Below are 57671 nucleotides of genomic sequence, written 5' to 3' on the forward strand. Positions count from 1 at the left end.
AGAATTTTCCTGATGGAAGTGTCGGCAAAGCCAGTTCCTGTGATGTCGTGTGCATATTGCAGACTACATACAATGTCTCGCCTCCGGTATGGCATCCGGCATAAAGAATTCCCACATGTCTGCTCCCGCCTTCAAAATCACCATACCAAGCTTTTCTTCCATGATAAGAAAGATCCGGCATACCCTTCGCTCCCGTATCGTGCATCGTATATGCCCTATTTCTTCCAAAAGCAGGATGTGTCTTTCGAAACTCTATTGCATCTTTTGTAAAATTCTGCAGGTTCTTTCCACTTTTTGTTTTCGGCCACTGGATCCAGGAAAGTTCATTGTCCTGGCAGTAGACATTATTATTTCCCTGCTGGGAATTCTCCATCTCATCCCCACCATAGACAGCAGGAACTCCCTGGGAAAGCAGCACCAGCAGAAGCGCGTTCCGAAGCTGCCTTTCCCTGAGCTTCTTCAGCTTCCGCGCCGCAGTCTGACCTTCTTCCCCATAATTGTAGCTGCAGTTATAATCACTGCCATCCCGGTTGTCCTCACCGTTAGCTTCATTATGTTTGCTCTCATAAGACACTGAATCCATCAGCGTAAAGCCATTGTGTCCTGCCGCATAATTGACCGGAATCACCTGCTCCGGATTCTGACGCATTTTTTCCATCAGCTCCTGCAGCGCTCCTTCGTCCCCTTTCAGGAACCGACGCAGCTTCATCATGAAATCATCATTGCATTCCATCAGATGACGAAATCCCGGCTGATCTTCTTGGTCATAAATATGTCCGGTATCAAAATATTCGCTTAAGATCTTCGTCTTCGCCAGAAGCGGGTCTGACGCCAGAAGCGTGGTAAATACGGTGTCACTGTTAATCTGGACACCATCAATATGGTATTCCTTCACCCAATGGCGGATACAATCCAGTACAAGTCCCGGTCTGATTCCTTCCGGAAAGTAAAATTCCAGAATCAGTTCGATGCCATTTTTATGCAGTTCCCGCACCAACATTTTCAATTCTTTCACCGGATCCCCGGATGCGCTGTAAGATGCTTTCGGTGCAAAATAATATGCTTTTCCATATCCCCAGTAATTGATCCTCTCACCCATGCCTTTACGGACCGGCATATGCTTTTTCGCCGCATGTTCTTCTCTGATCTCGGCAAATTCATATACTGGCATCAACAAAAGCTGTGTAATACCCAGTTTTTTCAGGTAGGGAATCTTTTCCCGGATGCCAGCAAAGGTTCCCGGATGACGGACACCGGAACTTGGATCCATAGTAAATCCCCGGACATGGGTTTTGTACAGCACACACTGTTCCACCGGCAATGCCAGAGGATGATCCCCTGCCCACGAAAAAGATTCAAACCGGGTCTGACAGCGAAGCTTTTCTTCTTCCACCGCTTTTCCCCAGATCTCTCTTCCCCGTATGAATGCCGCATAGGGATCCTGTACGACTTTTCTGTCTATCTTATAGTTGTATTCATATTCCTGCACCGGCAGACCTTCCAGCCCCATGGCACAGATCTCTCCGAATCTCATATCATCTGTGAAACCCAATTCCAGTTCCGGCTCGTCCATACCTTTCCGGTACAATAGCAGACTGCAGTCTTTTCCGTCCTGCACTGCCACCGCAAAATTAAGTTCTCTTCCTGCCCTGGTAACCCCAAGCTTTTCCGGGTTTCCGGGCCTGATGCGATCCTTCCACATGTTCTTATCCTGTCCTCTCAGCAATCGCCATTTTACCCAATTATAAGTATTATACCATTGCCGGGCACGGTTTGCAAATGCAAAAAGAGCAGGCATCTCTGCCCGCTCTTTCTGCGAATGGTTTTGATCTAAAAGAAAGATTTGATTAACCGCAAATTCCACGTTTCAGACCCTGGATCATGTACATTCCTGCAACTGCTCCCTGATCTGCAACACCTGCTGCTTTCGCTGCAAATACTGCAGCTTTACCAAATTTCGGAACCATGTCTTTGGTTGCTTCCACACCTGCAGCTGCTCCCTGGCACGCTGCCTCAATCACTTCTTCCATTGTCTTTCCGACTGCTGCTGCCTCTGCTGCACTCTTTGCACCTGCATCTACAGAATCCAGAATGGTTCTGTCACCCAGCTCACATTTGCCTCTCTTCTTAATACCTGCTGCAAATGCGGTCAGATATACCGAAAGCTCTTCTGCACCAAACTCTGTCTTTCCTTTCAGTGCTTTTCCGCCTTCCATCACGCCGCTGCTCATCAGAGTTCCCATGGTACTAGGTACCAGGCCTGCCATCTTCATGCCAGCCTTCATCAAAGTCTTGCCAATGTCTCCCGGCTCGGTGTTCTCTTTAATCAGCTGAGGAAGTGCTCCATAACCTTTGTCCATGGTAAGTCCAAGATCACCATCTCCCATCTTGGCATCCATATCACAAAGTTCTTCTTTTTTTTCAGCAAACATTGATGCAACTCCGGCAAACAATTCCGGCAGCTGCTCTGTTGTAAATTTCTCCATGATCAAAAATCCTCCTCAAATTCGGTCTTAAGCCTGAGTGTAGAACGGAGTCTTCACTGGCATATCAATCCATTTCTTCATCTCATCATCTACTTTGCAGATACTGATGGAAGCTCCTGCCATCTCCATACTGGTTGCATATTCGCCGACGAATGTACGATAGGTCTTGATTCCCTTCTCATCCAGAATCTTACGAACACTTCCGGACAGAATATAAAGCTCTTCAATACTGGTAGCGCCAAGTCCGTTAACCAGAACGCAGATTTCTTCGCCTTCTTTTACCGGCATATCATCAAGCAGAGTCTTCATGCTCTCTTCTGCCAGCTCATCTGCAGTCTTGATCGGTCCGTTCCACACGCCCGGCTCACCATGGATACCCATACCCATAGCCATCTCATTTTCTCCAAGAGTGAAGTTGGAATGTCCAACCTCCGGAATAATACACGGAGTCAGTGCAAAGCCAACAGTTCTTGTATTATCTTTTGCTTTCTGCGCTGCAGCCAGAACCTCATCAAGGGTTCCCATCTCTGCTGCTTTTGCTCCTGCGCATTTGTACATAAAGAAGATTCCTGCAACGCCACGGCGGGTATCCGGATTTGCGTTACTGTTGACATCATCTGCGCCAACGATGCTTCTGGTCTCGATGTCATCCATTTCGCACATCTCGGCAGCCATGTCAAAGTTCATGATATCTCCGGTGTAATTGCCGTACAGATACAGGATACCTGCGCCGGCTTCTACTTCTTTGCTGACATTATAGATCTGCTCAGCGGACGGGCTCTGGAACACACCACCAACTCCGCAGCCATCAAGAAGACCATCCCCTACATAACCAAGGAACAGTGGAAGATGTCCGGTTCCTCCTCCGGTGATAATGGCAACCTTGCCATCTTTTTTATTTGCGGTACAGTAGCAGCGAAGATCGCCTTCAACATACTTTACCTGATCCGGATGTGCTGCGTAGATACCTTTCAGCATATCGTCAGTATAGTTTTCCGGTGCATTGATAATCTTTTTCATTTTTATAAGCCTCCTGCTTTTATTGTTGTCAATTACTCTACATTGTCAATCCAAGTTCTTCCGGGATGGAAGCGAAATAGATATCATCATGACTGGTATTATTTTTAAAGATACATGCGCTCATGACTTCTTTTCCAACTGCAAACGGCACTGCATGCCATACAGACGGTTTCAGGGAGATTCCGAATCCTGCCGGAATGTAGAAAGCTTCCACATTCTCTGCCTTGAGGTCTCCTGCCGGAGCCATACCCACAATCAGGTCACCATCCATAGCCAGAAGGTTCTCTGTCGTATGGTCATGTGCCTCAAAATCTTTCAGCACAAACTCATGCGGGATGACTTTCATCAGGTTGATGGAAGTCGGATTGTCAATCACTACTACCTGCGGATACCAGAGATGGGATGCCGGATTTCCTCCTGCCTCGCGTCCTTCAATGGTAAGTACCTCGCCGTACGGGGCAAATGCCTCTTTTGTCAGTTTTTTCACTTTGATTGTTTTCATGATGCAGCACACACCTTTCTTCATTTAGATTTGATATAAGCTAAGCCGCTTTTTTCTTTGCTGCCCGTTTGTCCAGATATACATCCAGCAGAAGCGCTGCTACAAGCAGGCATCCGTTTACAAATGTCTTTGCGTTGTCATCCATATGCAACAGACCAAATGCGTTGGCAATCATCTGCAGAAGGATCGTAGCCAGTGCCACGCCTGTTACACGTCCTTTTCCACCATCCGGATGGATTCCACCAAGAACGACGATCAACAGAGTCAGAAGTGTATAGGTAGAACCATTAGAACTCTTCGCACTGTTCAAATGGCTGGTAATCAGGATTCCGGATACGCCGCCCAGAATACCGCTGAACATATGTGTCATAATGGTTACGCGTAAAGTATTGATTCCGCTGTATCTGGATGCTTTCGCATTACTTCCCAGGAAATAGATCTCATTACCGAAGACAGTACTTCTCATAACAAATGCTACCACTGCCACTACAATGATGTAGATAAACAGTACATACGGAATTCCGGCAACTGTGCCGTTTGCAATATTTTTGAAAGCATCACACATACCGTTGATTGCCGGACCTCCGGTAATTCCATAAGCAAGACCGGTGTAAAGCTGCAGTCCGCAGAGCGTTACCAGCATGGCCGGAATATTGAAATATCCGATGATAAATCCGTTGAAAGCACCACAGGCGCCACCTACTACAAGCGCTGTTACAATTGCAACCAGAATTGCCGAAATTGCCATGCCTTCGCCGCCTTCTGTCATTTTGGTAACAATCATGGCTGCCAGTACACCGGTAAAGTTCATAATTCCTACCAGGGACAGATCAATACCGCCGGCGATCATGCACACCATCATACCAAACGCAAGAATACCATATTCCGGGAACTGGAAAATCATGGATTTTGCATTTTTCAATGTAAAATAGTTACCCGGCTGAAGAATTGCCATCAGGATCAGGGCCAGCACCATCAGTCCAACTATGGTCAGAATATGGGTGTCCGGCGCCGTTTTATGTAAAGCTTTGTTTTTCATATCCGTACACCTCCTTAAACCTTACCCATTTTTTCGATACGTTTTGCCTGTACAGAAGAAAGAACTGCACCAAGAAGCAGTACCAGGCCTACTGCGAATGTCTGCCAGCAGGTCGGAACACCCAGCATGTTCAGGTTGTTCTGTACCAGCGTGATCAGAAGCACACCGAGGATGGTTCCTCCTACACTTCCGTGTCCGCCGGTCAGACGACATCCTCCTACAACACATGCAGCGATGATGATCATCTCTTCTCCCATCAGAGCGGTAGTCGTACTGGAGTGCATCAGCGTTGTGTAGATCATGGCAGTTGCACTTGCCATAACACCACAGAAAATGTATGCGATAAACTGAAGTTTTCTTACATTAAAGCCTGCAATTCTTGCAGCATTACTGTCGCCACCAATCGCATAGATTCCTCGTCCCAGCATGGTATATTTCATTACCAGTGCCACTACAATACACAGAATAACCGGAACCAGGAACAGTGCAGTCAACGGATAGTTAAATCCGGTGTTCGGATCCACATAAGTCAGTAAATTCACGCTGTAGACAGCTTCCAGAGAAGACGGAAGAGTTGTGAACTCTCTGGTACCAAGAAGCATGATCAGTCCTCCGGAAGCCACACTGCTGGTAGCCAGCGTTGCAATCAGCGGCGGAAGTTTCAGGTAAGATACCAGCACTCCGTTCAGAATACCGAAGACTAGTCCGATCAGCATTGCCAGTCCGAAGAAAAACAACGCATTGTCGGGCCCCATGTCATTGTTATAAAGATACAGCGGCACATACATAGCCACACATCCGACTGCGGGGAAAGATACATCGATTCCTCCGGAAATGATGACGATCATCTCACAGATTGCAAAACACATGGTAAAAATACCGGCACGGCAAAGGTTAATCAGCGTTGCCGGACTGATAAATGCCGGCTGACGGATTGCCGCCACGATACAGAATACAACCATAACGTAGATCAGAATCATCGGAGTACTGGTTATGGCTAATTTCCAATCCCGTTTCCTTCTCATTCTTTTGCTCCTCCTTTCGTGGCACCGACCAGAATATTTCCAAGAGTTCTCTCATCAATGGAATTATCCATGCTGCCGGAAAGTTTTCCGTCACGCATTACCACGATTTTATTACAATTCTGAACCAGCTCCGGCAGATCGTCGGAAATAATAATGATTCCAACACCTTTCTTTGCCAGTCCATGAAGAATTTCATGAATTTCCGCTTTTGCTCCGATATCCACACCAACGGTCGGACCGTCCAGAATGAAGAGCTTCGGATTGGTATTCAGCCATTTTGCAATAACGACCTTCTGTGCATTACCGCCGGAAAGTGTACGGACTGCAGGTTTCGGTGACGGAGCCTTGATTTCAATCTCCTTAATCCAGTGATTAGTAGTATCCTCCATCTCCTTCTCGTCCAGCTTTCCGCCCTTCATATATTTACGGATAGATGCTGCGATCACATTGTCCTGAATAGATTTCTCCATAAAAAGTCCCTGAGTCAGACGATCTTCCGGTACATAACCGATCTCATTTGTCATAGCATCCTTGACGCTCTTAATCTCAATTTCTTTTCCATTCAGGAAAATCTTACCGGATTCTGCAGGTGCAATTCCGAACAGAGCTTCTCCAATTTCACCACGGCCACTTCCCAAAAGTCCCGTGATACCGAGTACATCTCCTTTATGAAGGGTAAAGGACACATCCTCAAATGCGCCTTTACGGCTCAGATGCTCCACTCTTAATACTTCCTCTCCACTCTCTTCCGGTGTATATTTGGTCTCCACAATATCGCGGCCAGTCATATCTTTCGTAAACCGTGCCTGGTCATATTCTGAAATATCACCGCTGGAGATGTAAGTACCGTTTCTAAGAATCGTCAAACGGTCTGCAATGCGGTAAATCTCATCCAGTTTATGGTTTACAATCATAATGGCAATTCCTTTTTCTTTCAGGGCACGCACAATATCCCACAACTTGTCTACCTCTCTTGCGGTCAGTGCTGTGGTCGGCTCATCCAGAATCAGAAGTTTTGCATCATTGATAATCGCACGGCAGATAGCTACCATCTGTTTGTTTGCAACAGACAGACGCTCCAGTTTAATATCAGGATCAATATCTGCTCCAACCTGTTCCATGGCTTTTGCTGCCACTTCATGAATCTGTTTCCAGTTTACAAATTTTGATTTATTTTTCAGTTCCCCATTCAATGCAATGTTTTCTGCAACTGTCAGATTAGGAAATACAGCAAAATCCTGGTAGATAACTTGGATTCCTCTGTTAATTGCATCCATGGGTTTCATATTTTCGACTTTTTCTCCATCAATCCAGATGGAACCTTCATCCGGGTGATGTACACCGGATATTGCTTTAATCAGTGTAGACTTACCACAGCCATTTTCTCCGGCCAGACAGTGAATCTCACCCTTTCTGATTTCAAGGTCAACACCTTTTAATGCGTGAACACCGCCAAATGACTTTTTCACGCCTTCCAATTTAAGGAAAACTTCCTCAGACATGCTCCGGCTCCCCTCTTTCTGCTATCTTATCTTTTCTCAAAACCATAATTTATTACGTAAATATTCCATTTTACGTATCAGAGCCCTTGCGGCACTGCTGCCACAGGGGCTCTGGCTACATCATTCATTCATATGTAACTGCCGCTACCTTTGTATTGCATTTTAGAAATCGTACTCGTCCATGTTATCTTTGGTAACATCAACACGTGCATTTCCGTAGAGAACAGTTCCATCTGCGGTCAGACTCTCATATCCTTCTACATTCAGAGCATCCGGAGCTTCACCGTTATCAAGGACATCAATAGCAAGCTCGATCATAGCCTGTCCAGCTTTTGCCGGATCCCATACGGAGAATGTATTGATAACGTCTTTTTCTACATAGTTACGAGCGATAGAAGTCATAGAAGTACCAACAACTGCTACTTTACCGGTCAGACCAAGTTCATCAACTGCCTGTGCTGCACCAACTACGTCAGTAGATGCAGAACCTTCGATTGCAGTGATATCCGGGTTAGCCTGCAGAAGCTCTTTGGTCTGGTTGTAGGAAGAAGTAGTATCATCACCGGTCTCATAACGGCCAAGTTTCTTCATATTGGTATTAGCTGCGAAATACTCGTCAGCTGCGTCACACCACTCGTTGTGGGAAACACTGTTCAGGTCTCCAACGAACTGGATGTAAGTTCCTTCTCCTCCGGTAATATCAGAAATAGCCTCAGCGAAGTGTGTACCATAATCAGCATTTACGAATGCCTCGATATCATAATCGAAGTATTTCGGATCCATGGAAGATGCCTCATGAGTGATAACTACGATACCCTGCTCACGTGCTTTCTCAAGTACCGGTGCAAGAGACTCGGAGTCAAACGGTACTACACAGATTGCATCCCAATCCTCAGCAAGCATCTGCTCTACGATACCAGCCTGGTCAGCACCTTCTGCTGATCCACGGTATACATAATCTGTTCCGTTCTCTTTGTTGTAATCGTTAACGCCTTCCTCCATACGCTGGAACCATCCGATGTTGGTCATCTTCGGAACAACGGCAATCTTGTAATCTCCACCTTTGGATTCTTCTGCTGCTGCATCTGCAGAAGTATCTGCGGTATCAGCTGCCTCGGTGCTGTCACTTGCTGCTGTGCTGGAATCAGAAGAACTGCTTCCGCATCCTGCCATCATCGTTGCTGTCATGGCAACTACCATTCCCAGTGCTAATAAACTTTTTCTTTTCATGTGTCAAACCATCCTTTCATTGTTATTATATAGAGCACCCGGTCATCTCCCTCCCTAAGGAGAACACAGGTGCCTGACACCTTTTCAATAAGCCTGCACTTCTGAAAGTACCGGTATGGACGGGGCTGCGCCTCGTCTTGTAACTGCAATCGCAGAAGCTTTCGCTGCCTGATCCATTGCTTCTTTTGCGGAAAGTCCGCTTAAAATTCCTCCGATGAAGTATCCGGTAAAGGTATCACCGGCTGCTGTGGTATCCACTGCCTGTACTTTGTAAATCGGCTGAATTACTGTTTCTTCATGATTCTTAAATACAGAACCCTCACTTCCCATGGTCAACACAATGGATGCATGCGGAAACCTTTCCAGAAGCTGTCCTGCGATCACTTCCCAGGTCTCATCTCCGGTCGTTTCTTTTCCAAGAATCTGAGATGCCTCTACTTCATTTAATAAGAAGTAATTCACTGTGTCCAGCGGAAGTGTGGAAATCTTTTCATTCATAGGTGACGGATTCAGCACGGTCACAAGTCCTTTTTCATGTGCCTTCTCCATAATGTAAGCAAGTTCATTAATCTCATTCTGCAGTACGATGTAATCACCTTTTTCAAAGTGTGCCATTACTTCGTCTACCTGTTCTCTTGTAATTGCCTGATTGGCTCCTCCATAGAGAAGAATGCAGTTATCACCGCTCTTATCATTCTGTATTATGGCATTTCCGGTTCTCACTTCATCAAGAACCTTCACATATTCTGTATGAACGCCTGCATCTTTCAGCATGTCCAGCAGAAACATTCCATCCTGTCCAATGGCACCTGCATGATAAACTTCCGTACCGGCTTTGGCCAGAGCTACGGACTGATTCAGTCCTTTTCCTCCTCCATATACACCCAGTCCGTCAGAAGAAAGTGTTTCGCCCTTTTTCACAAAATGCTCAACCTTATATGTATAATCTATATTCAATGATCCAAAACAAAGCACTTTCATTTTCATACCTCGTAAATAATGTCAGGAAAAAAATTTTCCTAAAACATTTTCGTTAAATTGAATATATCACTTTGCACAATGATTGTCAATATATTTAATTTTATTTTTGCACCTTGCATTATCGACAAATTCGGATATAATTATTTTTATGTGAAAAATGTATCATATAACAGATCAGGGGTATTTTTATGACGATTAAGGAAATTGCACAACTGGCCGGTGTATCTGTATCGACTGTTTCAAAAGTAATGAATAATAAAGATTCCAGCATCAGTGCTGAGACCAGAGAGCGTGTTCTTCAGACAGCAAAACAGTTTAACTATGTTCCGTATGCCGGCTCTGCCACGGGTGACACCAAGTCATTTCTTCTTGGAGTGATCTTTTCCTCATCCAACGCCCTGAAAATGATTGACGGCATTCTCGATGCCGCACAGGCGCAGGGATATCAGGTCATCACCTTCAAAACATATGGAGATCAGGCAGAAGAAGAGAATGCCATTGCAGCTTTCTGCAAAAATAATATCGATGCCGTACTGTGGCAGGCGACGGAATCTGTCAGCCCCAAACTCAAGAAAAAACTTCGTTGCCATAATATCCCCTGCCTGTTTCTTCCATCTGCCAGTAATTTCTTCAAGACAGACGATGTTGATTTCAGCCGCATCGGATATACGGCTGCGGAAAGCTTTATTCGGACTGGTCACAAAAAGATTGCTTTTCTTTCTGCCTCCTCTTTCTACAGTGATTCTTTCTTTAAAGGATATAAAGAAGCGCTCTTTAATGCCAATCTGTCATTTCAAGAATCCTTCCTGTTCCATCAGATTGACGAACTGCTGCTGACCCGAATCGCATCGGGTTTTATTTCCGCCATCTTTGTTCCTGACTGCCTGGATGCGGTAAAACTGTACGACATTCTTACACGCCGTCATTATCGGATCCCCCGTGATCTCTCCATGATCACCACCAAAGATGATCGGACCGAGACAGCCCTGATTCCACAGATTTCTTCCATTGACATACCTTATTATTCTTTCGGACAGCATCTGGTCCGGAATCTAATCGCACTTCTGGAACAGAATGTGGAACCTGATGATTTTAAGTTGAGATGCCAGCTGAAAAATAAAGTTTCCGTCTGTCCTCCAAGGCCGTTACAGAAAAAACATATGACCGTCATCGGCAGTATTAATATTGACAATTATCTGACCGTCAATCAGCTGCCTATCTCCGGAATGACCAGTACCGCGTCCACCCTCGCTCTCTACCCGGGTGGCAAGGCAGTCAATATGGCCATCGGCGTATCCCGCCTTGGTGCGGAAGCCAGTGTGCTGGGAGCAATTGGAACAGATCTTGATTCTGACCTGATTTTCACTTCATTGGAAGAACATGATATCATGACTGACAAGCTACTCCGTTTTTCTGACACTCCTACTGGCCGCGCCTTCATCTTTGTACAGCCGGATGGCGACTCAACAATCTCTATTCTGACCGGAGCCAATGATCTGTTGGAAGCTCATCATGTGACTGAGAACGAAAAAATTTTTGATAACTGTTGCTGCTGTCTGTTGCAGACTGAGGTTCCGTCTCCACCACTGATTGCAGCCGCCAAAATTGCGCATGAAAGAGGAATTCCCGTGATTCTGAAACCCTCCTCTCGTATTTCTCTGGAACCGGAACTGTTAAAATACACCGATATTATCGTTCCCAACCAGAATGAGATGAAGACCCTGGCACCCGGAAATGACTTTGAGGAACGTACACAGTACTTTCTGGACGCAGGCGTGTCCATCGTCATCGTCACCATGGGTGAATATGGATGCACACTGAAAACCCGGGAGGCTGAAAAGCATTTTGATATTCCCTGCAGTTTTATCTCCGTGGACAACACTGGAGCCGGCGACGCGTTCATCTCCGCTCTGGCTGTCTATCTTCAGAGCGGCTATGAACTGGAAGCAGCCATTCGGATCTCCATGTATGCTGCAGGTTTCTGTATTTCCAGAGAAGGTGTTGCACTGTCTATGATCGACAAAAACACTCTGGAATCCTTTATCAGGAAAAAAGAGCCCGATCTTTTACACAATTAATTTTATGCAAAAAGGGACTGTTGCTTCACAACAGTCCCTTTAGATATCTATTCTGTTTTTTCTGCTTTCTTCTCTTCTTTCTTCTTTTTTCGTCCTTTTCGGATCTTCTTCACTATCAATACTGCAATCACAATGATCACCGCCCAGACTATGAGGATTGGCAGGGAACCAAGTACTACGATAACAAATCCCCGTATATCTCTGCCTACTGTATAAAGACTGTTGCCAAACCGGTCTTTGATCTCACCGAAGAAGCTCTTTTCGCCGGTATCGGTGACCCGTTCCACTTCGTCCACATCCACATTAACCGTACTGTAGTCAATCTGGTTATCCAACAGCCGAAGCTGACTTCCGTAATTTTCCAGTTCATACCGCACATCAGAGAGCTTGCTCTCAATGGCCAGCAGATCTTCCATATTTTCTGCCTGCGCAAGAAGTTCCAGAAGACGCTCCTGCTCTGTCTCCAGTGCTTTCTTACGACTTTCCACATCCACATACTGGAGAGTTACATCCTCTACAGATTCATTTTTCTGGGTTACATTTCCAAGTTCACTCACGATATCCACAAACTGATCCAGCTGCTCTGACGGGATCCGGATGGTATAGCTTGCATACCGGGTACTCTGATGATAGTAACTGTTTCCGCTGATCGAGGAATTTTCAATATAGCCTCCCAGTTCTGTGGTTTTTGCGCTTAAATCACTTAATACAGAATCAAATTCTGTAGTCTGTAAGGACAGATAAATGGTCCTGATCAGTTTCCGTCCGTTCTCGACCGTAGGCTCCAGTCCATTCTCTGAGGTAATGCCACTTCCACTGTCCATGGCCGTTTCTTCATAGGCATCTTCGGACAAATCTTCTTCATACTGACTTCCCGCATAAGCCGTGTCCATGGCAGCACTGCTTTCCGAAACCGCATTTTTCGTCATCATCATGGACTTGCTGCCACAGCCTGCCGCTAATACCATCATTCCTGCCAGTAAGAACGCCAATACTCTCTTCTTCATATAATCCCTCCTTTACTGTCCGGAGGCTTCCGATGCCTCCTGTTCTTCCATTTTCTGTGCAAACACATCTTCAAAGGTAAATTCTGCACTGATCTGCTGTCCGTCCACATAGGCAATGAGCCGATACTCCTGTGCACCATAATCAATGTCATAATCCGTCAGGTCAATTTCCAGATTCACAGCCATCTTAGCTTCCAGCATCTTCCACTCCCGCTGCCGGTACTGTTTATGTGGAATCACATACCATGTGCTGCCGACACGAACCTCCAGATCATAGCCGTCCAGATACCGTACTGCCTCTTCTCCGGTATTTCCGATAGCCAGAACTATCATCGTGTTGTCCTCATCCTGCACCGGGCAATTCACCAGCGTTGTCAGCGTCTCCAGAAGTTCCGGCACTTCCTGCTGTACTGCAGGATAAATCATGTTGCCGCAGTAAGAAATTCCTTCCTGTGACGGATCATTAACCTCGCCCTTCTCCCACTCTTCTTCCTCCGCTGTCAGGCTCCCCGGTGCGGCATCTGCTGCTTCTTTCTGCGTCCCTGCATCTGCACTGTCTGCTGTCGCCATTGCCTCTTCGATATCCTCTGCTGCACTCTCTTCTAACACGGCATCGTCATAAGTAGAGGTATCCATAGCGGTTTCCGTTTTCACACTTTCCGAAGCAATTTCCGGATGAAACAGATCTTTTACGTTCCAAACCAGGAATCCTGCCACCAGAAAAATCAGTACTGTTGCTGCCATCTGTCCATACCGCGGTGAGAAATGTCTGCGGATCTCCCTTTCTTTTTCTTTTCGCACCGCCTCTTCCCCGTCATTTAACAGCTGATCCATCTTTTCTTCAAACGATTCTGAAAAAGTATGGCTTCTTGCGATTTCCCGTTCCGGAGGTACAAAGCTTAAATCCTCATCAAGACATTCTTCCAGTACCCGTGCAAGAAGCCTGTCTCTGTCTTTATTTCCCACGGTTTCCTCGTCCTGCTTTTTCAAGCTCCCTGCACCTCCTTTCTGATCATTTCCTGCAGCTTTTTCCTTGCCCTGAAGTATCGGATATTCACGTTTTTCGCAGAAATTCCCATCACATCGGCAATCTCCGCATCTGACATCTGGTACATAAATTTGTACTCAAATACGGTACGGTATGTATCATCCAACTCCAGCACACAGGCTACCAGTCTGTGATAGTTCTCTTTTGTCAGATAGTGATCCAGCATGTCACCTCCGACTTTGAGTTCACCATATTCTTCCGGCAGCTCCGCCTCCGGCACTTTTTTTCGCAAAATATCCACTGCCTTGCTGCGCACGATGGTCGCCAGAAAGTTCCGGGCACGGTCACTGTGAACATCCTCTATTTTGTCCATATGTCTGGTCAGTGCCAGAAAAGCCTCCTGTACCGCGTCTTCCGCCAGATGAGCGTCCTGAAGTTTCTGATTTGCCACATACCACAGAAAATGCCGGTATTGATAATAAATCTCTGTAAATTTCTGTTGTTCTTCCGGATCATCCAGAAGTGTCAGAAAGAAAAACATGTCGTATCCTCCGGTAAATGCATTTACATTAATACAAACGTGATTATTTTTTATTTTACTACACTTCCGCCGGAAAATCTTCTGAATTTCTCTTAAATATTCCTAAAGCCGGGTTCTTTTTCCAAAAACCCGGCTTTTACAACAGATAGATTTATTATTCATTCAAGGTTACAGTCTGGGGCATGGTAAATTCCACACATCCCATGGAACCCGGTGCTACGTCATACTCGTTGAAGCAGATTACTACATGGCCTTCTGCATCCACATAGAAATCCTGATCTTCTGCGATCTTGTCGAAGTTCCACTCCGGTACATCCGGATCATCCAGCCAGTACTTCACGCTCTCGTCTGTTGCCATCTGCTCCTTCATCTGTTTCTTCACTTCTTCGCTGATGGTATCCACGTAGTCATTTCCACACAGATCTTTGAGAGTCAGCTCTTTTCCGGTCAGTTTATCTACCGTGTAATGTTTGTGCTGCTCATAACCGCTGCCAGCTCCCTGATAAAGGATGAGTTCCAGAGAGAAAAGTCTGTCATTGTCTGTCAGTACCTTGCTGTCGATATAAATATCCTGGTAACCTTCTTCATTTTTCATACTCTCTTTGAACTCGTCAATGAGTTTGTTAGTTTCCTCTTCAATATCAAAATTGATGGCATCTGCAGATTTCTTTGCCTGTGCTGCCGTATCGGTATCCGTATTCCCATCTGTACTATCCTGCACTTCTACCTGCGGCACTTTTACATTGGCCATATTCCGTTCTTCGTCCACCTGATATTCTCTTACGGTTGTGATTTTAAACAGATTTCCCAGAAGTGGAATCTGCTGCATGGCTGCCGCTGCTGTCTGACTCGTATTTGGAAGGATCAGCACAATGGCCAGTACCGCTGCTGCACTTGTACATGTTTTCCATAATTTTACTTTTTTTACTTTTCTCTTATCTTTTTTAGCTCTCGCTATAGATGCTTCCATCCGCTCTTTCATATTCTCAGGCACTTTAATTTCCTCATACTCCTTTTTCCAGTTTCCCATATTCCGCCCCTCCTGTTTCCATATATTTTTTTAATTTATCCATAGCCCGGTAGAGTCTGCTTTTCACTGTATTCACATTCAAATTCATGGTTTTTCCAATATTTTCCAGTTTTTCTTCTTCAAAATACCGCAGCACGACAATTGCCCGTTCCTGATTATCCAGTTTTTCTAACGCTCTCTGAAGATCTATGTCTTCCACTTCGTCTTCTTTTCCCTGCTCCGGTAAGCTTTCCATGTCTACGGATGCCAGTTTATTTTTCTTCAAGAAGCGTAATGCCTCATTTATCACAATCTTACAGATCCAGGTATCCACATATTCCGGTTGTTTTAAAAGATCACTTTTCAGGATTGCCCGATAAGCGCCTTCCTGAACGATATCCATCGCATCCTGCTCACAAAATACATAGCTGTAAGCCATTCTATAATATTTTTCATAATTCTTTACCAGGCACTCATGCACAAGCGCCTCTTTTTCTGAAGCTTTCATATTTATCTCCTCCTTTCATTTTCTTTTATCTATTAGACCCTCGTATACAGAAAAAAGTTTCACGAATCCGTGAAACTCTTTTCTTCTTTTTCTTTCTACACCCGGATCTTCGTTCCTTTCTGATCCCGGCTTCCATTTTTCAGTTTCTGCAGTGCTACTTCTTTTTCTTTATAAAGAATATTCCGTTCTTCTCCATCTGCCAGTGCATACACCTCTTCCAGATGATCTTTGGCAGACAGCTTCATGGCACGTACGCCGATGGCTGCCTTCTTCTTCTCCGGGATTTCTTCTACAGGGAACCGTAGGAAAAATCCTTCCACAGACTGGAGCACCAGCTGGGTGTGATCTCCCACCAATCCGGCATAGAGCACCTCGTCTCCTTCATTTAACTTGGTCGCCATACTGGTTCTGGTACGCACGTCATATTCATAACCGCTGACAGTCTTGGTCATGCCGTATTTGGTCACAAAGAGCATGGTGCCAAGAATCAGGTCTTCCATGCTGCTCACGCAGACAATCCGTTCCTGTGCACTGTCAAAGTTACTGTAGTTATCAATCGGAAATGCCTTGTCACGGAATTTTCCATAGGGCAGCTCCTGTACTTTTGCCGTGTACATTTTTCCGGTGTCCGTGAAGAGACAAAGTCGGTCCGTATTGCGGCAGGTAAGCACATAACGGCTTTCGCTGTCAGCAGCCTCCTTATTTCTCTCATAGGTAGCTGTATCCACTGTTCTGCAGTAACCAAACCGGTCCATAAGAAATACCACCGGCATCTCCTCGATCTTCTTCTCCACATAGACCGCTGCCTGGGCGTTGACAATGTCTGTCTTCCGCTCTTCTCCATAGGATTTCTTATAACGTTCCAGATCCGCAATGATCACTTTCTGCATCTCATCATAATTGTTAAGAATTTCGGAATAGCGGGCAATATTTTTCATGGTCTGATCATGTTCTTTCATGAGAGCCTCGATCTCCAGACCAATAAGCTTATAGAGCCGCATTTCCAGAATCGCCGTTGCCTGACGTTCCGTGAAACGAAGTTTCTCTGCCTGCGCTTTTGACTGCTCTGATTTAAAACGGATTCCTTCCGTCGCACCACTCATGAGACAGCCTTTTGCCATTTTCAGATCCCGGCTGCCTCTTAAAATTTCTATAATCAGATCAATCACATCACAGGCTTTGATAAGGCCTTCCTGGATTTCTTTCTTATCCAGTTCTTTATTTAACAGCGTTTTGTACTTTCTCGTGTTCAGTTCAAACTGGAAATCAATGACTTGATCGAAGATCTGTTTTAGACCCAGAGTTTCCGGTCTTCCATCTGCAACTGCCAGCATATTCACACCAAACGTATCTTCCAGTCTGGTTTTCTTATAGAGCATGTTCGTGAGCTGCTCCGTGTCCGCACCCTTTTTCAGTTCCAGTACAATGCGGATGCCTTCCTTGGAAGACTGGTTGGTAATATCCACGATGTCTGTAGTCGTCTTGCTCTCCACAAGGCTTCCGATATCGTTTAAGAACTTTCCAATGTTAGCACCGATCATCGTATAGGGAATTTCCGTAATCACCAGCTGTTCTTTCCCGCCTTTTAGTTTTTCCACTTCAACACGTCCGCGGATCTTGATTTTTCCTGCACCGGTCCGGTAAATCTCCGGAAGCTCGTCTTTATTTACCACGATGCCGCCTGTAGGGAAATCCGGTCCCGGCATGATCGTGAGCAGCTGTTCCACAGTCAGTTCCGGATTCTTCATATAGGCTTCCATAGCGTCAATAGTTTCTCTCAAATTATGAGGCGGGATGCTGGTGGACATACCAACTGCGATTCCCTCGGCTCCATTGATGAGAAGATGGGGAATTCTCGCCGGAAGGACACCTGGCTCTTTCTCCGTCTCATCAAAGTTCGGCACAAAATCCACAATGTCTTTATCAAGGTCTGCCAGCAGAGCTTCCTCGCTGACTTTCTGAAGACGGGCTTCTGTATATCGCATTGCTGCGGCACCATCTCCCTCGATGGAACCAAAATTTCCATGGCCGTCAATGAGAGGCAGTCCTTTCTTGAAATCCTGGCTCATCACAACCAACGCTTCATAGATGGAGCTGTCTCCATGGGGATGGTATTTACCCATCGTATCGCCGACAATACGGGCACATTTACGGTAGGGGCGGTCACTGCGGATGCCCAGCTCATGCATATCGTAGAGAGTTCTTCTTTGTACCGGTTTTAAACCATCCCGCACATCCGGCAGAGCGCGGGCTACAATGACACTCATGGCATAGTCGATATAGGACTTCTGCATGATGTCAGAATATTCTGTTTTGATAATCATTTCTTCACTCATGAAAAGTCCTCCTTACACATCCAGCTCTGCGTCAACCGCATTGTCATAAATAAATTTCCGTCTTGGCGGCACTTCCGTTCCCATCAGCATCTCTGTTACAGAGGCAGCCAGTCTGGCGTCCTCGATCTCCACCAGGCGGAGTCTTCTGTGCTCCGGATCCATGGTCGTCTCCCACAGCTGGGAAGCGTCCATCTCACCGAGACCTTTGTATCGCTGCAGGGTAAACGCACCGGTATGTTTCTTTCTGTATTTTTCCAGGGCCTTGTCATCATAGAGGTATTCTTCCTTGCCTCTCGATGGCATGGCTTTATAAAGGGGCGGCATGGCAATGTACACATGTCCCTCATAGATCAATTCCGGCATAAAGCGGTAGAACAAGGTTAAAAGCAGCGTACTGATATGGGCGCCATCCACGTCCGCATCGGCCATAATAATAATTTTGTCGTAACGAAGCTTTGTAATGTCGAAGTCATTTCCGTATCCCTCGGAGAATCCGCAGCCAAAGGCATTGATCATGGTCTTGATCTCCGCATTGGCCAACACCTTGTCGATACTTGCCTTCTCCACGTTCAGAATCTTACCGCGAATGGGAAGAATGGCCTGATAGGTCCGGTTTCTTGCCGTCTTGGCAGAACCGCCTGCCGAATCTCCCTCCACGATAAAAATCTCGCATTTGGAAGCATCCCGGCTCTCACAGTTGGCCAGCTTTCCATTGGAATCAAAGGAAAATTTCTGTTTCGTCAGAAGGTTGGTTTTTGCACGTTCCTCTGTTTTTCGGATCTTCGCCGCTTTCTCAGCGCAGCCAATGACCGTCTTTAAGGTCTCCAGATTCCGGTCAAAATACCGCTGAATCTCTTCTCCCGTCACCTTCGCAGTGGCCTTGGATGCATCCTGATTGTCAAGTTTGGTTTTGGTCTGTCCCTCAAACCTAGGTGCCGGATGCTTGATGGAGATAACTGCCGTCATACCATTTCTGACGTCTGCTCCGGTAAAGTTCACATCTTTGTCTTTCAAGACCCCCAGTTCTCTGGCATAGGAGTTGATCACAGTGGTAAAGACCGTCTTAAATCCCGTAATATGGGTGCCACCCTCTGCATTATAAATATTGTTGCAGAATCCAAGAACATTTTCATGGAACTCATTTACATACTGAAATGCTGCTTCCACAGTGATGCCGTCACTCTCCCCCTTGAAATAGACCACATCATGAAGTGCTTCCTGGGATTTATTCAGATCCTTTACGAATCCTACCAGCCCGTCCGGCTCATGGTATACGATATGTTCTACTTCCGAACCTCTCCGGTCTTCGAAAATGATGGTCAGTTCCGGATTCAAATAGGCCGTCTCATGCATGCGGCTCTTGACTTCCTCTGCCTTAAAACGAGTTTTTTCAAAAATCTCCGGATCCGGCAGAAAGTTAATCTTTGTTCCGGTCTTTCTTGTCTTTCCGATGATCGGAAGCAGACCATCGATCAGTTCAATCGTTGGATTTCCTCTTTCATAATGGTCATGATGGATATAACCGTCCCTGGATACTTCAATATCCAGATAGGTGGACAGAGCATTGACCACAGAAGAACCTACTCCATGAAGTCCACCGCTAGTCTTATATACGGAATCATCAAATTTTCCGCCTGCATGAAGTGTCGTAAATACCAGACGTTCTGCTGACATTCCCTTCGCATGCATGCCTACCGGAATTCCCCGGCCGTTATCTGCCACCGTGCAGGAACCATCCTTTTCCAGATACACCTCGATCTGGCTGCAGAAGCCTGCCAGATGTTCATCCACTGAATTATCTACAATCTCGTAAATGAGATGATTCAAGCCTTTGGTAGAAACACTTCCGATGTACATACCGGGACGCTTCCGAACTGCTTCCAGTCCCTCCAGGACAGAGATACTGTCCGCATCATAGGTGCTGCTTTTTGCCATATTTTTCTACTCCTTTATAACACAGCAGAGCCGCAGAAGGATATCGATCTGCGGCAGTTACTGAAATTTTACATTATTTACATGGAAACACGTTCTGCGATTTCCGCCATCTTCGCTTTGTTGAGGCGGGTGTCACCTTTTACTCTGGAATAGGACAGATATCCGTTCATGCGGTCGATCTTGGTCAGATTCCTGCTTCCGCATTTCGGGCAGACCTCCATATCCAGTTCCTGATACCCACAGTCATCGCAGTAGGCCAGAGACAGGTTCACGCCTTCATAAAACCCTTTCTTCATGGCTCTCCGCACCAGAGTACGGATGGCTTCTTTATTATATCCTACCGGATAACGGACATACTGGATCTTTCCGCCATTGCACAGCTCCCAGAACCGTCCTTCTTTGTCCTGTTTCTCGATAGGTGTCATATTTTCCGTTACATGGCAGTGGAAACTGTTGCTCACATACGGGCGGTCAGATACATTTTCCACGATACCGTATTTCTTACGGAACTGTTCAATCTGCAGGCCACACAGACTCTCTGCCGGGGTTCCGTAGATCGCATAGAGAATACCGTCCTCTTCCTTGTACTCGTTGACCTTCTTGTTAATGTATCTCATAACCTCCAGGGCAAACTCTCCATCCTCACGGATGGATTTTCCATTGTACAGCTCCTGCAGCTCATTAAGGGCAGTGATGCCAAAGGAAGCGGTCATAGGTTTCAGAAGAGGCTTAATCTTATCACTCGGCTTTAAGTGTCCGCCGTAGAAACCACCCTCGCAGTAAGCCAGCGGGTTAGTGGATGCCCTCATCTCACCCAGATAATCATAAGTGCGGATATGAAGGTTTCGGATCATCTCCAGATAGTAATCCAGCACTTCATAAAAATCCCGGTTTTCAGAGCGGGACTGAGCCAGAATCATCGGCAAATGAAGGCTGACCGCACCGATATTAAAACGTCCCACGAAAATCGGCTTATCATTTTCATCCGCCGGCTTCATGCCGCCTCTCTCGTACCAGGGACTTAAGAATGCACGGCATCCCATAGGACTGATGACTCTGCCGTATTTCTGGTACATTTCAGAAATATAACCCTCTCCGCTCATGGACAGCCAGTCCGGGTACATGGTCTTAGAGGAACACTCCAGTCCTGCTTCAAAGACATCTTCGCAGCAGCCACCTTTTCCGTGAATAGCCTCATCATAGAGGAATACGATCTTCGGGAACAATACCGGTTTTTTATTGCCCGGTTTGCCCTGTCCTCCCTGATGCACCTGAAGGAGGGAAATATTACACATTTTTGCGAATCGTTCCTGTCCAAGACCCATGGTCACGGTCACGAAGGGATAATCTCCTCTGGAAGAACCAACAGTGTTCAGTTTGTATTCAATTCCCTGCCATCCCTGATCAAAATCACGGCGGACTTTGTTCATGGCATATTCTTCTGCCTTTTCCTCTGTGCCTTCCCATGACGGATCGGTATATTTCAGGAATTCTTCCCTGTATTTCTTATAGCTCTTCTCTGCATAGGGTGCCAGCACCTTATCCACTTCCGGCACGGTAAATCCGCCGTACTGCTGGGCTGCGGTACTTAAAATAATGTCTCCCATGACATCGAATGCGGTATCCAGGGTCTTTGGCTCGTTGTACCACACATTACCCATCTCAAAACCGCCAGTAAGCACGCTTGCAATATCAAAGAGACAGCAGTTCATGGTATCCAGACGTGCAGACTGGTCATGAATATAGATATAACCGTCTCTGCAGGCCTGCAGCTCGTTCCGGTTCATGAAAAACTTCCGGTACAGTTCCTTGTTCAGCTCATTGAAGATCAGGCTTCTCTTGGTAGCTACCAGAGCACTGTCCGTATTGGCATTACTTTTATCTCCAATGTAGCGAATAGACTGGCTCTTGGTATAAACGTCATCCATCATATGGACAAAGTCTTTTTTATAATTCCGGTAATCCCGGTAGCTCTTTGCCACTGCAGGGTTTACACGGTCGAGAGCACCCTCCACAATGTTGTGCATATCCTGAATATCAATATTTTCCTTGCCCAGCGATTCTGCCTGTTCCTGAGCAAATTCACAGATAAACTGAATCTCTGCTCTTGAAAATTTATATAATATACGTGCTGCAGACTTATTCACTGCATTCACAATCTTTTCAACGTTAAAAATCTCTCTTGTCCCGTCTTTTTTGACTACGTATAACATCCGCTCACCCCTACTATATCTTGTGTTTTTTTTCTCTATCAAATCGATATGTTGATTAAAAGTATATACCAACCACTTCGAATATGCAAGTCGCAATGACGCTGAAAACTCTACAAGAATCTTTTTCGAAATTCTGCTATATTTCACAAACTTGAAAAAGAAAGCGCTGCCCTCTTGACAAAGAGAGCTGCGCCTTATCTTTCGCATCCGGTTATTTCATAAACCGGTCAATTGCCTCAGTCAGATCGGCAATGGCTTCCATGTCTCCACATTCCACCGCCTCCACCAGACAATGTTCAATATGGTCTTTTAAAATGACCTTTCCGGTGTTATTGATCGCCGATTTTACCGCAGAAAGCTGAATCAATACTTCGCTGCAGTCCCTTCCTTCTTCCACCATTCTCCGGATGGATTCCAGATGCCCGATAGCACGGGACAGCCGGTTCAGCACTGCTTTTGTATTCGCATGCGTGTGGGTATGTCCGTGAGCATGCGAATGTTCATGCTCATGGGTATGTCCCTGCTCATGATGATCATGGCCCTGCTCCTCGTGCTCGTGGGTATGAATGTGCTCATACACTGTGCCGTCTGGAGCAACATGAGTATGTGTATGCTCTTCTGACATGCCTGCCGCCTCCTTATGATTACAGATCACAATTCTTTACGGTTCTCGGGAACGGAATCACGTCTCTGATATTTCCCATACCGGTCAGATACATCACACAACGCTCAAATCCAAGACCAAATCCGGAATGATGAGTAGAACCATATTTCCGAAGATCCAGATAGAAACCATACTGCTCTTTATCAAGTCCCAGCTCGTCCATACGTGCTGCCAGTTTGTCGTAATCATCCTCTCTCTGGCTTCCGCCGATGATCTCGCCGATACCCGGAACCAGACAGTCCATGGCAGCTACGGTCTTGCCATCTTCATTGGCTTTCATATAGAATGCCTTGATTTCCTTCGGATAATCTGTTACAAATACCGGACGCTTGAATACCTGTTCAGTCAGATAGCGTTCATGCTCTGTCTGAAGATCGCATCCCCAGGATACTTTATAATCAAATTTATCATTATTCTCTTCCAGAATCTTCACAGCCTCTGTATAGGTTACATGTCCGAACTCGGAGTTCAGTACATGATTCAGGCGGTCAAGAAGTCCCTTGTCTACGAAGGAATTGAAGAAATTCATCTCCTCCGGAGCATTTTCCAGCACATAGCGGATGACATATTTGAGCATTGCCTCTGCCATCTCCATATTGTCGTCAAGATCTGCGAATGCCATCTCCGGCTCGATCATCCAAAACTCAGCTGCATGACGGGTAGTGTTGGAATTCTCCGCACGGAAGGTCGGCCCAAATGTATAGATATTGCGGAATGCCTGTGCATAAGTTTCACCGTTTAACTGTCCGCTAACAGTCAGGTTCGTCGGTTTGCAGAAGAAGTCTTTGCTGTAATCTACTTTTCCATCCTCTGTTTTCGGAATGTTGTTAAGATCCATGGTAGTTACCTGGAACATCTCTCCTGCACCTTCGCAGTCACTTCCAGTGATCAGTGGCGTGTGTACATAGACAAATCCCTGCTCCTGGAAAAATTTATGAATCGCATATGCAGTCAGCGATCTTACCCGGAAAACAGCCTGGAACGTATTGGTTCTCGGTCTTAAATGGGTCATGGTACGCAGATATTCAAGGGTATGGCGCTTTTTCTGCAGCGGATAATCCGGTGCGGAAGCACCCTCTACCGTTACCTCTGCTGCCTGAATCTCAAAAGGCTGTTTTGCCTGTGGGGTAGCCACCAGTGTTCCTTTTACAATAACGGCTGCACCTACGTTCAACTTGCCGATCTGTGCAAAATTCTCCATGGTGTCATGATATACCACCTGCAGTGTCTCAAAAAAGGTACCATCATGAAGCACCAGGAAACCAAAGCTCTTGGAATCTCGGATACTGCGTACCCATCCGCCTACGGTAATCTCTTTGTCAAGATAAGCTTCTCTGTTTTTATATAATTCACGAACGGTTATCAGTTTCATTTCTTTTTATATCCCCTTCTGTTCATAAAAATTACCGGCGTGTCCGTTGGCATCTTTTGCCCGCCGCTTATAGCTAACGCCCATTATAACATACTTCCCCGCCATACGCAAATAATGCATGCAGTCTTTTTGCCTGCATGCATCAATTTTTCCCATATTTCGTCACATTGTATCCGGATGTCTCGGATGAGCCTCCAGAAAATGCTGTTTCACTTCCAGGAATTCTCTCAGATCCATCAGTACATGAAACAGAATTGCCCGGTTTTCAAATTCCTCCCTGGTTCTCGGCAATGCTTCCAGATTCATCTGATCGAGCACTTCTTCCAGTTTCCAGAGCTGTTCTTCCGGAGAATCTTTCTCCGCAGAACATTCTGACAAATACTCCAGATACCTGGCTACATAGACCGCCTGCTTTGGTACCTTCCGGATCCTTATCACACTGTTTCGAAGCGTCTGCAGCATGGAGCACTGCTGAAGCCTCATCTCCAGATAATCTGCATAGTAGTAATCCTCTTCTCCAAGCGTATTATCCACCTGCTCATGGGCATGTCGGAGACCATCATGAAGGACTTCTTCCAGATCATCCAGATCCACCCAGACATCCCCGGAAGACTTTCTCTCCTCCAGATACTCCGCCATCTCAGTCAGAACCCTTTTCATGCCCTGCTCTGCCGTCTTTACATCCTCCCGGATTTTCTTCCGGTAGCTTGGCATCAGCCAGTTCATTCCCAGTGCCAGGCCTGTTCCAATCAGGATCAGAGTCAACTCATTCAATGCGAAATTCAGGCTGTAATCCGGCGTCATCAGGTAATGTGTACCCATTACCGCATTGACCGAAATGGTATTCTGCCAGTTGAAAAGGCAGCAGCATACTACCATCAGTAAGATATATACGATATAGTTCACCCACCCTGCCGGTGGAAAATGAAAGCATGCATAAATCAGCCCCACGCACAGGAGAAAGGACAGAATTCTGTCAACTGTCAACTGAATCGTATCCTGTCTCGTGTCCTGTACAGTCAGAAGGGTAATAATCCCGGCCGATGTGGCATAGGAAAGACCCAGGAGTTCTGCCGCTATAATCGCCATACCGCTTCCAGCCGCTATTTTCAGCGCTTTCAGTAAAAGTCTCCTGTATTTGTGTGAACCCATGAAAACTCCTGTTATTTTATATTCATTATCGTCCGCTGTATACCAGACCCTGCTCGGAATCCATAGTCACAAACGTACCGGATTTCAGAATTCTGGTTGCATTCTTCGCCTCGGTAATAACCGGAATATCCAGCGCAATACCGACAATGGCCGCATGGGAATACCGGTCTCCCTGCTCGGTAATGATACCTGCGGCATCTTTGAGCTGCGGCATCATGTCATTATTGGTTGCAGATACAACCACAATATCTCCCGGACGGAAGTTCTTTGCCAGATCATCTGCGGAATTGCAGACACATATATTTCCGGAGGCCTTCAATGCATTGCATCCTCTTCCGGTGAGCAGCGTATTTCCTGCCACCTGGACTTTCAACATATTGGTCGTACCGGAGAGTCCCAGCGGTACGCCTGCGGTAATGACAACCAGATCACCTCTGGAAATCAGTTTCTTATCCTCGCTCAGTTTCACTGCATGGTCAAACAGATCATCTGCTGTCTCTTCTTCCTGCATTTCTACCGGAATAACGCCCCACATCAGGCTCAGCTGACGGCATACCCTCGAATGGGTTGCACATCCGATAATCGGACAGGAGGGACGGTATTTTGCAATTCGGCCAACGGTACGACCGGATTTAGTTACGGCAACAATCGCTGCTGCATTCAGATCCATGGCAGTCGTACAGGTTGCATGGGAAATGGCATTGGTCACATCCGGACGCTCTGCCAGACGTCTTGGTTTGAACTCTCTGGAATAATCAATATCCTTCTCGGTACGCTCTGCAATTCTTGCCATGGTGCGCACTGCCTCGATCGGATATGCACCTGCAGCCGTCTCACCCGACAACATGATGGCACCGGTTCCCTGATAGATGGCATTTGCCACGTCGGAGGTCTCTGCACGGGTCGGTCTCGGGTTCTTGATCATAGAATCCAGCATCTGGGTCGCGGTGATAACCGGTTTGCTCGCTTTCAGCGCCATACGAATCAGTTTTTTCTGAATAACCGGCACTTCCTCCAGCGGAATCTCCACACCCATATCACCACGGGCTATCATGATACCGTCTGCCACGCGCAGAATCTCCTCACAGTTCTCCACTCCCTGCATATTTTCAATCTTCGCAATAATATGAATGTACTGTCCGCCTTTTTCTTCCAGAATCTTACGGATCTCCAGAATATCATCTGCCGTTCTTGTGAAGGAAGCAGCAATAAAATCATAATCCTGCTCAGCCGCAAACACGATATCCTCATAATCTTTCTGGCTGACAAAAGGCATCTTCAGTTCCACGCCCGGAACATTGACACCCTTGTGGTTGGAGATGAAACCGCCGTTCTTCACCTGGCAGACAATCTCTTCTCCTTCGATTTTCTGCACTTCCATGCCGATGAGTCCATCATCAATCAGGATGGAATCTCCCGGTTTTACATCTTTGTAAAGCTGTTTATAAGTAATGCTTACTATCTCTGCATTTCCAACAATATCTTCTGTCGTAAGAACAAATGTCTGTCCTTTTTTCAGTTCGACTTTGCCGCCCTCAATATCTCCAATACGGATCTCCGGTCCCTTGGTATCCAGGAGTGCTGCCACCGGGAGTCCCAGTTCTTTCCGGAGTTTTTTCACCATATCCAGTCTTTTTTTCTGTTCCTCATGGCTTCCATGGGAAAAATTCATTCGCGCCACGGACATTCCTTCCAGCATCAACTGGCGCATTACGTTCTCATCATCAGTTGCCGGTCCCAGTGTACATACAATTTTTGTCTTTCTCATACTTCTTTCATGTCCTTTCCATTTCTCTTAAACTCTTTTCATTCCTTATCACGTTTCTAATGTAACATCAGCTTACAGGTTTTGCAACCAAAAAGAGTGTTAAAAAATCGTCAAAACAACGTAAAAAATTCCGGAAGAGAAATCTCCTGCCGGAATTTTTTATCAACTGGCTTCACAGTTATTATTCGTTTACACTGTAGTTCGGTGCTTCTTTGGTGATATGAATATCGTGCGGATGGCTCTCTTTCAGAGATGCTGCAGAAATTTTGACAAACTGTGCTTTTGTCTTCAGAGTCTCGATATCCGGTGCGCCGCACAGACCCATACCGGAACGAAGCCCTCCCAGAAGCTGGAAAATCGTATCTTCCACATAACCCTTGTATGCAACACGTCCTTCCACACCTTCCGGAACCAGTTTCTTTGCATCGCTCTGGAAATAACGGTCTTTGGATCCGTTCTCCATAGCGGCAATGGAACCCATTCCACGATATACTTTATATTTTCTTCCCTGATACAGTTCAAAAGATCCCGGGCTCTCATCGCAGCCTGCGAAGATACTTCCCATCATGCAGACATTGGCACCTGCTGCCAGTGCTTTTGTAATGTCTCCGGAATATTTGATACCGCCATCGGCGATGACCGGAATTCCATATTTATCAGCTACTTCGTAGCTGTCCATAACTGCACTGATCTGCGGAACACCCACACCGGATACAACACGGGTAGTACAGATAGAACCAGGTCCGATACCAACTTTGACAGCGTCTGCACCAGCTTTGATCAGAGCTTCCGTTCCTGCTCCGGTTGCCACGTTTCCTGCGATAACCGGCACATCCGGGTATGCATTTTTCAGCATATCCAGACAACGGATGACATTTGCAGAATGTCCGTGGGAAGAATCCAGTACCAGCACATCAACATGAGCGTCGATCAATGCTTTGGCACGATCCAGAACGTTGGCTGTAATGCCAATACCTGCACCGCAGAGAAGACGTCCCTGTGCATCCTTTGCTGCCAGCGGATATTTGATCTGTTTTTCAATATCCTTAATCGTAATAAGACCTTTCAGGTTGAAATCTTTATCTACGATTGGAAGTTTTTCTTTTCTTGCTTTTCCGAGAATCACCTTTGCTTCTTCCAGAGTAATGCCTACCGGAGCAGTAACCAGATTTTCAGAAGTCATGGACTCTTTAATCTTCTTGGAAAAATCAGTCTCAAATTTCAGATCACGGTTTGTCAGAATACCAACCAGTTTCTTTCCTTCCGTAATCGGCACGCCGGAAATCCGGTATTTTGCCATCAGCTCATCGGCATCTGCCAGTGTGTGTTCCGGAGATAAAGAGAAAGGATCCGTAATAACACCGTTCTCGGAACGTTTTACCTTATCTACCTCTTCCGCCTGCTCCTCAATTGACATATTTTTATGGATGATACCAATACCACCCTGTCTGGCCATCGCAATTGCCATGCGGCTTTCCGTTACCGTATCCATTCCTGCACTCATCAGCGGAATATTCAGTTTTACCGTTTTGGTAAGCCATGTCTCCAGCTTCACCTGATTCGGGATCACTTCTGAGTAGGCCGGAACAAGAAGAACATCATCAAATGTAATGCCTTCACCGATAATTTTTCCCATCTCTTTTCCTCTCTTTCCTGTATTTTTGTTTTATTAGAATTATTAATAAGTACCTCTTCTTCTAGTAAAAATAATAATATCTAATGACGTTTAAAACAGTCTACCAGATCGGTCACTTAATGTCAATGGGTTTTCTGATGGAACTGAAAAAAGCTGCGGGAAAACCCGCAGCTTTAAAATTCGGAAATTACATCATTCCCATTCCGCCACCTGCCGGAGCAGCAGCCGGAACCGGCTCTTTGATATTGGCAACACATGCCTCAGTAGTCAGGAATGTAGATGCAACGCTTGTTGCATTCTGCAGAGCTGTTCTGGTAACCTTAGCCGGATCCAGAATACCTGCCTCTACCATGTTGACATACTGCTCATTGTAAGCATCGAAGCCAACACCAACTTCAGACTCACGTACCTTGTTGATGATAACAGCGCCTTCCAGTCCTGCATTTACAGCGATGTGGAACAGCGGAGCTTCCAGTGCTTTCAGGATCACCTTACCGCCGGTCTTCTCATCACCTTCCAGCGTATCAACCAGTTTTGCAACCTCTTTGGAAGCATGGATGTAAGCAGATCCACCACCGCAGATAATACCTTCTTCAACTGCTGCTCTGGTAGCTGCCAGTGCATCTTCCATACGAAGTTTTGCTTCTTTCATCTCGGTCTCGGTAGCAGCACCTACGCGGATAACAGCTACACCACCGGACAGTTTTGCAAAACGCTCCTGAAGTTTTTCTTTATCAAATTCAGATTTGGTGTTCTCAATCTCAGCTTTAATTGTCTTAACACGATCAGCAATTGCCTCTTTGTCGCCAAGACCATCTACAATAACGGTAGATTCTTTCTGTACTTTTACAGATTTTGCACGTCCAAGCATATCAATGGTAGCATCTTTCAGTTCAAGACCAATCTCCTCGGAGATTACGGTACCACCGGTCAGGATTGCGATATCCTGCAGCATTGCTTTTCTTCTGTCACCATAGCCCGGAGCTTTTACTCCTACAGCAGTGAAAGTTCCACGCAGTTTGTTCAGTACCAGAGTGGTCAGAGCTTCGCCCTCGATATCCTCTGCGATGATGAGCAGTTTCTTACCGGACTGTACCAGCTGCTCCAGTACCGGGAGGATCTCCTGGATATTAGAAATCTTCTTATCAGTAATCAGGATGTACGGATCATCCAGAACTGCTTCCATCTTCTCAGTATCAGTTGCCATGTATGCGGAAATGTATCCACGGTCGAACTGCATACCTTCTACTACATCCAGCTCGGTCTGCATGGTCTTGGACTCTTCGATGGTAATAACACCGTCGTTCGCTACTTTCTCCATAGCGTCTGCAACCATATCGCCTACTTTGTCATCTCCGGCAGAAATTGCTGCAACTCTTGCCATCTGATGTTTTCCGGATACTTTGCTGCTCATAGCTGCGATTGCTTCTACAGCTTTGTCAGTTGCTTTCTTCATACCTTTTCTCAGGACAATCGGGTTAGCACCTGCTTCCAGGTTCTTCATTCCTTCGTGGATCATTGCCTGAGCAAGAACAGTAGCGGTCGTAGTACCGTCACCGGCTACATCGTTGGTCTTGGTAGCTACTTCTTTTACCAGCTGTGCGCCCATGTTCTCGAACGGATCTTCCAGTTCAATCTCTTTTGCGATGGTAACACCATCGTTAGTGATCAGCGGAGCACCGAACTGTTTGTCAAGGACTACGTTTCTTCCTTTCGGTCCGATCGTTACACGAACGGTATCTGCAAGTTTATTTACACCGGCTTCCAGTGCTTTTCTGGCGTCAACGCCATATTTTAAATCTTTAGCCATGACTATATTCCTCCTGTCATACTGACATCATATTTATTCTACAATTGCAAGAATATCACTCTGTTTTACGATAACATACTCTTCCTCGTCAAGCTTTACTTCGTTGCCTGCGTATTTGGAGTAGATTACCTGATCGCCAACTTTTACCTGCATGGTAACTTCTTTTCCGTCTACCATTCCGCCAGGTCCTACGGCAATAACCTCAGCCGTTACCGGTTTCTCCTGTGCTTTTGCTGCAAGAATGATTCCGGATTTGGTGGTCTCTTCTTTCTCTGTCTGTTTTAATACAACTCTGTCACCCAAAGGTACTAACTTCATGATAATTCCTCCTGTCTGTCTACAGTCTAAATTCATTTGCTAGCACTCACTTTGCTTGAGTGCTAACCCTTGATCATTATATTAGTATGATTGCAGGAAAATGTCAATGGGTTTTTTAATATTTTTTCAGTACGGCTCTGCTTTTTTCCGCCTTCTCCAGTTCCTCAAAAACGCAGTCATTGACTACCTTGATATTGGTGCCTTTCATACCGGAAGAACGGGATTCGATCACACCTGCACTCTCGAATTTTCGCAGGGCATTGACGATGACGGAACGGGTAATGCCTGCTTTATCTGCAATACGGCTTGCTACAAGCGTACATTCATTTCCCTTCATTTCCTTGAAAATCAGAAGAATAGCTTCCAGTTCTGTCACGGACAGGGTACTGATTGCAGACTGTACGATATGCTGTCTGCGGATCTCCTCGGCATTCTCCTCATGAACGGAACGCATCATCTCAAGACCTACAACGGTCGTACCGTATTCACTTAAAATGATATCGTCGATATCATAGTCATTCTCATATTTGTACATAAATAAAGTTCCAAGACGCTCTCCTGCAATGTCGATCGGAGTTACAAGCGCATGGTATTTGCGGATATCTTCCGTATCAAACCCCAGAGTCTGCAGATTGACATTTTCTTTTGTAGAAAGAATACCGAGCAGTCTCTCATTTAGCAGTGGATCAATCAGACTTCCCACCTGATCCACAATCAACTCATGAATCTCATCCACACCGATGCAGTCACCGATACCAAGTACTTTTCCCTTTTTACTGATTACCAGAACATTAGAATCCAGAATATCGGAAAGTACACGGCAGATATCGTTAAACACAACCTTACTGGAGCTGTTATTATGCAGAAGTTTATTAATTTTTCTTGTTTTGTCTAATAACTGTACACTCATTTTTTCTCTCTCCTGTAAACGCACAAAGTGCAGCTGCCCCACGCAGCCGCACCTTGCATCTTAGCATATTTATCTGTATATTTCAATCATTTTCAGAAATTATTTGTTTTCCTTCTCTACCGGGACAGAAACCGGATTTTCTGTCGGATTTTCCGGGCGTTTCCAGGATATAAAATCACAGTCCGGATAGCCTTCACAACTGTAGAATTTCCGACCTTTGGAAGAACGTCTGAGCACAACCTCTTTTCCGCATTTCGGACATTTCACGCCGATCTTCTCCAGATACGGCTTGGTATTCCGACATTCCGGGAATCCAGGACAAGCCAGGAATTTTCCATGCGGTCCGTATTTGACTACCATGTTCCGTCCGCACTGCTCGCAGACCACATCAGACACTTCGTCCCGAATCTGTACTTTCTCCAGATCTTCCTCTGCTTTTTTCACAGCTTCCTCCAGATCCGGATAAAAATTGCTGACTACCGTTTTCCAGCTGACTTTTCCTTCCTCTACCATGTCAAGAAGAGACTCCACATTGGCCGTGAAATCCGGTTCCACAATACTCGGGAAAGCCTGCTTCATCATATTGTTGACCACCTCTCCAAGCTCGGTCAGATACAGGTTTCTTCCTTCCTTTGCCACATAGCGGCGGGCAATAATGGTGCTGATGGTCGGCGCATAGGTACTCGGTCTTCCGATTCCAAGCTCCTCCAGCGTCTTTACAAGAGCAGCCTCCGTATAATGGGCGGGCGGCTGGGTAAAATGCTGTTTGTCTTCCAGTTCTTTAAGCGTCAGTTCGCTGTCCGGTCCAAGCTCCTTTAAGAGATTCATGCTGCCACCTTTTTCCTCTTCATCCTGTACATAGACAGACATGAATCCATCAAAGGCAACCGTGGATGCAGATACGGTAAACCGGTATCCACCTCCATCGATCTTCACTGCCATGGTGTTGTATTTTGCATCTGCCATGCAGCTGGCAGTAAACCGTTTCCAGATCAGCTGATAGAGACGGAACTGGTCTCTGGAAAGAGAGTCCTTGACAGCCGCCGGGAGTCTGGTGATATCCGTAGGACGGATTGCCTCATGGGCGTCCTGAATCTTCTTACCAGAACTCTTCTTAGTTTCTCCCCGGTGCAGGTACTCTTCTCCATATGTCTGGCTGATATATTCTGTCGCCATCCGGGATGCCTCCTCGGACACACGGGTGGAGTCCGTACGGAGATAGGTGATAATACCGACCGTTCCCTGTCCCTCTATATCAATTCCTTCATATAACTGCTGTGCAAGACGCATGGTCTTGGATGTGGAAAAGTTTAAAACCTTGGATGCCTCCTGCTGCAGAGTACTGGTGGTAAACGGAAGCGGAGCCTTCTTGGTGCGCTCCCCTTTCTTTACATCTGTCACATGGAAAGCCGCATCTTTGACTGCTGCAAGCACCTGATCCATCTCCTGCCGGGAATGGATGTCCATTTTCTCCTCAGTAGTTCCGTAAAACTTTGCAGCCAGGGTTTTTCTCTCACCTTTTACCTGGAACTGTGCATCCAGACTCCAGTATTCCTCCGGTACAAATGCATTGATCTCTTCTTCCCTGTCGGCAATGATCCGAAGTGCTACGGACTGTACTCTTCCGGCACTTAAACCTCTCTTCACCTTCGCCCACAGAATCGGACTGATCCGATAACCCACCATACGATCCACCATACGTCTCGCCTGCTGCGCATCCACCAGATCCATATCAATTTCCCGTGCATTCTTGATGGATTCTCTGACTGCGGTCTTCGTAATCTCATTGAACGTAATCCGGTACATCTTTTTGCTGTCCAGTCCCAGGGCTTTGGAAAGATGCCAGGAAATTGCTTCTCCCTCACGGTCCGGGTCAGTTGCGAGATATACTTTGTCTGCCTTCTTCGCTTCTTTACGAAGTCCTGCAAGAATATCTCCTTTTCCGCGGATGGTAATATATTTTGGCTCATAGTCATGGTCCACGTCGATTCCGAACTGGCTCTTCGGAAAATCCCGCACATGGCCGTTGGATGCCATGACCTCATATTTTGCGCCTAAAAACTTCTTTATCGTCTTCACCTTTGCGGGTGACTCCACAATTACTAAATATTTAGCCATCTGTAATCTTCAAATCCGTCCTTACATAATGATTCTTCTGAACTTCCCTGATCAGGCCTTTCAACTCCAGTCCGGTCAGGACCGAAAGCACTCTGGAAGCGGGAAATCCTGTCTTTGCGATCAGGTCTTCCAGACCAGCCGGTTGTAAACGTATCCAACTATACACGATATCCTCTTCCTTTGCAAGTAAAATTTTTGTGTCTTTTTGCGTCAAAACTATTTTTTCTTTCTGAATTCCCAGTGCTTCCAGAATGGTATCCGGCCTGTCTGCCAGTCCGGCACCCTGCTTCAGAAGGTTCAGACAGCCCCGGCTCAGCTCATCTCCCAGCCTTCCCGGTACTGCCCACACGTCCTTTCCCTGTTCCAATGCGAAATCCGCGGTGATCAGGGAACCGCTCTTTTCTCTTGCCTCTACCACCAGCACCAGATCAGAAAGCGCACTGATAAGCCGATTTCTTGCCGGGAAAAATCCTGCCAGCGGCGGACGGCCGGGCGGCTGTTCTGACAGTATCCCCCCTTTTTCCTTCAGACATTCATAAAGATGCCTCTGTCCGGCCGGATAGCAGACATCCACACCACATCCCAGCACGGCAAATGTATCTCCATCTGCTTTCAGCGCACCTTCATGGGCATAACTGTCAATACCCCATGCCATACCGCTGATGATCTGCACCCCGGCTTCGGCCAGATGTTCTGCAAAAAGTTTTGCCATAGCATTCCCATAAGCCGTAGATCTTCTGGCTCCGACGATTGCCACACTCTTGCGGTTCGGATCCGGCATTCTGCCCATATACCAGAGTTTTCGGGGCATTCCTTTGTGAACCGCTATTTTTTCCGGATATCTGTCGGATTCTCTTTCCACACAGAAAATCGTGTTTCTTCTATTATATATGTCATTCATAACCTTTTTACTCCCAGAATTTCTGATACGCCGAGCGGTACCCGAGAGCTTCCAGAAGGTGCGGCTCCCGGATTGTCTCTTCCCCTGCCAGGTCTGCGATGGTCCTCGCCACTTTGATCACCCGATGATAACCTCTCGCGCTTAAATTCATCCGTTCAAATGCCAGTTCCATCAACTTCTGCTCATCAGTTCCCAGAGGACAGAATTCCCTGATGGCTGCAGTACCAAGTCTGGAATTAAATTTCCATCCAGCCTTTTCATACCGCTTCTCCTGTATCTGTCTTGCCTGTTCCACCCGCTTTCGCATCTTCGCAGAAGATTCATTTTCTTCTTCGGAAGTAAGATCCCTGTATTCTACCCGCGGGATCTCCACACAGATATCAATCCGGTCCAGAAGCGGCCTGGAAATCCGCTTCACATATTTCGCCACTTCTCCCGGAAGGCAATGACACTTGCTGCGGTCAGGATAATAACCGCATTTACATGGATTCATAGCTGCGACCAGTTGAAACTCTGCCGGAAACTCATAGGTTCCATCTGTCCGACTGATCACCACCCTTCCTTCTTCCATGGGCTGGCGCAAAACTTCCAGTGCGTTTTTTGAAAATTCCGGCAATTCATCCAGAAAGAGAATTCCGCCCGTGGCAAGACTGATCTCTCCCGGCCTTACTTTTCTGCCTCCTCCCGTCAACGCATTGGCGGAGACAGTATGATGCGGCGAACGGAATGGCCGCTCCGTCATCAGTCCTTCTTTTCCCGCCAACAACCCGCAGGCACTGTAGACCTTCGATATTTTCAGGCTTTCTTCCAACGTCAGTTCCGGCAGAATGGATGGCATGCGTCTGGCAATCATTGTTTTTCCTGCCCCCGGACTTCCAATCATCAGTAAATTATGCATTCCTGCGGCTGCGATCTCCGCTGCCCTGCGCACTGCAAACTGTCCGTTCACCTCTCGAAAATCTTCTCCGGTCTTCTTTCTCGATGGGTTCCATGCCGGAACTTCAGTTCTCTGACTCTTCTTCACATTTTCTGACAGAAGACACTCCAGAAGTTCCCGGATGCTTTCAATCCCGATCACCGACATCTCCGGTACCGCCGCCCCTTCCCCTGCATTGGCTTTCGGCACCAGACAACAGCTGCACTTTAACTCCCGCGCCAGAAGTACTGTCTGCAGCACACCATCCACCGGATAAATCTGCCCGTTCAGACCTACTTCTCCTACAATCATGATATTTCTGGCATATTCTGCCGGGAAGACACCCAGTGCTGCCAGCAGTGCCGCTGCTACCGGAAGATCATACCTGGTTCCCTCTTTCCGGATATGGGCCGGTGACAGATTAACTGTTACCCGTTTTGGCGGAACGGCGATTCCCGTATTCCGCAGAGCCGTCCGTACCCGGTCTGCCGCCTCCCGTACTTCTGTGGACAGATCTCCCACCATACAGAACATGGGCAGTCCGTCGCAGACATCTGCTTCTACCTGCACCGCTTTTGCTTCCACGCCAATGACTGCAGCTGATAAAATCATGCTGAACATTTTTGCTTCCTCCGTAAATTGTAACTCGGAAAATATATGCGATTTGCATTTCAGATTTTAGACACCTACAGCATAGCATATTTCCACACAGGATTCAATCCTGGAAATATTCCCGCAGCCGATACAGTGCATTTTTTTCAATTCTGCTGATATAAGAACGGGAGATTCCAAGACGTTCCGCAATCTCTCTTTGAGTATATTCTCTGCCACCGTAGAGGCCATAGCGCATGATCAACACCAGCCGCTCCCTCTCACTTAAACGTTCCTCCAATAGCCTGTAAATACGCAGTGAATCATCCTTCAGCTGGATCTGCTCCATTGCTTCCGGTTCCCCGCTCTCCATAATGTCCAGCAGCTGTATCTCGTTTCCTTCCTTGTCCGTACCGATGGGTTCATAATAGGATGTTTCTCTCATATACTTCTTTTTCGCCCGCATATACATAAGGATCTCATTCTCCACACATCTCGCCGCATAGGTAGAAAGTCTTCTGGCCTTCTCCTGGTCAAAGGTGTCCACCGCCTTGATCAGTCCGATCGTTCCGATAGAGATCAATTCTTCCATATCATCTTCTGCCGACTGATATTTTTTCACAATATGCGCTACCAGACGCAGATTATATTCAATCAAAATCCGCCTGGCCTCCCCATCCCCGTCCCGCAGTCTGCTCAGATAGTATTTCTCATTTTCAGCCGTAAGCGGTTTTGGAAAAGTCCTCAAAAAAAGGCACCTCTCTCGCGGATTTAATACATTTTATGTAAAAATCCGGCAGAAGTGCCTTTCCCTCTTATTTCTTTTTCCTTTAAAAATCTTTTCTTCTTAAGATATCCATGGCTTCCGGCGCACTGGACAGTTTTACTTTGAGCGCCTGTTTTGCATGCGGCGCGCTTTCCTGTTCATTGCCTTCCAGATCCTGAATATGTTCCACCGTCACCTCAATGTTCCGTCCATCCGGCTTCATAATCTCGATCGTCTCTCCCACAGAGAACTTGTTGCGCTGTTCCAGATCGAAGACACCGGCTGCATCCGGCTGTCCGGCAATTCCAAGATAGACATAATCTTTCTCATAGGTGTTGCTGTCATAGATCTGTGAATTTTCATCCGGTTTTCCGTAGAAAAAACCGGTGGTAAACCGACGATAAGTACATCCAGTGATCTGCTGCTCATACCACGGAAGGTTCTGTTCATAGACCTCTCTGCCTTTTTCCAGATCATCCAGTGCCTTGCGGTAGGTTCTCGCAACTGTCGCAACATAGAGTGCCGTCTTCATACGTCCCTCAATCTTCAGGCTGTCCACACCGGCATCTACAAGATCCGGCAGATGATCCACCATGCAGAGATCTTTGGAGTTAAAAATATAGGTACCTCTCTCATTTTCGTAGACAGGCATATATTCGCCCGGGCGTGTCTCTTCCACCACAGAATATTTCCAGCGGCACGGATGTGTACAGGCTCCCCGGTTCGCATCTCTTCCGGTAAAGAAATTGCTCAGAAGACATCTTCCGGAATAGGAGATACACATAGCTCCATGTACAAATGTCTCTATCTCCAGGCTGTCCGGAATATGATCCCGGATCTCCCGAATCTCCTTCAGGGAGAGTTCCCGTCCCGTTACCACACGGGTTGCACCCTGACGCTGCCAGAAAAGAAATGTCATATAGTTGACATTGTTTGCCTGGGTAGACACATGAATATCAATCTCCGGACATACTTCTTTTGCGATGGTAAACATTCCAGGATCGGAAATGATCAGTGCATCCGGCTCGATAGCCTTCAGTTCTTCAAAATATGCTCTGGCACCGTCCAGATCATCATTGTGTGCCAAAATATTGGCGGTCACATATACTTTCACTCCATGTTCATGAGCAAAGCGAATACCCTCCGCCATGTCCTCCATGGAAAAATTTTTTGCCTTTGCACGAAGTCCGAAGGCTTCGCCACCGATGTATACGGCATCTGCGCCAAAGGTGACTGCCACCTTCAGCACTTCCAGACTGCTGGCCGGCACCAGAAGCTCCGGTTTTCTTCTCATCATATCGATTCCTTTCTTACTTCCGGACACTGACTGTCACTCCGTCTCCCAGCGGAAGAACCGAAGTCACCAGATCATCCCGGTGTGTCAGTTCATACAGATATTCTCTCATACGCGCATGAATTGTCCGGTCACGCCGCTCTACTGCGAAACGGGACTCCACAATATTTCCATCCTGCAGCACATTATCCGATACCAGAACAGCTCCTTCTGGCATGATCCTTAAAAGTTCCGGCAGATAGTAGATATACTGTGCCTTCGCTGCATCCAGAAATACAAAATCATAGGGGCCGGTAAGCCTCTTCAGCACTTCTATGGCGTCATCCTCGAGAAGTGTAATCTGATGATCCTTCCCTGCCCGGGCAAAGTTCTCCCTGGCTATGGGAATTCGTTTTTCATAATTTTCTATCGTTGTGATCGTACAGTTCTCCGATACACATTCACTCATCATAAGGGAAGAAAAACCAACCGCTGTGCCAATCTCCAGAATGTGCTCCGGCTGTTTCATAACCAGCAGCATCTTCAAAAAACTCTGCGTCTCTTTCCGGATGATGGGTACCCTTTCTTTCAGCGCCCATTTTTCCAGTTCTGTCAGAAACGGCGTATCTTCCGTGCTCAGGGAATTGATATAGGAGATGATTCTTTCATTTGCAATCATTCCTCATCCTCCTCTGTCTCTTCTCCGGCAAGAATCTTCAGCATCTCCCTCGGTCTCATGGACGTATTCAGCACATACTTTCCCGGTTGGATCTTATCCTCATATCCGGTTACTTTCATCTGGATTTTGAAGACGTCTACGCTTTTTACCAGTCCCTTCCGCTCGAGAAGTTTTGCCACTTTTCCTGCGGACATATCGCTGGTCACAGATACACTGACATCCCGTCCCGGTTCTTCTTCCGCCGCCGTGTCAGACACCACACTGTAGCAGTACGTATATGCATATTCGCCAACTTTAAAGATACCAACCACTACCAATATCAGGAGTGCCAGTCTGAGCAGAAACAGTCCCAGTGACAGCATCCAGTTTCCTTCCTTCATGCCTCGTAAACTTCCTCTCTTATACCTCCATGATGATCGGAAGAATCATGGGATTTCTCTTGGTCTTCTTTCTGATATAATCTCCCAGTGCATCCTTCATCACGTTCTTCATCTTGCCCCAGTCCGTAATATGACGGTCCAGACATTTCTCCACTGCGTCATAAACTACAGCTCTTGCCTGCTCCATCAGATCCTCGGATTCTCTCACATAGACAAATCCTCTGGATACAATATCCGGTCCGGACAGCAGTGTATTGCTTCCCTTGTCCAGGGTCAGGACAATAATCATAATACCATCTTCTGCCAGATGCTGACGGTCACGCATTACGATGCTTCCTACATCTCCCACACCAAGTCCATCCACAAAGATTGCTCCTGTATGAACTTTATCCACAATTTTCGCAGAATTTTCATCCATCTCGATCACATCACCGGACCGCATAACAAAGATATTCTCTTTTTCAATACCCAGCTGCTCTGCGATGGAAGCCTGTGCTTTCAGATGGCGGTACTCTCCATGAACCGGAATCGCATATTTCGGATGCACCAGAGAATAGATCAGCTTGATCTCCTCCTGACATGCATGTCCGGATACGTGCGCATCCTGGAAAATAACATTGGCACCCTTGGCTGAAAGCTCGTTAATCACCTTGGATACCGCTTTCTCATTTCCCGGAATCGGATTGGAACTGAAGATTACTGTATCCCCCGGCATAATATGGACTCTTCTGTGCAGGTTCTGAGCCATACGGGACAGAGCTGCCATGGATTCTCCCTGGCTTCCTGTCGTGATCAGCACTGTTGCCTCCGGCGGATAGTTGTTCAGCTGCTCAATCTCAATCAGTGTATTATCCGGCACATTGATATAGCCAAGCTCTGCAGCAGTGGAGATAACATTGACCATGCTGCGTCCCTCGATGACTACTTTTTTGTTATACTTATAAGCAGAATTAATAATCTGCTGCACACGGTCTACATTGGATGCGAACGTTGCAACGATAATTCTGGAGTTGCAGTGTTCTGCAAACAGAGTGTCCATGGTACGGCCGACTGTCTTCTCAGACTGGGTAATGCCAGGGCGTTCCGCATTGGTACTGTCACACATCAGCGCCAGTACACCTTTCTTTCCGATCTCACCGAAACGCTGCAGATCAATACTGTCTCCGTATACCGGCGTATAGTCTACCTTAAAGTCTCCGGTGTGTACAACAGTTCCTGCAGGAGAATAAATCGCCAGAGCGGAGGCATCCGCAATACTGTGGTTGGTCTTGATAAACTCTACCCGGAACTTCCCGAGATTAATGGATTGTCCGTGGCGTACTACCTTTCTCTTGGTAGTTCTCAGCATATTATGCTCTTTTAATTTGTTCTCGATCAGAGCAATCGTCAGTTTCGTTGAATAAACCGGTACATTGATATCCTTCAGGATATATGGCAACGCACCGATATGGTCCTCATGTCCGTGTGTGATCACAAAGCCTTTCACTTTGCTCAGATTCTGCTTCAGATAGCTCACATCCGGTATGACCAGATCGATTCCCAGCATATCATCCTCGGGGAATGCCAGACCGCAATCCACGACAACAATACTGTCTTCAAATTCAAAGGCAGTAATATTCATTCCGATCTGTTCCAGTCCACCAAGCGGAATGATACGCAATTTTGAATTGTTTACATTTTTCAAAAAAATAACCTCCTGTATGTTTCATTCAATAAGTAACAGTTATATCTGCAGGACAACTTCCCTTTTGTCCTATCTTTCAATATCCACATTGTCAAGAAGCTCTTCAAACACGGTCAGCACCGCATCCAGCTCCTTCTCATCCTCTACGATTTCATAGAGGCTTTCCTGGTCCTGATCTTCTGAAGTATCTTTTAAGATCAGACACTCTCCGTCATCTTCCTCGGAATCAGTTACCAGAAGATAATTTACCCCGCTCATACGGGTCTGTTCCAGTACATAAAATTCCGCAGAATCTCCATCTTTTCCCTGAAATACTAATTTTTCCATTTTCTATTTTCTCCTGCTGTACTCTCCGTCCAGATATCCCTGAAGGATAAATACAGCTGCAATCTGATCTATGTGTTCTTTTCTGTTTTCTCTGCGCACGCCGCTCTCCATAAGCGTCCTGTTCGCTGCCACGGTTGTAAGACGTTCATCCCACATGACAACAGGCAGACCTGTCCGCCGTTTCAGCATTTCTGCAAACTCCAGCGATTTTTCAGCCCTGTCCCCAATCGTATTATTCATATTTTTCGGAAAACCCAATACGATACGTTCCACTTCGTATTCCCGGCACAGTTCCTCTATTCTCGCCAGCGTCTTACGAAGCTTGTTTTCCTGTGTCCTGCAGATGGTCTCTACAGCCTGAGCAGTCAGAAGGAGTGCGTCACTCACTGCGACTCCCACTGTCTTGGAGCCGTAGTCAAGTCCCATAATTCTCATCTTCTACTCATTCCTTTACGGTTTTATCTACATATACTCTCAGAAGTTCTTCGACCAGCTCATCCCGCTCCACCTTCATGATAAGACTTCTGGCTCCGTTGTGGCTGGTAATGTAGGTCGGATCTCCAGACATAATATAACCTACAATCTGGTTTACCGGATCATACCCTTTCTCGGTCATGGCCTGATAGACCAGCTGAAGAACATCTCCAACCTTTAATTCCTGATCGGACTGAATTTTAAAATACTGTGTATTTTCCAGTTTTTTCATAGTCCCACGTCCCCAAATGTAATCTAACAATAGTTTACTATACTCTTTCTGAAAATTCAACGCAAAATTTCCGACAGACTTCGTAGGATTCACTCACCGAGAACCATGTCTTTCAGAAGTCCGGTCACTTTTACATCGATAATCTCTCCGGCTGCCGCCGTCTCCGGTGCTACAGCTACTTTCACATATTCTCTGGTATGTCCTGCCAGATATGTTGTTCCACCAATGGTGCTTTCTTCTTCCAGCAAAACTTTTACAGTGCGTCCCAGCAGTTTTTTTCTGTACTCTCCACTGTTTTTTTCAGTCAGAGCAAGAAGCACATCACTTCTCTGATTTTTGATCTGTTCTGGAATCTGATCCGGCATCCGGTCTGCTTTCGTTCCTTTTCTGCGGGAATATTTGAAGACATGGGTTTCATAGAAACAGATATCTTTTAAGAACTCTACGGTCGCCGTAAATTCTTCCTCCGTCTCGCCCGGAAATCCGACGATCACATCCGTGGTCAGTGCCGGGTCATCAAAATGCCGTCTCAGGCGTTCACAGCACTGGCGGAATTCTTCTGCACTATATCTTCGATTCATCCGCTTCAGCGTGGCATCGCATCCACTCTGCAGAGACAGATGGAAATGCGGACACAATTTTTCTTCCGCTGCCAGTCCTGCCACAAATTCCTCCGTCATGATCCGCGGTTCCAGGGAACCAAGACGGATTCTTTTAATCCCGTCGATCTTCGCAATCTCCTGAATCACGGTCAGCAGATTCTCATGTTCTTCCAGATCCGTTCCGTAGGAATCCAGATGAATACCGGTAAGAACAACCTCTTGATAACCATTTTCGGCAAGACGTCCTGCCTCCGCCACAATGTCGGAGAGCCGTCTGCTTCTGACTCGCCCTCTTGTATAAGGAATAATGCAATACGTACAGAACTGATTGCATCCGTCCTGAATCTTCATAAAAGCACGGGTGTGACCTGCCGTATGGCTCAGTGTCAGTTCTTCATACGTATGCTCTCTTGTCAAGTCATGCACATGCAGCGGATTGTGCTCCTTTTCCCAGTTCTCCAGAATGGACGGCAGATTCACTTTTTCATTATTTCCAATGAGAATATCCACAGAAGTATCTTTCAGGAGTTCCTCCCCCGCTGACTGCACATAACATCCGGCAGCAATCACTACTGCCTCCGGATTCATCTTTTTTGCACGATGAAGCATCTGGCGTGATTTCTTGTCTGCCATATTCGTGACACTACAGGTGTTGACAATATAAGCGTCTGCTTTTTCTTCAAATGGCACTATCTCATATCCGTTCTGTTCCAGAATTTCCTGCATGGCCTCTGTCTCATATGCATTTACCTTACAGCCAAGATTATGCAGTGCTACTTTTTTCATATTTTTCCTCCGAAATCTTTTTTTCATTTTATCATTGACTTTCTCTCCGTAAGTAATTAATATGAAAGAAAAGAAAAATTACTATAGGAGGAACATTCAATGAAAACAGTTCACATTTCATTAAATTCTATCGATAAAGTAAAAGCATTTGTAAACGAGATCACAAAGTTTGATAATGATTTCGACCTTGTATCTGGTCGTTATGTCATTGATGCCAAATCAATCATGGGCATTTTCAGTCTGGATCTCTCCAAACCGATCGAGCTGAATATTCATTCTGAGACCAACGTAGATGAGATTCTCAATATTCTCGCTCCGTATATCGTTGATTAATCATTGACTTTTACAGATAATCATGCCGCAGGATTTTGTTCCTGCGGCTTTTTGTTTGTCCGTAACTATTCGACTTCAATAATCTCATCAGAAGCAAGTGCTGCTTCTACCATCTCGTCGATCTTATCAGCAAGTGCCTTCTCTGATCTGCGAATCACATCCACACGCGGTTTGGTAACCGGATGCTTTGCTACGAATGTGGTACAGCAGTCTTCATACGGAAGAATAGAAATCTCGTAGGTGTCAATCTTCTTGGCAATCGTCACGATATCTTCTTTATCAAATGCAATCAGCGGACGGAATACCGGAAGGGTACATACATCGTTGGTTGCCGCAAGACTCGGAACTGTCTGACTTGCCACCTGGCCGATACTCTCACCGGTAATAAGTGCCAGGCATCCGGTGTCTTCTGCGATCTGCTGTGCAATTCTCATCATGTAGCGGCGCATGATAATCGTCAGTTCGTCATGGGGACACTGATCATAGATATACATTTGGATATCCGTAAAGTTGATTACATGAAGGCGGATCGGACCTGAATAAGCTGCTACTTTTTTCGCCAGATCCACTACCTTCTGCTTTGCTCTCTCACTGGTGTAAGGCGGCGCATGGAAATAAACGGCATCAATGTAAACACCTCGTTTTGCCACCATATATCCTGCTACCGGACTGTCGATACCGCCGGATAAGAGAAGCATGGAACGTCCATTGGTTCCAAGGGGCATACCGCCCGGTCCCGGAATTACTTCGGAATAGATGTAGATTCTGCCGCGGATCTCAATATGAATGGTGACATCCGGCTTGTGCACATCAACTGTCATCTCCGGGAATTCATCCAGAATTCTTCCGCCCAGTTCCGCATTGATCTCCATGGACTCCATGGGGAATCCTTTATGGGCACGGCGTGTGTGTACTTTGAACGTCTTCTTCTGTCCGCCGTACATTTCTCTTACGTAAGACATTACATGGGAAGACAGTTCTTCAAAACCTTCCCGCTCCACGATAACGACCGGACAGATTCCTACAATTCCGAATACTCTCTGCAGTGCAGCCACTGCTTCCTCATAATCAAATTCACCCTCTGCCTCTACATAGATTCTTCCTTTTTCCTTGGAGATGCGGAAAAAGCCTTCCACATCCTTTAACACCTGTCTGATCCGGTCTGCAAGGGCATCCTCGAACACATAACGATTCTTCCCCTTGACGCCGATCTCTCCATATTTAATCAAAAATGCCTGAAACATACAGTTCTCCTTCTTAACGACGAACGTATCGTCTGAGTACCGGGAGCAGTTCTCCCAGCTCTTTTATACAGTAATCAATCTCTTCTTCTGTGGTATCAAAACAGAAACTGAATCTGAGCGTACTGCCCAGAAGTTCCTTGTCAATCTCCATATTCTTCAGCGTCCGACTGACAGACGGCTTATTGGAAGAGCATGCAGAACCTGCAGATACGTAGATTCCTTTTTCCTCCAGCGCATGGAGCAGTACCTCGCTTCTCACATTCCTGAAACTGACACTGACAATCTGCGGTGCGCTGTCTCTTCCGGTATGTCCGTTGACTTTCGTACCTTCCAGAGCCGACACCTGGCTTACAAACCGATCCTTCAGTGCATACAGACGGTCGATTTTTTCTTCCAGATTCTCATAACATTCCGCTGCTGCCTCTGCCATTCCGGCAATTCCCGGCACATTTTCTGTACCGGAACGAAGTCCTTTCTGCTGACCGCCTCCAAATACGATGGAGTGAATCTTTACTTTACTATTGACATATAAAAATCCGGTTCCTTTCGGCCCGTGAATCTTGTGTCCGCTGACCGACAGAAGATCGATACCCTCTTTCTTCGGATAAATCCGGTATTTTCCATAAGCCTGAATCGCATCCACATGGAAAATAGTATTGGGATTATGCTCTTTTACGATTCTGGCGATCTCATCCACCGGCTGCACCGCTCCTACCTCGTTATTCACATACATCACAGATACCAGAATCGTCTCCGGACACAGCGCCTCTTTCAGCGCTTCCAGAGATACCACTCCGTATTCATCCACTGGCAGATAAGTGACACGAAATCCCTGTTCCTCCAGATACTTCATAGTATTATCCACTGAAGCATGTTCAACAGACGTAGTGATCAGGTGATTTCCAGCTCTCCGGTTCGCCATGGCCGTTCCGATCAGGGCCAGATTGTTGGATTCTGTTCCACCGGAAGTAAAGCAGATTTCTTTCTCATCCACCTTCAGATTTTTTGCAAAAAATGCACGTGCCTCTTTTACATAGTGTTCCGCTTCCACACCTTTTGTATGAAGAGCTGAGGGATTTCCAAAATCTTCTCTCATAACCTTCATCACCATCTCTGCTGCCTTCGCAGAACATCTTGTGGTGGCTGAATTATCCAGATATGCCTCCATGTTTCCTTAAACCTCCAGTTGGAACATCAGTACGGACAGAATACAAAGTCCTGCCGTCTCCGTTCTCAAAATTCTTTTTCCTAATGTTATCGGATGAATGCCTGCCTCCATTGCAGCAGCCACCTCCGATTTTTCCAGTCCGCCTTCCGGGCCGATAAGAATTCCCACCGTCTGTCCTCTCTCAATCGTTGAGAGAAGCGCTCTGGTCTGATCCATTGCAGATACTCTTGTCTGTCCGTCCTCCAGAATTTCATCCGCACATTCATAGGGAATCAGACCTTTGTCGAACTGCTTCATGGCTTTCAGCGACGATGCAAAATCCATCACTGGCTCCACCGTCGGGATCAGTGCCCTTCCGGACTGCTTTGCCGCACTCTCGGCAATTGCCTGCCAGCGTTTTACCTTGTTATCCGCCTTCTTTGCATCCAGCTTCACCACACAGCGTCTGGAAGCAACTGGAACTACCGCAGATGCTCCAAGTTCTACCGCTTTCTGGACGATCAACTCCATCTTGTCTCCCTTCGGGAGGCACTGGAACAAGACCAGCCTGGACGGCAGTTCCACCGACACTTCCCGACGTTCCAAAATCTCCGCGCGAACAGAATCTTCTGTCAATTCTGATACATTGCAGCTATATTCATGTCCAAATCCATCACTGATGATGATCTTTTCACCCGGCTTCATGCGAAGCACATTTTTCATATGGTTCACATCTCCGCCCAGAATTTCCACATAATTATCATGCACCTGTCCGGGTTCTACAAAAAAATGATACATAAATCCGTTTTCCTTAGTTCTTACGGGCAGTCACAGACACCCACTCGCCCTGATGGTTCACTTCCAGAACCTCAAGTCCTGCTTTTTTCACAGCCTCTACTACAGTTTCTTCCTTATCATCAATAATGCCGGATGTAATGTAAAGTGCGCCCGGTTTCATCTGTGCCAGAATCACCGGTGTCAGTGGCACCAGTACCTCAGCCAGAATATTGGCTACTACCATGTCATATTTTTCATAGCCGACTGCATCCTGCACTTCTTTATCATCAATAATATTTCCAAGCATCACCGTATACTTGTCCTCCGGAATGCCATTCACTTCCATATTTTCCTTCACCGCATTGATGGCGCAGGGATCCAGATCCGTACCGCAGGCATATCTGGCACCCAGCTTCAGAGCCGCAATAGAAAGAATACCGCTTCCGGTTCCCACATCAAGAAGCACCGTATCCTCTGTTACATACTTTTTGATCTGACGGATGCAGAGCTGTGTGGTCTCATGCATACCCGTTCCGAATGCCGTGCCCGGGTCAATCTGAATCAGAAGCTTCTCACGATCTTCCGGCTGCACTTCCTCCCATGACGGTTTGATCAGAATATCATCCACATGGAACTGATGGAAATACTGCTTCCAGTTATTGATCCAGTCCTTATCCTCTGTCTGGGAAGCTTCAATGGTTGCCGCACCGATATTGATGCCCCAGCTTCTGATCTCCTCCAGACCTTCTTCTACTGCTTTGAGCATAGCAGCATTGTCAGCATCCGGCTCCAGATAAAAACTGATCTTTGCCACACCGTCATCTGCCGGGCCTTCCGGGAGAATGTCCACAAACATCTGGGACTTGTCACTCTCACTTAAGGGAACCTTATCTTCAATCTCAATTCCCTCAATACCGGCTTCCATCATCATGCTGCTGATCATATCTTCCGCTTCTGCGGTGGTTGTCAGTGTATATTTATTCCATTTCATGGGGCATTCCTCCTTTTACCGATCCAATCCGATCTTTTATCTTATCATAAAACCTGTCGAAATTCAACTTGACTTTATCTGGCAAGAATATATTCCGTCATTTCTTCAATGCTGTGGACAATTCCGCAGACACCGGCTGCTTCCAGCTCTCCCTCCGGGGCAAATCCCATAGAAGTTCCAAGACACGGGATACCAAAGAGCGCCGCGCCTTCCGCATCATATTTCCGGTCTCCGATCATCAGTGCTTTGGTCTTCCACTCTTCTTCCGTAAGCCCGATTCTCCTTAACAGTTCCTCAATCACTTTCGGCTTTCCACACCGGCTCTCATCCAGGGATCCCCCACAGATATAGTCGAAATCATCCGTGATTCCGAAGTTTCGGAAAGTGGTCTCAATATGGACTTCCGGCTTCGAAGACGCCGTACAGAGCACTCTTCCATCCTCTTTCAGTTTTTTCAGCATCTCTTTCACACCCGGAAACAGTGTATTTTCAAAAATACCTTTTTCAGAAAAATACTCCCGGAAATATGCCACACCCTGTCTTGCCTCTTCCAGCGTCATCCCACAGTACTCCGGAAAAGCTTCCGTCAACGGCGGGCCGATAAATTTACTGAGTTCCTGCTGCTCCGGCACCGGATACCCCATCTTTTCCAGCGCATAGACCACCGCTTTCGTGATGCCTTCTCTGGAATCCCACAGAGTCCCATCCAGATCAAATAGCAGATATTTATACTTCATGATTCAATTCCCCTTCAAACTGTTCCAGAATATACTCCCGCACTCTGCTGACTGCAGGAGCAAAGACATCACCTCTTGCATAGGCCAGTACAATGGTTCTCTCCTCCTTTACCTCCAGCGGATAGATATCTACCGGAAACGGCATCTTTCTCATGACCAGCTCCGGAACCAGGCAGACACCATAACCGCCCATGACCAGGGAAATAGCGGACATGTCGTCCACAATGTAGCTTCCGCCACCGCCCGGGAGGCCGTATTTCGTCATAACGTTATTCACATCCGCATCACAGCCTTCCCGCTGTGTGACGAAATGCTGTTTTTTCAGCTCTTCGATTGTAATATAACCCGGATGTTCCGTCTTAAAGTCCTTCGGCACCACACACACAATCCGATCTTTGTAGATCGGGTCATTGGCCAGTTCTCCCACGCTGGATGCAGACAGGAATCCCACGTCCACCACGCCGTCCTTCAGCCAGTGATAGACATCATCGTAAGTCCCCTGATAAATATCCAGCTGCACATTGGGGTATTCCTGTTCAAACCCTTTCAGGAGACTTGGCATCCACTCCACGCATGCGCTGTTGAACACGCCGACCCGTACGACTCCTTTCTGAAGTCCATTGAACTGAGCCACTGCCTGATGCAGATACTCATCGCTGTTCAGTACATTTTTTATGTAGGGAAACAGTTCCTTTCCATAATTTGTAAGATATACGCCCTGCTTGCTACGGATAAACAACGGAAATCCCAGCTCTGATTCCATTCCGGCCACTGCGTGACTGATTGCCGACGGTGTCAGCTGCAGCACCTGCGCAGCCTTCTGAAAGCTTTCCTGCTCCACCACCGCCATAAATACCTGGTAAGACAGTAATGTCATGATATATTCTTCTCCTTGAATCATTTTCATTCTCAAAATGAAAATAATGAATTTTACTTATCTATAAAACTATAATAAAATAAAAGCATAAAGTCAACAGTGGATATATCCTTTTGTTGTATAAATGTGTTTGCGATGAAAAAAGGAAGGCAGTAATGCTTTCCTTTTTTCATTCCGGGAGACTGACCAGGCTTCGCCCTTCTCCCAGAATCCACTCATAAATCTCATCCAGTCCTTCTTCCGAAAAAGGAAAGTCTCTCGTCACCTTCTGTTCATCCGGCGTATGCTTTAAGGCAAAAGGTTCCGGCCAGAGAATTACCCTCAGTACCAGCTTTTCCTCCTCTGCGCCTTCTTCCCTCGTATCCGTCTTCCCAATCCAGAACCGAAGTCCCCGGTCTGATCCGGTAAAGGCTTCTTTCTTATAAAAAGGAAGATGAAACAGATCAATCCGGTCTATCATAGCGAATTCTCCTTAAACGTCACCGTCACCCATCCGTCATCTGTGTTTACTCCCACTTCGGTTCCCACCGGTGTCAGAAACACCACACGTTTCTCATCATCAGAAAGAATTTTCAGCAGTTCTTCGTCAGACATATCATCCAGCCAAGTAATACTTCCATTTTGTTTGGAATTCTGTACCCGGAATCTGGTCACCAGCGTATCATCCACTTCCAGAAGAGTACTGTTTGGAATCTCTGTTCCGGTAGTCATATCCATATTCAGCGCATCCAGTCCATAATAATCATTTTTCCCGGACACTTTATATTTGCAGACCAGGCTTAAGCGGTCTTCTTCCATGAGAGTAACATAGACCACCGTACTTACCACAGCCCTGTCCTCCGTATAGCTGCCATCATACCGATGAATCATCTCCCTTACTTTCCCATTGATGGATTCCAGCAGTTCCTCATGATCTCCTGAAAAAGTCGGGTAATACAGCGAAAGATAGGCATTTTCATCCGAATCATGCGGATATGCCGTTTCCTGATGCCACTCCACCTGATAGCTTAATCCATCTGTTGTCGCATCTGTCAATTCCTCGTAATACTCATCATCCGCATCCGGTGTGTACAGATCGTAACCATAGTTGCTGCCATAATCATAGAAATCCTGCGGCAGTTCTGGCTGTGAGGATGATATAGAAGAAATATTTTTTACCGTGACAAATATAATGATCCCCGTGAAGGTAAGTGCCAGTACCGCCAGTACAATGCAGATGATGAGCACTGCCTTTGCCCCCGCAGACATGCCTTTCTTCTTCGGCCCTGCTTCATATTCGTTTCTGCGTTCTTCTTCCATACCGAAACCTCCTGTTATTCTTTATCGTCCTCCCATACATACGGAGTGAGCTGATAAACATAATAATTGAGCCAGTTTGTGTACAATGTATTGGCATGGGCTCTCCACTGAAGAGCCGGACGCTGCGTATCGTCATCATTCGGGAAATAATTCTTCGGTACCTGAATATCAAGACCCTTGTCCTTATCTCTTCTGTACTCTTTTCCCAGTGTTATCCGGTCATATTCCGGATGTCCCATAACAAAAATTTTCTTTCCGTTCTCCGCCATGCACAGGAACACACCTGCCTCCTCGGATTCTGCCATGATCTTCAGATCTTCACATGCCTCGATGGCTTCTTTCGGAATTGTCGTATGCCGGGAGTGGGGTGCTACAAAATAATCATCAAAGCCTCTCACCAACGGCTCCTTCCGATTCATGACACGGTGGGTGTAAAGTCCAAACAGTTTCTGCGGAAGCAGTACCTTCTCCAGACCATAATAATAATGAAGCGCTGCCTGCGCCCCCCAGCAGATATATAAGGTAGATGTCACATGAGACTCGCACCATGCAAAGATCTCTCGAAGCTCTGTCCAGTAATCCACTTCTTCGAATTTCATCTGTTCCACCGGTGCTCCAGTGATGATCAGTCCGTCAAATCTTTTTTTCCGTATCTCATCAAATGTCTGATAAAATTTGTTCAGATGACTCTTATCTGTATTCTTGGATTCATGGGTTTTCACCGTAATAAAAGTCACATCCACCTGCAGCGGTGTATTGGAAAAACTTCTTAATAACTGAAGTTCCGTATCTTCTTTCAGCGGCATCAGATTCAGGATTCCCACCTTCAGCGGACGAATCTCCTGGCTTAACGCCCTGGTCTCATCCATGACGAAGATATTTTCCTTCTCCAGTATTTCCTTTGCCGGTAAATCATTCTGTATTCTGATTGGCATATTCTAATTCCTCTTCTCTTTTGATTCTTCCATCATATCACACTTCGGCAGCCTGCGCGAGTTCATTCTTCAATCTCCACTGTCACAGTCCAGTAACTCTCACTGGCTTCGATGGATTTTACTGTACCGTCAAATCGATGCAGTTTTTTCTTCGTATTATTTGACATGGCAATAGCGTCCTTGATCGTATAGTAATACATAATGCCCGCCATGGTATTCGCGGTATCTTCTTTCAGTTCTACATGATCACCGGCCTGTATTAGCCCATCCCGCTCCATGCGAAATTCCATCTCTCTGGCCATCGTATGCCACCCCCAGAAATTCTTCCAGACATAAATTCTGGTCCTTCATCAGTTTTGCCGCCGGTTTCCCCACATACCGAAGATGCCACGGTTCAGAAATAATTCCCGTAATCTCTGACTTTTCTTTCGGATACCTTATAATGTATCCATATTCCCATGCATGTTCATCCACCCACTGATATTCTTTGGTATTGCGGATACCTTCATCCAGCTTCTTGTAGCTGGGTGTCACAAAATCCACGGTCAGTCCCAGCTGATGTTCGCTGGTGCCCGGCACTGCCACAACTGTGCCGGCTTCCTTCACTGCTTTTTCATGGGAATAACCGCTGCTCTCCAGGCGTGCAATCTTATTTTTAAACAGATCCACCTGTTTTGCATAAGTACGGTAGGAAGATGTAACGTTGATATTTACTCCGTCTTTCTTTGCATCATTTACCATCTCTGTCAGTTTTTCTGCTGCCAGAGGTTCCAGCTGATGCCCGTTACCAATGCTAACCAGATCAAGATCCAGTTCATCCCGCAGAATATAATCCTTATTTAAAAGACTTAAGTATCCGTTGATAATAGCATCTTTTGCATCGGGCTCCAGTGAATTTTCAATATCTTTTTTCAGCTGTGCAGAGACAACTGTCTTTTTCTCTTTTTTACTGTCGGTACTGTTTCCTGCACTGGTAGCGGGCTGCGGTTTCTGAGTACTCTCCGCTGCGCTTCCAGTATCCTGCTGCGGAGTAGTATTACTGTCCGCCGGAGTCTGTCCGGCAGCTGCCGCTGCCTGGGCCGCTGCTGCCGCCTGGGCTTCTGCTGCCGCCTGGGCTTCTGCTGCTGCCTGGGCTTCCGCTGCCGCCTGGGCTTCTGCTGCTGCCTGGGCTTCTGCTGCCGCCTGGGCTTCCGCTGCTGCCTGAGCCTCCGCTGCCGCCTGGGCTTCTGCTGCCGCCTGAGCCTCCGCTGCCGCCTGGGCGTCTGCTGCTGCCTGAGCCTCCGCTACCGCCTGGGCGTCAGCCGCCGTTACATTTATTGTTCCCGTACCGAACATAAGCGCTGCCGTAATCAGCAGCGCCACTTTTCTTTTTCCCAATTTGTAATTCATATTCCTCATCTGTCCCTGTATCTATTTCTATCTTCTCTTTTCGCCTAGCAGCAGAACATGCCTCCTCTGCCTCCAAAACAGCAGAGATTACACATCATATTTGCCAGACACAGTTTACAGCAGAAATCATTTCCCATGACCTGCATGCCGCCATACGGTGTACTCATCTGGTCATACCATCCTCCGCCGCCCTGCAGCCGAGAAACCAGTGCCTGGTATTCCATTCTTCCCGGCTCCATGGCTGCCGCCTGTTTTGCATGCTCCAGCGCCACTACATTATTACCGAGACCATTATTGGCAATAGCACTCAGATAATACCACTGTGCATTCTTCTGCTCCATTCCGGAAAGTACGTTTAATGCCTCATTATAACGTCCTGCCCGGATATAATTCATGGCTGCATTCAAATGCATGGTATATTCATCAGTACTTCCTGTCGTTCCACCGGAACCATATCCTGCTCCGCCATATCCATAGCCTCCATAGCCGTTGGTACTTCCGTAACCGGAATAGCCTTGCTCCTTTTCCTTCATGATCTGGTCATAAGCCGCCTGCACTTGTTTAAACTTTTCTTCCGCCTGTGCAGCATTCGGATTATTAATATTGGCATCCGGGTGATATCTTCTGCTTAAGTTCCGGTATGCTTTCTTTATCTCCTCGTCCGAAGCGCCCCTTTTAAGTCCGAGCACTTCATATGGATCTGTCATCATGCTTCTTTCTTTGTTTCCTTTCTTCTGCACCGGATCTGACCATATCTTGTCCATACTCCAGCATATAAAATATTACGCAGAATCTCCGCATCTTCCAGAATCGGAAGCTGCTCAAATACTTTTGATGTCTCCGCCATCATCATTTTCAGAATCTGCTGGCAGTCCTGTTCAAAAGTTTCTTTCTTATATAATTCTGTAAAAGGATTGTATCGTCCCTGTTTCAGATCTTCTTCTATATCTTCATAGGCATCCATCAGATAAATGAATTTTCCGAAATAAAATCCCATACGCCGCAGTTTCTCTGCCCATTCATCTTCCGCGTACACGAACAATTCTGCCATAATTGCTCCAAAAAATCCAGCAGTTTTATCAATATCGTACTGTTTTTCTTTTTCATACGCGGAAAGTGCCGCCAGATTATCTCTGAGGCATCTGCTCTGTCTCTCGTATCTTTCGGCAAGCTTCTTTACGTTTCCTTTTAATGCCTGTCCAAACAGACAGGCTGTCAGTTTCCGTTCATCCTGCCAGTCATCCAGACATTTATAATAGGTAAGAAGAACATTCATATCCGCCGCATAGTCAAAATACCGGTTTTCCCGGTAAAAATGCTTTTCCACAGGATGGGCAATACAGCGCGCACTCTTTGTCACCGTCTCCGGTTCATAAAGACCTGTCAGAAGCAGCGCCAGAAATGTCATATCGAAGCTTAAAGTCAGCTGTCCGATTCTCCCGCTCTGTTTCTTCAGGCTGTGGCAAAGTCCACAGTAACTGGCACGATAGGTTTCATATTCCCTTACTTTCAGTTCCGGCTTATGTACCACAATGTATCCGAACATGAATTTTCCTAACTCCTCTTCTGAAACTCATGATGACACTTCGGGCAGCGGATCATAATCTTACCTTTTCCCTTCGGAATCCGGATCTTCTGTCTGCATTTCGGACAGGTATAAATATGGTGATATTTACGCTCTTCCATCAGTTTCTTCTGCTGATCAAACCAGTAACGGATTTTTGCTGTTGCCTGCAGATATCTCTGATTTTCCGCATAACGGGCGCTGTGATTTTTGGATAACACACGATACATGGCATATACCAGGATTAATGTTACCGCAAAGCTCAGCAACTGACTTTTGAAAAACCAGTTAATCACAATCCCAATCAGCGCAACCCAGAAAAGGAATTTATAGAAATCATCCGTTCCATATCTTCCCTGCATAAATCGATAGATTTTGTCTCTCATACTGCCAAAACTCCTCTTTTACCCTTTTTAATATATATATTTACAATCTGCATATAAATCCATTGTAAACAAAGACCGTGAAAAAACAATGAAAAAATTATGAAATTTTCTAAAGAGTTGCGGTTCACACGTCTAAATCAGTCAGTTGGAAGTGATAGGCTGCGAGCGGAACCGCTCGCGCTAAGTCCTCGATCCAGCGGTACTAAGCTTCGAACATCGTCTTTGACTTGTTCTCAGCAAGTACCGGGACTGCGGACGTTCCTTTCGCAGCCTATCACTTCCAACTGCCCAATTCATATCTATGAACTGTAGCTTTAAAAACTCCTTGCAAAAAACTCTCGGACCGCTTCCATCTTTGCCTGTGCGTCCGCATATCCCAACTGATAGACACTCATAACTTTCTCCGGACGTTTGTCCATTCGTCCAATGTCCGGATCACAGCTTGGCCGGATGACCAGAATCTCCCCCGCCTCTTCCAAGCGGTCAATCTCATCCATCGTATCATTATAATGTTGATAACGCTCCTTCATAGCTTCCACAAAAGCCGGATACTTCCGGTAAATTCTTCCTGCCAATGCCATGGAAGAGGGTTTCTTCCGATAGCCTTTCTGCCGGGTCAGTACCACGATATTTTTCTCATAGCCAAGTTTTCGGAACGCATCGAGAGGCACGCTGTCTGCCACACCGCCATCCAGAAGCTTCATGCCGCCCACTTCCACAATCTGGGACACCAGCGGCATGGAAGCAGATGCCCGCATATAGTCGATCTCATCCATGTTGTCCATACGGATATATTCTGCTTTTCCAGTCTCCACATTGGTACAGGTCACATAAAAGGTGATCGGTGACTCTTCAAAAGCCTTCCGGTCAAAGATATCCAGCTTATCCGGAAGTTCATGATAGCAGAACTCTGTCTCTACCAGATTACCCGTCTTCAGAAGTGATCGGAAACTCATAAACCGGGGATCTTTCATATATTTCAAATAATAACGGATGCTGCGCCCGTGCTGTCCGGATACATAAGAGCATCCATGAACCGCACCTGCGGATACGCCGATCACGCCATCCACTTTGATGTCCTGCTCCAGAAATGCATCCAGCACGCCTGCCGTATAGATGCCTCGCATGGCGCCGCCTTCCAGTACCAGTCCTGTTTTCATACTCTGACTCCTCCTTACTATCTGTCTATATTCCCATCAACATCATTATATATCCGTAAATCACCTGCATGACACCTGCCAGTACCATCACCAGAATGGGGTTCCATTTCTTCCTGAGCAATACCAGACAAATAGCAAAAATCACTGCCATCTGCAGTTTTATTCTGCCTTGTCCACCGATGTTCAACGCAGACACCATGATATCCACACCTGCAGACGCAATGAGCGCCACGACTGCCGGACGAAGACCTTTTAACACGCCCTGCAGCAGATCCATGGAACGATATTTGAGATATAACTTTGCAATCAATGATACCAAAATACAGGACGGAAGCACACATCCCAGCGTACATACCACTGCTCCCGGAATTCCTGCCACTTTTAACCCTACGAATGTAGCTGAATTGACGGCAATGGGACCAGGGGTCATCTGGGAAATGGTAATGAGATCCGTAAATTCCGACAACTGAAGCCAGCCATTTGCCTCCACCACCTGATGACGAATGAGTGGGAGGGCTGCATAGCCGCCTCCGAAGCTGAATGCCCCGATCTGGAGAAAGCTCAAAAATAAACGTAAATAAATCATACCTGCCCCCTCCTTCTTCGCAGCATAGTTCTGACAAATCCTAAAATTCCCGCTGCCAGAATGATGAAGATCACGTTAATGTTAAAAATCATGGAAACGGCAAATGCAGCAATCATGACCAGTATACTGACCGTGTCCTTTTCCTTTGTAATGCCGCTTCCCATATCCCAGACTACGGATGCGATAACAGCTCCCACACCTGCCTGCATGCCTTCCAGCATGAGGGCAATCAGTGTCATAGAACGAAATGCTTCATAGCAGACCGAGATCACCGACAGAATTAAAAACGGCGGAAGCACCGTCCCCAGCACTGCCGTCAGAAGTCCCGTCACTCCGGCCAGCTTGTAGCCCACCACAATGGCTCCATTCACCGCAATGGCCCCCGGCGCCGACTGGGCAATAGCTACCAGATCCAGCATTTCATCCTCATCTATCCAGTGAAGCTCATCCACAAACTTCCGTTTCATCAATGTCACAATCACATAGC

56 protein-coding genes (2 of these 56 cut by a window edge) are annotated in these 57671 nt (G+C 46.5%); 2 read left to right on the top strand and 54 right to left on the bottom strand.

The features are described from left to right. The 9 genes from LKD36_RS00255 to LKD36_RS00295 form a co-directional block, all read right to left on the bottom strand. A protein-coding gene (locus LKD36_RS00255) for an alpha-amylase family glycosyl hydrolase (protein ID WP_308458222.1) crosses the window boundary here: on the bottom strand, positions 1-1702 show its 5' portion. Its footprint begins 143 nt before the window's first position; the window shows 1702 of its 1845 coding nt (coding positions 1-1702); the start codon lies at positions 1700-1702; its stop codon lies off the left edge, out of view. 145 nt (positions 1703-1847) lie between these two features. Next, positions 1848-2486 carry a dihydroxyacetone kinase subunit L gene (locus LKD36_RS00260; protein ID WP_118769152.1) on the bottom strand — a complete coding sequence of 213 codons (639 nt, stop codon included), beginning with the start codon at positions 2484-2486 and terminating at the stop codon, positions 1848-1850. A gap of 27 nt (positions 2487-2513) precedes the next feature. Beyond that, complete coding sequence (locus LKD36_RS00265) at positions 2514-3506, bottom strand: dihydroxyacetone kinase subunit DhaK (RefSeq protein ID WP_118769151.1); 993 nt, start codon at positions 3504-3506, stop codon at positions 2514-2516. 37 nt (positions 3507-3543) lie between these two features. Next, a complete protein-coding gene (locus LKD36_RS00270) occupies positions 3544-4008 on the bottom strand; it encodes an ureidoglycolate lyase (protein WP_308458223.1) in 465 nt (154 codons plus the stop codon). Positions 4009-4048: 40 nt separating this feature from the next. Then, positions 4049-5047, bottom strand: coding sequence for an ABC transporter permease (locus LKD36_RS00275; RefSeq protein ID WP_118769149.1), 999 nt, complete (start codon positions 5045-5047; stop codon positions 4049-4051). A gap of 14 nt (positions 5048-5061) precedes the next feature. After that, the gene (locus LKD36_RS00280; protein ID WP_118769148.1) at positions 5062-6072 is read right to left on the bottom strand and encodes an ABC transporter permease; all 1011 of its coding nucleotides are present in this window, start codon (positions 6070-6072) and stop codon (positions 5062-5064) included. After that, positions 6069-7574 carry a sugar ABC transporter ATP-binding protein gene (locus LKD36_RS00285; protein WP_118769147.1) on the bottom strand — a complete coding sequence of 502 codons (1506 nt, stop codon included), beginning with the start codon at positions 7572-7574 and terminating at the stop codon, positions 6069-6071. Before LKD36_RS00285 ends, LKD36_RS00280 begins: the two co-directional genes overlap by 4 nt. 162 nt (positions 7575-7736) lie before the next feature. Continuing rightward, complete coding sequence (locus tag LKD36_RS00290; protein ID WP_308458224.1) at positions 7737-8804, bottom strand: substrate-binding domain-containing protein; 1068 nt, start codon at positions 8802-8804, stop codon at positions 7737-7739. A gap of 84 nt (positions 8805-8888) precedes the next feature. Continuing rightward, positions 8889-9785, bottom strand: a complete 897-nt coding sequence (locus tag LKD36_RS00295) for a ribokinase (RefSeq protein WP_118769146.1) — start codon at positions 9783-9785, stop codon at positions 8889-8891. Between the two features lie 188 nt (positions 9786-9973). Between LKD36_RS00295 and LKD36_RS00300 the strand changes: the two genes are divergently transcribed. After that, positions 9974-11863, top strand: a complete 1890-nt coding sequence (locus LKD36_RS00300; RefSeq protein ID WP_118769145.1) for a PfkB family carbohydrate kinase — start codon at positions 9974-9976, stop codon at positions 11861-11863. 47 nt (positions 11864-11910) lie between these two features. Here the strand turns inward: LKD36_RS00300 and LKD36_RS00305 are convergent, their stop codons facing one another. From LKD36_RS00305 to mtaB, 28 genes are all read right to left on the bottom strand, one after another. Next, positions 11911-12870 (bottom strand): DUF4349 domain-containing protein, encoded by a 960-nt coding sequence (locus tag LKD36_RS00305; protein WP_118769144.1) that lies wholly within the window; start codon positions 12868-12870, stop codon positions 11911-11913. 12 nt (positions 12871-12882) lie between these two features. Then, positions 12883-13860: an immunoglobulin-like domain-containing protein gene (locus LKD36_RS00310; RefSeq protein ID WP_118769143.1), complete on the bottom strand. Its 978-nt coding sequence runs from the start codon at positions 13858-13860 to the stop codon at positions 12883-12885. Next, a complete protein-coding gene (locus LKD36_RS00315) occupies positions 13857-14399 on the bottom strand; it encodes an RNA polymerase sigma factor (protein ID WP_118769142.1) in 543 nt (180 codons plus the stop codon). The genes LKD36_RS00310 and LKD36_RS00315 overlap by 4 nt, the downstream gene beginning before the upstream one ends. Before the next feature lie 154 nt (positions 14400-14553). Continuing rightward, a complete protein-coding gene (locus LKD36_RS00320) occupies positions 14554-15429 on the bottom strand; it encodes an RsiV family protein (RefSeq protein ID WP_118769141.1) in 876 nt (291 codons plus the stop codon). After that, a complete protein-coding gene (locus LKD36_RS00325; protein WP_118769140.1) occupies positions 15404-15916 on the bottom strand; it encodes a sigma-70 family RNA polymerase sigma factor in 513 nt (170 codons plus the stop codon). Before LKD36_RS00325 ends, LKD36_RS00320 begins: the two co-directional genes overlap by 26 nt. Before the next feature lie 95 nt (positions 15917-16011). Further along, positions 16012-18252, bottom strand: a complete 2241-nt coding sequence (locus tag LKD36_RS00330) for a DNA gyrase/topoisomerase IV subunit A (RefSeq protein ID WP_118769139.1) — start codon at positions 18250-18252, stop codon at positions 16012-16014. Between the two features lie 12 nt (positions 18253-18264). Continuing rightward, positions 18265-20187 (bottom strand): DNA gyrase/topoisomerase IV subunit B, encoded by a 1923-nt coding sequence (locus tag LKD36_RS00335; protein ID WP_308458225.1) that lies wholly within the window; start codon positions 20185-20187, stop codon positions 18265-18267. 77 nt (positions 20188-20264) lie between these two features. Continuing rightward, positions 20265-22400 carry an anaerobic ribonucleoside-triphosphate reductase gene (nrdD, locus tag LKD36_RS00340; RefSeq protein WP_308458226.1) on the bottom strand — a complete coding sequence of 712 codons (2136 nt, stop codon included), beginning with the start codon at positions 22398-22400 and terminating at the stop codon, positions 20265-20267. A 211-nt stretch (positions 22401-22611) separates the two neighbouring features. After that, positions 22612-23025 (bottom strand): metal-sensing transcriptional repressor, encoded by a 414-nt coding sequence (locus LKD36_RS00345; RefSeq protein WP_308458227.1) that lies wholly within the window; start codon positions 23023-23025, stop codon positions 22612-22614. A gap of 19 nt (positions 23026-23044) precedes the next feature. Continuing rightward, positions 23045-24436, bottom strand: coding sequence for an asparagine--tRNA ligase (gene asnS, locus LKD36_RS00350; protein WP_308458228.1), 1392 nt, complete (start codon positions 24434-24436; stop codon positions 23045-23047). Between the two features lie 162 nt (positions 24437-24598). Further along, positions 24599-25588 carry an aromatic acid exporter family protein gene (locus tag LKD36_RS00355; RefSeq protein WP_308458229.1) on the bottom strand — a complete coding sequence of 330 codons (990 nt, stop codon included), beginning with the start codon at positions 25586-25588 and terminating at the stop codon, positions 24599-24601. Positions 25589-25613: 25 nt separating this feature from the next. Beyond that, positions 25614-27356, bottom strand: a complete 1743-nt coding sequence (pyk, locus tag LKD36_RS00360; RefSeq protein ID WP_308458230.1) for a pyruvate kinase — start codon at positions 27354-27356, stop codon at positions 25614-25616. A gap of 181 nt (positions 27357-27537) precedes the next feature. Continuing rightward, positions 27538-28992, bottom strand: coding sequence for an IMP dehydrogenase (gene guaB / locus LKD36_RS00365; protein WP_118769132.1), 1455 nt, complete (start codon positions 28990-28992; stop codon positions 27538-27540). Between the two features lie 187 nt (positions 28993-29179). Further along, entirely contained in the window at positions 29180-30802 is a 1623-nt protein-coding gene (gene groL, locus LKD36_RS00370) for a chaperonin GroEL (protein WP_118769131.1), read from the bottom strand. Positions 30803-30835: 33 nt separating this feature from the next. Next, positions 30836-31120 carry a co-chaperone GroES gene (locus tag LKD36_RS00375; RefSeq protein WP_118769130.1) on the bottom strand — a complete coding sequence of 95 codons (285 nt, stop codon included), beginning with the start codon at positions 31118-31120 and terminating at the stop codon, positions 30836-30838. Between the two features lie 115 nt (positions 31121-31235). Beyond that, entirely contained in the window at positions 31236-32030 is a 795-nt protein-coding gene (gene codY, locus LKD36_RS00380; protein WP_308458231.1) for a GTP-sensing pleiotropic transcriptional regulator CodY, read from the bottom strand. 99 nt (positions 32031-32129) lie between these two features. Continuing rightward, entirely contained in the window at positions 32130-34148 is a 2019-nt protein-coding gene (gene topA, locus LKD36_RS00385) for a type I DNA topoisomerase (RefSeq protein ID WP_308458232.1), read from the bottom strand. Continuing rightward, positions 34141-35049 carry a DNA-processing protein DprA gene (gene dprA, locus LKD36_RS00390; protein WP_308458233.1) on the bottom strand — a complete coding sequence of 303 codons (909 nt, stop codon included), beginning with the start codon at positions 35047-35049 and terminating at the stop codon, positions 34141-34143. Before dprA ends, topA begins: the two co-directional genes overlap by 8 nt. A 7-nt stretch (positions 35050-35056) precedes the next feature. After that, the gene (locus LKD36_RS00395) at positions 35057-36586 is read right to left on the bottom strand and encodes a YifB family Mg chelatase-like AAA ATPase (protein WP_118769127.1); all 1530 of its coding nucleotides are present in this window, start codon (positions 36584-36586) and stop codon (positions 35057-35059) included. Between the two features lie 94 nt (positions 36587-36680). Further along, complete coding sequence (gene sigK / locus LKD36_RS00400; RefSeq protein WP_308458234.1) at positions 36681-37304, bottom strand: RNA polymerase sporulation sigma factor SigK; 624 nt, start codon at positions 37302-37304, stop codon at positions 36681-36683. Between the two features lie 82 nt (positions 37305-37386). After that, the gene (locus LKD36_RS00405) at positions 37387-38616 is read right to left on the bottom strand and encodes a peptidase U32 family protein (protein WP_308458573.1); all 1230 of its coding nucleotides are present in this window, start codon (positions 38614-38616) and stop codon (positions 37387-37389) included. 16 nt (positions 38617-38632) lie between these two features. Continuing rightward, a complete protein-coding gene (locus LKD36_RS00410) occupies positions 38633-39274 on the bottom strand; it encodes an O-methyltransferase (protein ID WP_308458235.1) in 642 nt (213 codons plus the stop codon). Then, a complete protein-coding gene (locus LKD36_RS00415; RefSeq protein WP_308458236.1) occupies positions 39271-39654 on the bottom strand; it encodes an endolytic transglycosylase MltG in 384 nt (127 codons plus the stop codon). Before LKD36_RS00415 ends, LKD36_RS00410 begins: the two co-directional genes overlap by 4 nt. Before the next feature lie 19 nt (positions 39655-39673). Next, a complete protein-coding gene (locus tag LKD36_RS00420) occupies positions 39674-41338 on the bottom strand; it encodes a ribonuclease J (RefSeq protein ID WP_118769123.1) in 1665 nt (554 codons plus the stop codon). Positions 41339-41407: 69 nt separating this feature from the next. Beyond that, the gene (locus LKD36_RS00425) at positions 41408-41665 is read right to left on the bottom strand and encodes a DUF1292 domain-containing protein (RefSeq protein ID WP_308458237.1); all 258 of its coding nucleotides are present in this window, start codon (positions 41663-41665) and stop codon (positions 41408-41410) included. Positions 41666-41668: 3 nt separating this feature from the next. Next, positions 41669-42100 (bottom strand): Holliday junction resolvase RuvX, encoded by a 432-nt coding sequence (gene ruvX, locus LKD36_RS00430; RefSeq protein ID WP_118769121.1) that lies wholly within the window; start codon positions 42098-42100, stop codon positions 41669-41671. 7 nt (positions 42101-42107) lie between these two features. Next, positions 42108-42371 (bottom strand): IreB family regulatory phosphoprotein, encoded by a 264-nt coding sequence (locus tag LKD36_RS00435; protein ID WP_118769120.1) that lies wholly within the window; start codon positions 42369-42371, stop codon positions 42108-42110. Between the two features lie 89 nt (positions 42372-42460). Further along, the gene (mtaB, locus tag LKD36_RS00440; protein ID WP_118769119.1) at positions 42461-43759 is read right to left on the bottom strand and encodes a tRNA (N(6)-L-threonylcarbamoyladenosine(37)-C(2))-methylthiotransferase MtaB; all 1299 of its coding nucleotides are present in this window, start codon (positions 43757-43759) and stop codon (positions 42461-42463) included. Positions 43760-43858: 99 nt separating this feature from the next. On the opposite strand from mtaB, the gene LKD36_RS00445 reads away from it, so the two are divergent. Further along, on the top strand, positions 43859-44092 hold the full coding sequence (locus LKD36_RS00445; protein ID WP_118769118.1) for an HPr family phosphocarrier protein: 234 nt from the start codon (positions 43859-43861) through the stop codon (positions 44090-44092). 65 nt (positions 44093-44157) lie between these two features. Here LKD36_RS00445 and thiI read toward each other — a convergent pair whose 3' ends face one another. The 17 genes from thiI to LKD36_RS00530 form a co-directional block, all read right to left on the bottom strand. Then, positions 44158-45336, bottom strand: coding sequence for a tRNA uracil 4-sulfurtransferase ThiI (thiI, locus tag LKD36_RS00450; protein ID WP_308458238.1), 1179 nt, complete (start codon positions 45334-45336; stop codon positions 44158-44160). A 13-nt stretch (positions 45337-45349) separates the two neighbouring features. Continuing rightward, positions 45350-46504 (bottom strand): cysteine desulfurase family protein, encoded by a 1155-nt coding sequence (locus LKD36_RS00455; protein ID WP_308458239.1) that lies wholly within the window; start codon positions 46502-46504, stop codon positions 45350-45352. A gap of 6 nt (positions 46505-46510) precedes the next feature. After that, the gene (locus LKD36_RS00460; protein WP_308458240.1) at positions 46511-47281 is read right to left on the bottom strand and encodes a 16S rRNA (uracil(1498)-N(3))-methyltransferase; all 771 of its coding nucleotides are present in this window, start codon (positions 47279-47281) and stop codon (positions 46511-46513) included. Between the two features lie 13 nt (positions 47282-47294). Then, positions 47295-48251, bottom strand: a complete 957-nt coding sequence (gene prmA, locus LKD36_RS00465; protein WP_118769114.1) for a 50S ribosomal protein L11 methyltransferase — start codon at positions 48249-48251, stop codon at positions 47295-47297. Between the two features lie 74 nt (positions 48252-48325). Next, positions 48326-48988 (bottom strand): HAD hydrolase-like protein, encoded by a 663-nt coding sequence (locus LKD36_RS00470; RefSeq protein WP_118769113.1) that lies wholly within the window; start codon positions 48986-48988, stop codon positions 48326-48328. After that, positions 48978-49865: a LysR family transcriptional regulator gene (locus tag LKD36_RS00475; protein WP_308458241.1), complete on the bottom strand. Its 888-nt coding sequence runs from the start codon at positions 49863-49865 to the stop codon at positions 48978-48980. Before LKD36_RS00475 ends, LKD36_RS00470 begins: the two co-directional genes overlap by 11 nt. Positions 49866-50034: 169 nt before the next feature. Then, positions 50035-50325, bottom strand: coding sequence for a hypothetical protein (locus LKD36_RS00480; protein ID WP_308458242.1), 291 nt, complete (start codon positions 50323-50325; stop codon positions 50035-50037). Then, complete coding sequence (locus LKD36_RS00485; protein ID WP_308458243.1) at positions 50322-51164, bottom strand: hypothetical protein; 843 nt, start codon at positions 51162-51164, stop codon at positions 50322-50324. Before LKD36_RS00485 ends, LKD36_RS00480 begins: the two co-directional genes overlap by 4 nt. A gap of 14 nt (positions 51165-51178) precedes the next feature. Further along, positions 51179-52099 (bottom strand): homoserine O-acetyltransferase MetA, encoded by a 921-nt coding sequence (gene metA, locus LKD36_RS00490; RefSeq protein WP_118769109.1) that lies wholly within the window; start codon positions 52097-52099, stop codon positions 51179-51181. A gap of 62 nt (positions 52100-52161) precedes the next feature. Further along, on the bottom strand, positions 52162-52401 hold the full coding sequence (locus tag LKD36_RS00495) for a hypothetical protein (protein ID WP_118769616.1): 240 nt from the start codon (positions 52399-52401) through the stop codon (positions 52162-52164). Beyond that, positions 52346-53488 carry a M15 family metallopeptidase gene (locus LKD36_RS00500; RefSeq protein WP_308458244.1) on the bottom strand — a complete coding sequence of 381 codons (1143 nt, stop codon included), beginning with the start codon at positions 53486-53488 and terminating at the stop codon, positions 52346-52348. Before LKD36_RS00500 ends, LKD36_RS00495 begins: the two co-directional genes overlap by 56 nt. 44 nt (positions 53489-53532) lie before the next feature. Next, the gene (locus tag LKD36_RS00505) at positions 53533-54195 is read right to left on the bottom strand and encodes a J domain-containing protein (RefSeq protein WP_334301336.1); all 663 of its coding nucleotides are present in this window, start codon (positions 54193-54195) and stop codon (positions 53533-53535) included. Continuing rightward, on the bottom strand, positions 54195-55034 hold the full coding sequence (locus LKD36_RS00510) for a DUF5685 family protein (RefSeq protein ID WP_308458246.1): 840 nt from the start codon (positions 55032-55034) through the stop codon (positions 54195-54197). Before LKD36_RS00510 ends, LKD36_RS00505 begins: the two co-directional genes overlap by 1 nt. An 8-nt stretch (positions 55035-55042) precedes the next feature. Continuing rightward, a complete protein-coding gene (locus LKD36_RS00515) occupies positions 55043-55438 on the bottom strand; it encodes a zinc ribbon domain-containing protein (RefSeq protein WP_118769106.1) in 396 nt (131 codons plus the stop codon). A gap of 314 nt (positions 55439-55752) precedes the next feature. Continuing rightward, positions 55753-56598 (bottom strand): patatin-like phospholipase family protein, encoded by an 846-nt coding sequence (locus LKD36_RS00520; RefSeq protein ID WP_308458247.1) that lies wholly within the window; start codon positions 56596-56598, stop codon positions 55753-55755. 25 nt (positions 56599-56623) lie between these two features. Next, positions 56624-57184 (bottom strand): chromate transporter, encoded by a 561-nt coding sequence (locus tag LKD36_RS00525; protein ID WP_308458248.1) that lies wholly within the window; start codon positions 57182-57184, stop codon positions 56624-56626. Further along, positions 57181-57671, bottom strand: the 3' portion of a protein-coding gene (locus LKD36_RS00530; RefSeq protein ID WP_308458249.1) for a chromate transporter. 82 nt of this gene lie beyond the right edge of the window; 491 of the gene's 573 nt are visible here — the last part of the coding sequence; the start codon falls outside the window, past its right edge; the stop codon is at positions 57181-57183. Before LKD36_RS00530 ends, LKD36_RS00525 begins: the two co-directional genes overlap by 4 nt.

Source organism: Hominiventricola filiformis, from assembly GCF_020686965.1.
Classification (GTDB): domain Bacteria; phylum Bacillota; class Clostridia; order Lachnospirales; family Lachnospiraceae; genus Hominiventricola; species Hominiventricola filiformis.

What these genes read in the sequence shown, in the direction of transcription:
- LKD36_RS00260 (WP_118769152.1), bottom strand. Translation starts at nt 2,486, where the DNA reads ATGGAGAAATTTACAACAGAGCAGCTGCCGGAATTGTTTGCCGGAGTT.
- LKD36_RS00265 (WP_118769151.1), bottom strand. Translation starts at nt 3,506, where the DNA reads ATGAAAAAGATTATCAATGCACCGGAAAACTATACTGACGATATGCTG.
- LKD36_RS00270 (WP_308458223.1), bottom strand. Translation starts at nt 4,008, where the DNA reads ATGAAAACAATCAAAGTGAAAAAACTGACAAAAGAGGCATTTGCCCCG.
- LKD36_RS00275 (WP_118769149.1), bottom strand. Translation starts at nt 5,047, where the DNA reads ATGAAAAACAAAGCTTTACATAAAACGGCGCCGGACACCCATATTCTG.
- LKD36_RS00280 (WP_118769148.1), bottom strand. Translation starts at nt 6,072, where the DNA reads ATGAGAAGGAAACGGGATTGGAAATTAGCCATAACCAGTACTCCGATG.
- LKD36_RS00285 (WP_118769147.1), bottom strand. Translation starts at nt 7,574, where the DNA reads ATGTCTGAGGAAGTTTTCCTTAAATTGGAAGGCGTGAAAAAGTCATTT.
- LKD36_RS00290 (WP_308458224.1), bottom strand. Translation starts at nt 8,804, where the DNA reads ATGAAAAGAAAAAGTTTATTAGCACTGGGAATGGTAGTTGCCATGACA.
- LKD36_RS00295 (WP_118769146.1), bottom strand. Translation starts at nt 9,785, where the DNA reads ATGAAAGTGCTTTGTTTTGGATCATTGAATATAGATTATACATATAAG.
- LKD36_RS00300 (WP_118769145.1), top strand. Translation starts at nt 9,974, where the DNA reads ATGACGATTAAGGAAATTGCACAACTGGCCGGTGTATCTGTATCGACT.
- LKD36_RS00305 (WP_118769144.1), bottom strand. Translation starts at nt 12,870, where the DNA reads ATGAAGAAGAGAGTATTGGCGTTCTTACTGGCAGGAATGATGGTATTA.
- LKD36_RS00315 (WP_118769142.1), bottom strand. Translation starts at nt 14,399, where the DNA reads ATGTTTTTCTTTCTGACACTTCTGGATGATCCGGAAGAACAACAGAAA.
- LKD36_RS00320 (WP_118769141.1), bottom strand. Translation starts at nt 15,429, where the DNA reads ATGGGAAACTGGAAAAAGGAGTATGAGGAAATTAAAGTGCCTGAGAAT.
- LKD36_RS00325 (WP_118769140.1), bottom strand. Translation starts at nt 15,916, where the DNA reads ATGAAAGCTTCAGAAAAAGAGGCGCTTGTGCATGAGTGCCTGGTAAAG.
- LKD36_RS00330 (WP_118769139.1), bottom strand. Translation starts at nt 18,252, where the DNA reads ATGAGTGAAGAAATGATTATCAAAACAGAATATTCTGACATCATGCAG.
- LKD36_RS00335 (WP_308458225.1), bottom strand. Translation starts at nt 20,187, where the DNA reads ATGGCAAAAAGCAGCACCTATGATGCGGACAGTATCTCTGTCCTGGAG.
- nrdD (WP_308458226.1), bottom strand. Translation starts at nt 22,400, where the DNA reads ATGTTATACGTAGTCAAAAAAGACGGGACAAGAGAGATTTTTAACGTT.
- LKD36_RS00345 (WP_308458227.1), bottom strand. Translation starts at nt 23,025, where the DNA reads ATGTCAGAAGAGCATACACATACTCATGTTGCTCCAGACGGCACAGTG.
- asnS (WP_308458228.1), bottom strand. Translation starts at nt 24,436, where the DNA reads ATGAAACTGATAACCGTTCGTGAATTATATAAAAACAGAGAAGCTTAT.
- LKD36_RS00355 (WP_308458229.1), bottom strand. Translation starts at nt 25,588, where the DNA reads ATGGGTTCACACAAATACAGGAGACTTTTACTGAAAGCGCTGAAAATA.
- pyk (WP_308458230.1), bottom strand. Translation starts at nt 27,356, where the DNA reads ATGAGAAAGACAAAAATTGTATGTACACTGGGACCGGCAACTGATGAT.
- guaB (WP_118769132.1), bottom strand. Translation starts at nt 28,992, where the DNA reads ATGGGAAAAATTATCGGTGAAGGCATTACATTTGATGATGTTCTTCTT.
- groL (WP_118769131.1), bottom strand. Translation starts at nt 30,802, where the DNA reads ATGGCTAAAGATTTAAAATATGGCGTTGACGCCAGAAAAGCACTGGAA.
- LKD36_RS00375 (WP_118769130.1), bottom strand. Translation starts at nt 31,120, where the DNA reads ATGAAGTTAGTACCTTTGGGTGACAGAGTTGTATTAAAACAGACAGAG.
- codY (WP_308458231.1), bottom strand. Translation starts at nt 32,030, where the DNA reads ATGAGTGTACAGTTATTAGACAAAACAAGAAAAATTAATAAACTTCTG.
- topA (WP_308458232.1), bottom strand. Translation starts at nt 34,148, where the DNA reads ATGGCTAAATATTTAGTAATTGTGGAGTCACCCGCAAAGGTGAAGACG.
- dprA (WP_308458233.1), bottom strand. Translation starts at nt 35,049, where the DNA reads ATGAATGACATATATAATAGAAGAAACACGATTTTCTGTGTGGAAAGA.
- LKD36_RS00395 (WP_118769127.1), bottom strand. Translation starts at nt 36,586, where the DNA reads ATGTTCAGCATGATTTTATCAGCTGCAGTCATTGGCGTGGAAGCAAAA.
- LKD36_RS00405 (WP_308458573.1), bottom strand. Translation starts at nt 38,616, where the DNA reads ATGAGAAGAAAACCGGAGCTTCTGGTGCCGGCCAGCAGTCTGGAAGTG.
- LKD36_RS00410 (WP_308458235.1), bottom strand. Translation starts at nt 39,274, where the DNA reads ATGATTGCAAATGAAAGAATCATCTCCTATATCAATTCCCTGAGCACG.
- LKD36_RS00415 (WP_308458236.1), bottom strand. Translation starts at nt 39,654, where the DNA reads ATGAAGGAAGGAAACTGGATGCTGTCACTGGGACTGTTTCTGCTCAGA.
- LKD36_RS00425 (WP_308458237.1), bottom strand. Translation starts at nt 41,665, where the DNA reads ATGGAAAAATTAGTATTTCAGGGAAAAGATGGAGATTCTGCGGAATTT.
- ruvX (WP_118769121.1), bottom strand. Translation starts at nt 42,100, where the DNA reads ATGAGAATTATGGGACTTGACTACGGCTCCAAGACAGTGGGAGTCGCA.
- LKD36_RS00435 (WP_118769120.1), bottom strand. Translation starts at nt 42,371, where the DNA reads ATGAAAAAACTGGAAAATACACAGTATTTTAAAATTCAGTCCGATCAG.
- mtaB (WP_118769119.1), bottom strand. Translation starts at nt 43,759, where the DNA reads ATGAAAAAAGTAGCACTGCATAATCTTGGCTGTAAGGTAAATGCATAT.
- LKD36_RS00445 (WP_118769118.1), top strand. Translation starts at nt 43,859, where the DNA reads ATGAAAACAGTTCACATTTCATTAAATTCTATCGATAAAGTAAAAGCA.
- thiI (WP_308458238.1), bottom strand. Translation starts at nt 45,336, where the DNA reads ATGTTTCAGGCATTTTTGATTAAATATGGAGAGATCGGCGTCAAGGGG.
- LKD36_RS00455 (WP_308458239.1), bottom strand. Translation starts at nt 46,504, where the DNA reads ATGGAGGCATATCTGGATAATTCAGCCACCACAAGATGTTCTGCGAAG.
- LKD36_RS00460 (WP_308458240.1), bottom strand. Translation starts at nt 47,281, where the DNA reads ATGTATCATTTTTTTGTAGAACCCGGACAGGTGCATGATAATTATGTG.
- prmA (WP_118769114.1), bottom strand. Translation starts at nt 48,251, where the DNA reads ATGAAATGGAATAAATATACACTGACAACCACCGCAGAAGCGGAAGAT.
- LKD36_RS00470 (WP_118769113.1), bottom strand. Translation starts at nt 48,988, where the DNA reads ATGAAGTATAAATATCTGCTATTTGATCTGGATGGGACTCTGTGGGAT.
- LKD36_RS00475 (WP_308458241.1), bottom strand. Translation starts at nt 49,865, where the DNA reads ATGACATTACTGTCTTACCAGGTATTTATGGCGGTGGTGGAGCAGGAA.
- LKD36_RS00480 (WP_308458242.1), bottom strand. Translation starts at nt 50,325, where the DNA reads ATGATAGACCGGATTGATCTGTTTCATCTTCCTTTTTATAAGAAAGAA.
- LKD36_RS00485 (WP_308458243.1), bottom strand. Translation starts at nt 51,164, where the DNA reads ATGGAAGAAGAACGCAGAAACGAATATGAAGCAGGGCCGAAGAAGAAA.
- metA (WP_118769109.1), bottom strand. Translation starts at nt 52,099, where the DNA reads ATGCCAATCAGAATACAGAATGATTTACCGGCAAAGGAAATACTGGAG.
- LKD36_RS00495 (WP_118769616.1), bottom strand. Translation starts at nt 52,401, where the DNA reads ATGGCCAGAGAGATGGAATTTCGCATGGAGCGGGATGGGCTAATACAG.
- LKD36_RS00500 (WP_308458244.1), bottom strand. Translation starts at nt 53,488, where the DNA reads ATGAATTACAAATTGGGAAAAAGAAAAGTGGCGCTGCTGATTACGGCA.
- LKD36_RS00505 (WP_334301336.1), bottom strand. Translation starts at nt 54,195, where the DNA reads ATGACAGATCCATATGAAGTGCTCGGACTTAAAAGGGGCGCTTCGGAC.
- LKD36_RS00510 (WP_308458246.1), bottom strand. Translation starts at nt 55,034, where the DNA reads ATGTTCGGATACATTGTGGTACATAAGCCGGAACTGAAAGTAAGGGAA.
- LKD36_RS00515 (WP_118769106.1), bottom strand. Translation starts at nt 55,438, where the DNA reads ATGAGAGACAAAATCTATCGATTTATGCAGGGAAGATATGGAACGGAT.
- LKD36_RS00520 (WP_308458247.1), bottom strand. Translation starts at nt 56,598, where the DNA reads ATGAAAACAGGACTGGTACTGGAAGGCGGCGCCATGCGAGGCATCTAT.
- LKD36_RS00525 (WP_308458248.1), bottom strand. Translation starts at nt 57,184, where the DNA reads ATGATTTATTTACGTTTATTTTTGAGCTTTCTCCAGATCGGGGCATTC.